Annotated in this window: 32 protein-coding genes and 1 pseudogene; 18 read left to right on the top strand and 15 right to left on the bottom strand. The window is 73.2% G+C overall.

The window, feature by feature from the left end; genetic code table 11:
• Positions 1–66: 66 nt before the first annotated feature.
• Together ACYVG5_RS20600 and ACYVG5_RS20595 are read right to left on the bottom strand one after the other, a co-directional pair.
• A complete protein-coding gene (locus ACYVG5_RS20600) occupies positions 67–4,083 on the bottom strand; it encodes an RHS repeat-associated core domain-containing protein (RefSeq protein WP_460683499.1) in 4,017 nt (1,338 codons plus the stop codon).
• A 69-nt stretch (positions 4,084–4,152) separates the two neighbouring features.
• Entirely contained in the window at positions 4,153–5,421 is a 1,269-nt protein-coding gene (locus tag ACYVG5_RS20595) for a hypothetical protein (RefSeq protein WP_460683498.1), read from the bottom strand.
• 290 nt (positions 5,422–5,711) lie between these two features.
• On the opposite strand from ACYVG5_RS20595, the gene ACYVG5_RS20590 reads away from it, so the two are divergent.
• Together ACYVG5_RS20590 and ACYVG5_RS20585 are read left to right on the top strand one after the other, a co-directional pair.
• A complete protein-coding gene (locus ACYVG5_RS20590) occupies positions 5,712–5,969 on the top strand; it encodes a type II toxin-antitoxin system VapB family antitoxin (RefSeq protein ID WP_222050525.1) in 258 nt (85 codons plus the stop codon).
• The gene (locus tag ACYVG5_RS20585; protein ID WP_222050524.1) at positions 5,966–6,367 is read left to right on the top strand and encodes a type II toxin-antitoxin system VapC family toxin; all 402 of its coding nucleotides are present in this window, start codon (positions 5,966–5,968) and stop codon (positions 6,365–6,367) included. The genes ACYVG5_RS20590 and ACYVG5_RS20585 overlap by 4 nt, the downstream gene beginning before the upstream one ends.
• A 6-nt stretch (positions 6,368–6,373) precedes the next feature.
• Here the strand turns inward: ACYVG5_RS20585 and nhaA are convergent, their stop codons facing one another.
• The 6 genes from nhaA to ACYVG5_RS20555 all read right to left on the bottom strand — a co-directional run bounded on the left by nhaA (position 6,374) and on the right by ACYVG5_RS20555 (position 15,823).
• Complete coding sequence (nhaA, locus tag ACYVG5_RS20580) at positions 6,374–9,022, bottom strand: Na+/H+ antiporter NhaA (RefSeq protein ID WP_222050523.1); 2,649 nt, start codon at positions 9,020–9,022, stop codon at positions 6,374–6,376.
• Positions 9,023–9,050: 28 nt separating this feature from the next.
• On the bottom strand, positions 9,051–12,425 hold the full coding sequence (locus ACYVG5_RS20575) for a pyruvate carboxylase (RefSeq protein WP_222050522.1): 3,375 nt from the start codon (positions 12,423–12,425) through the stop codon (positions 9,051–9,053).
• Between the two features lie 119 nt (positions 12,426–12,544).
• Complete coding sequence (locus tag ACYVG5_RS20570; RefSeq protein WP_222050521.1) at positions 12,545–13,468, bottom strand: VOC family protein; 924 nt, start codon at positions 13,466–13,468, stop codon at positions 12,545–12,547.
• A gap of 47 nt (positions 13,469–13,515) precedes the next feature.
• Entirely contained in the window at positions 13,516–14,376 is an 861-nt protein-coding gene (locus tag ACYVG5_RS20565; protein WP_222050520.1) for a fumarylacetoacetate hydrolase family protein, read from the bottom strand.
• Between the two features lie 44 nt (positions 14,377–14,420).
• Positions 14,421–15,635 carry an acyl-CoA dehydrogenase family protein gene (locus tag ACYVG5_RS20560; RefSeq protein WP_222050519.1) on the bottom strand — a complete coding sequence of 405 codons (1,215 nt, stop codon included), beginning with the start codon at positions 15,633–15,635 and terminating at the stop codon, positions 14,421–14,423.
• Positions 15,632–15,823 carry a hypothetical protein gene (locus tag ACYVG5_RS20555; protein ID WP_460683500.1) on the bottom strand — a complete coding sequence of 64 codons (192 nt, stop codon included), beginning with the start codon at positions 15,821–15,823 and terminating at the stop codon, positions 15,632–15,634. The genes ACYVG5_RS20560 and ACYVG5_RS20555 overlap by 4 nt, the downstream gene beginning before the upstream one ends.
• 249 nt (positions 15,824–16,072) lie before the next feature.
• Here ACYVG5_RS20555 and ACYVG5_RS20550 point away from each other — a divergent pair, with 249 nt between their 5' ends.
• From ACYVG5_RS20550 to ilvA, 3 genes are read left to right on the top strand one after another with little or no spacing between them, the layout of a single operon-like run.
• Positions 16,073–16,846 (top strand): FadR/GntR family transcriptional regulator, encoded by a 774-nt coding sequence (locus ACYVG5_RS20550; RefSeq protein WP_222050518.1) that lies wholly within the window; start codon positions 16,073–16,075, stop codon positions 16,844–16,846.
• A gap of 9 nt (positions 16,847–16,855) precedes the next feature.
• Positions 16,856–17,815 carry an SDR family NAD(P)-dependent oxidoreductase gene (locus tag ACYVG5_RS20545; protein WP_222050517.1) on the top strand — a complete coding sequence of 320 codons (960 nt, stop codon included), beginning with the start codon at positions 16,856–16,858 and terminating at the stop codon, positions 17,813–17,815.
• A gap of 45 nt (positions 17,816–17,860) precedes the next feature.
• Complete coding sequence (ilvA, locus tag ACYVG5_RS20540; protein ID WP_222050516.1) at positions 17,861–19,120, top strand: threonine ammonia-lyase IlvA; 1,260 nt, start codon at positions 17,861–17,863, stop codon at positions 19,118–19,120.
• A gap of 61 nt (positions 19,121–19,181) precedes the next feature.
• On the opposite strand, the gene ACYVG5_RS20535 is transcribed toward ilvA, so the two are convergent.
• Positions 19,182–20,177, bottom strand: coding sequence for an AraC family transcriptional regulator (locus ACYVG5_RS20535; RefSeq protein WP_460683497.1), 996 nt, complete (start codon positions 20,175–20,177; stop codon positions 19,182–19,184).
• A 211-nt stretch (positions 20,178–20,388) separates the two neighbouring features.
• On the opposite strand from ACYVG5_RS20535, the gene ACYVG5_RS20530 reads away from it, so the two are divergent.
• Positions 20,389–21,528, top strand: coding sequence for an LLM class flavin-dependent oxidoreductase (locus tag ACYVG5_RS20530; protein ID WP_222050514.1), 1,140 nt, complete (start codon positions 20,389–20,391; stop codon positions 21,526–21,528).
• 92 nt (positions 21,529–21,620) lie between these two features.
• Here ACYVG5_RS20530 and ACYVG5_RS20525 read toward each other — a convergent pair whose 3' ends face one another.
• Complete coding sequence (locus ACYVG5_RS20525) at positions 21,621–23,942, bottom strand: transketolase-like TK C-terminal-containing protein (RefSeq protein ID WP_222050513.1); 2,322 nt, start codon at positions 23,940–23,942, stop codon at positions 21,621–21,623.
• 218 nt (positions 23,943–24,160) lie between these two features.
• Between ACYVG5_RS20525 and ACYVG5_RS20520 the strand changes: the two genes are divergently transcribed.
• Together ACYVG5_RS20520 and ACYVG5_RS20515 are read left to right on the top strand one after the other, a co-directional pair.
• On the top strand, positions 24,161–25,147 hold the full coding sequence (locus ACYVG5_RS20520) for an AraC family transcriptional regulator (RefSeq protein WP_222050512.1): 987 nt from the start codon (positions 24,161–24,163) through the stop codon (positions 25,145–25,147).
• A gap of 24 nt (positions 25,148–25,171) precedes the next feature.
• A complete protein-coding gene (locus tag ACYVG5_RS20515; RefSeq protein ID WP_222050511.1) occupies positions 25,172–26,086 on the top strand; it encodes an SCO6745 family protein in 915 nt (304 codons plus the stop codon).
• A 12-nt stretch (positions 26,087–26,098) separates the two neighbouring features.
• Here the strand turns inward: ACYVG5_RS20515 and ACYVG5_RS20510 are convergent, their stop codons facing one another.
• Together ACYVG5_RS20510 and ACYVG5_RS20505 are read right to left on the bottom strand one after the other, a co-directional pair.
• On the bottom strand, positions 26,099–27,118 hold the full coding sequence (locus ACYVG5_RS20510) for a zinc-dependent alcohol dehydrogenase (RefSeq protein WP_222050510.1): 1,020 nt from the start codon (positions 27,116–27,118) through the stop codon (positions 26,099–26,101).
• The gene (locus ACYVG5_RS20505) at positions 27,118–27,681 is read right to left on the bottom strand and encodes a DinB family protein (RefSeq protein ID WP_222050509.1); all 564 of its coding nucleotides are present in this window, start codon (positions 27,679–27,681) and stop codon (positions 27,118–27,120) included. The genes ACYVG5_RS20510 and ACYVG5_RS20505 overlap by 1 nt, the downstream gene beginning before the upstream one ends.
• Positions 27,682–27,875: 194 nt before the next feature.
• On the opposite strand from ACYVG5_RS20505, the gene ACYVG5_RS20500 reads away from it, so the two are divergent.
• The 7 genes from ACYVG5_RS20500 to ACYVG5_RS20470 all read left to right on the top strand — a co-directional run bounded on the left by ACYVG5_RS20500 (position 27,876) and on the right by ACYVG5_RS20470 (position 35,456).
• Complete coding sequence (locus tag ACYVG5_RS20500; RefSeq protein WP_222050508.1) at positions 27,876–29,111, top strand: CaiB/BaiF CoA transferase family protein; 1,236 nt, start codon at positions 27,876–27,878, stop codon at positions 29,109–29,111.
• Position 29,112: 1 nt separating this feature from the next.
• The gene (locus ACYVG5_RS20495) at positions 29,113–30,045 is read left to right on the top strand and encodes a hydroxymethylglutaryl-CoA lyase (RefSeq protein WP_222050507.1); all 933 of its coding nucleotides are present in this window, start codon (positions 29,113–29,115) and stop codon (positions 30,043–30,045) included.
• A gap of 18 nt (positions 30,046–30,063) precedes the next feature.
• Entirely contained in the window at positions 30,064–30,618 is a 555-nt protein-coding gene (locus tag ACYVG5_RS20490) for a flavodoxin family protein (protein ID WP_222050506.1), read from the top strand.
• A gap of 124 nt (positions 30,619–30,742) precedes the next feature.
• Positions 30,743–32,233, top strand: coding sequence for an aldehyde dehydrogenase (locus tag ACYVG5_RS20485; RefSeq protein ID WP_222050505.1), 1,491 nt, complete (start codon positions 30,743–30,745; stop codon positions 32,231–32,233).
• 69 nt (positions 32,234–32,302) lie between these two features.
• Positions 32,303–32,821 carry a flavin reductase family protein gene (locus ACYVG5_RS20480; protein ID WP_222050504.1) on the top strand — a complete coding sequence of 173 codons (519 nt, stop codon included), beginning with the start codon at positions 32,303–32,305 and terminating at the stop codon, positions 32,819–32,821.
• Positions 32,818–34,056, top strand: a complete 1,239-nt coding sequence (locus ACYVG5_RS20475) for a bifunctional 3,4-dihydroxy-2-butanone-4-phosphate synthase/GTP cyclohydrolase II (protein ID WP_222050503.1) — start codon at positions 32,818–32,820, stop codon at positions 34,054–34,056. The genes ACYVG5_RS20480 and ACYVG5_RS20475 overlap by 4 nt, the downstream gene beginning before the upstream one ends.
• A 215-nt stretch (positions 34,057–34,271) precedes the next feature.
• Entirely contained in the window at positions 34,272–35,456 is a 1,185-nt protein-coding gene (locus tag ACYVG5_RS20470) for an LLM class flavin-dependent oxidoreductase (protein WP_222050502.1), read from the top strand.
• Positions 35,457–35,478: 22 nt separating this feature from the next.
• On the opposite strand, the gene ACYVG5_RS20465 is transcribed toward ACYVG5_RS20470, so the two are convergent.
• The gene (locus ACYVG5_RS20465) at positions 35,479–35,748 is read right to left on the bottom strand and encodes a DUF2277 domain-containing protein (RefSeq protein ID WP_222050501.1); all 270 of its coding nucleotides are present in this window, start codon (positions 35,746–35,748) and stop codon (positions 35,479–35,481) included.
• A gap of 32 nt (positions 35,749–35,780) precedes the next feature.
• Positions 35,781–36,962 carry an acyl-CoA dehydrogenase family protein gene (locus ACYVG5_RS20460; RefSeq protein WP_222050500.1) on the bottom strand — a complete coding sequence of 394 codons (1,182 nt, stop codon included), beginning with the start codon at positions 36,960–36,962 and terminating at the stop codon, positions 35,781–35,783.
• Between the two features lie 231 nt (positions 36,963–37,193).
• On the opposite strand from ACYVG5_RS20460, the gene ACYVG5_RS20455 reads away from it, so the two are divergent.
• From ACYVG5_RS20455 to ACYVG5_RS20445, 3 genes are read left to right on the top strand one after another with little or no spacing between them, the layout of a single operon-like run.
• A complete protein-coding gene (locus ACYVG5_RS20455) occupies positions 37,194–38,258 on the top strand; it encodes a FecCD family ABC transporter permease (RefSeq protein ID WP_222050499.1) in 1,065 nt (354 codons plus the stop codon).
• Between the two features lie 40 nt (positions 38,259–38,298).
• On the top strand, positions 38,299–39,393 hold the full coding sequence (locus ACYVG5_RS20450) for a FecCD family ABC transporter permease (RefSeq protein ID WP_222050498.1): 1,095 nt from the start codon (positions 38,299–38,301) through the stop codon (positions 39,391–39,393).
• A gap of 20 nt (positions 39,394–39,413) precedes the next feature.
• The gene (locus tag ACYVG5_RS20445; RefSeq protein ID WP_222050497.1) at positions 39,414–40,217 is read left to right on the top strand and encodes an ABC transporter ATP-binding protein; all 804 of its coding nucleotides are present in this window, start codon (positions 39,414–39,416) and stop codon (positions 40,215–40,217) included.
• Here ACYVG5_RS20445 and ACYVG5_RS20440 read toward each other — a convergent pair.
• Positions 40,211–40,494: pseudogene (locus ACYVG5_RS20440) on the bottom strand (methyl-accepting chemotaxis protein); the annotation flags it as partial. The gene ACYVG5_RS20445 and the pseudogene ACYVG5_RS20440 overlap by 7 nt on opposite strands.

Raw genomic sequence — 40,494 nt, 5'->3', positions numbered from 1 at the left:
ACGATCGTGACCCCGAGAGCCCGCGCCTACATCCGGAACACCCGCGACGACCAGCGACGACGTCCTTCAGGCCGCCGAACCTGGTGAGAAAACCTCATTACATCCAGCCTGAGCGCCGAAACCTTCGTCTAAGCTACCCTCCGACTGGCCGACGGAAACGCCGCCCCCTCCGCCGGCGCCCAGCCCGACGGTGACGCCGTTATTTCCTTGGCCGTCCTCGCTCAAGCCGAACGTGATACACGCATACAAGCATGCGGAGAACTCCAGAGTCGTCGTGTCGAGCCCAGACGGGTCACTTCCGTTGATGGGATCTTCCGCTGCGTAGGCGTAGACGTTCGCTTCTTGGCCGCTGGGGTCGGGTTGGGTGAATCGGCCGATGGTGGGGTCGTAGTAGCGGGCTTGGAGGTGGTAGAGGTGGGTGGTCGGGTCGTATTGTCCGCCGATGTACTGCCAGGGGTTGGGAACGGTCTCGGTCTTGGCGCGGGAGACGCCGTAGGGGTCGTAGGAGTAGTGATTCTTCTCGACGCCGGCAGCGTCGACGAGGCTGATGATGCTGCCCTGACGGTCGGCGATGTAGTAGTAGCTGGCGCCGCCGACGCGGAGGGCGACCGGGGTTCCGTTGGGTTCGCGGATGACGGTGGAAGCCCCGGCGCCGGTCTGGGTGGTGACCCCCAGCGGGGTGTTCTGGTAGCCGCTGCCACCGGCGGTGAGGCGTTCCTTGTTGCCCTCGCCGGCGTAGGTGAACGGCGTCGTGGTCCCGTCGGAGGTCAGCGAGGTGAGCTGCCCACGGGGGCTCCAAATGCCGCCGGTGCGGGTGGTGGTCCCGACGGCGGAGAGTTCGGCGCCGTTCCCGTCGTAGCTGAACGCCCCGGCCGGTGTGCCGGCGCGGGCGATCAGGGCGTCGGTGGCGTCGTAGGTGTAGGTCGCCGCCGGTCCCCCGGTCTGCCCGGGGCAGGCCACGGTGGGGGCGGTGGAGGTGGAGTCGTAGGTGCGGTTGCCGTTGGCGTCGTAGCAGTAGGACCACGACGCGGTGATCGGCGCGGTCGGGGTGCCGCCGACGGTCTCCAGGGCGCGGGTGAGCCGGTTGAGGCCGTCGTAGCTGTAGGTCTGCACCGCGCCGCCGGGGACGAGGCGGTCGGTGCGGGTCTGCACCAGCGCCCGGTCGGTGCCGCCCTGGGCGTAGGTGTAGTTGAAGTCCATCACCACGGCGCCGTTGCCGGCCTGGGCCCAGTAGTCGGCGGGGCGGCCGGAGCCGTCGATGTTGCGCAGGTCGACCACGGTGCCGCCGGGGTAGGTGATCTTCTCGCGGGCGCCGTTGGGGTCGTAGGTGTAGGTGGTGCACCGGGTGACGGTGCCGGTGCAGGAGCCGCCGGGCTCGGCCAGGTTGATCAGGTTGTTGGCGGCGTCGTAGCCGTAGCGGGTGGCGCCCAGGCCGTCGGTGAAGGTGAGCAGGTTCCCGGCCAGGTCGTAGCTCAGCGTGGACGTCTGGGCACCGCCGCCGGAGGTCGCCGGGGTGGTCTGGGAGGTGAGCCGGTTGAGCGCGTCGTAGCTGTAGCTGGTGGTGCCGGCGGCATCGACCCGGCTCACGAGGTTGCCGTTCCCGTCGTGGTCGTAGACCTGGCAGTCGGCGGGGTCGGCGCAGCTGGTGGCGCCGTCGTAGCGCACCTGGGTGACCCGGTCACCTGCGTCGTAGAGGTAGGTGGTGACCTGGCCCTCGCCGTCGGTGACGGTCCTCGGCCGCCCGGCACCGTCGTAGCTGAACGTGGTCTCCTCGATCACCCCAGCGGCGGGCGGGGTCACGGTCCGCAGGTTGCCGGTGGCGTCGTAGGTGTAGGTGGTGGTCTGGCCCTTGCCGTCGGTGGTGCTGCAGGGCTGGCCGCCCTTCCCGCCGCCGGCGCACACGGTCGGCTGACCGGCGGGCGGGTTGTAGGTGGTGGAGGTGGTGACTCCGCCGGAGACCTGCTGGGTGGGGTTGCCGGCGGCGTCGTAGGACAGGGTCGTGGCGTTGCCCTGCGGGTCGGTGCCCGAGTCGGGCAGGTAGCGCTGCGGCCCGGTGCCGCTGTCCGGATAGCCAGCGGTGGCCGAGGCCCCGGTGGGCGTGGTCACGCCGGTGGGGGTGAACCCGCCGTCGGCGCCGTTGTAGCTGTAGGTGGTGGTGTTGGCCGCGGGCATCGCGTCGACCGCGGTGAGCACGTCGTTGTTCGGGGAGTAGGTGGTGGCCCGCACGTGCCCGAGCGGGTCCTTGGCTTCGATGATCTTGCCGAAGGCGTCCCCGCGGTAGGTGGTGACGTGGTTGTTGGGGTCGGTGACCTTCACCTCGAGCGCGCCGCCGGCGGAGCCGTAGCCGAGCTTGGTGGTGGCGTTGTAGCCGCCGGCGCCAGGATCGCGGACGACCTGGGTGACCCGGTGGCCGGTGTCGTAGGAGACCGCGGTGGACTTGCCGGCCGGCGGGGTGATCGAGGTGAGGTCGGTGCCGGTCCACCCGAAGGTGGTGGTCTCCCCCGAGGCGTCGACGATCGAGGTGAGCCGGCCGGTGGTGTCGTAGCCGAACACCACGGTGCGGGTGGCCCCGTCGATGGTCTGGGACAGTTTCCCGAGCTGGCCGGCGGGGACGCCGGTGCCGCCGAAGGTGAAGGTCACCGGGGCGCCGCCGCGGGTGCCGGTGATCGTGGTCGGCTTGCCCGCGGAGTCGTAGCTGAAGGTGTAGGCCACGCCGTTGCGGTCGGTGTCGGCGATCATCAGCCCGTCGGAGGCGCGGAAGGTCTGCTTGCGGTGGCTGGCCAGGGTGGTGAGCACCCAGTTGTTGGTGGCCGCGTCGCGCTCCAGCCGGGTGCCGCCGTCCCCGATCGGGGAGGCGTAGACCGCCGGGCCGCCGTTCCACTCGTACACCGCGGCGCGGCCGGTGGCATCGACGTAGCGCACCGACCCCTCGGCGTAGGGGATGAGGCGGGCGTCGGGGGACTCGGTCAACCGGAACCCCGCCCCGAGCAGACCGGTCGGGTCGACCGAGCCGGGAGCGGTGTGCAGGCTGTTGTAGACCACGCCGATGCCGCGGTCACCGCCGATGCCGGGCACGGTGAGCCCGGCCACCGAAAGGTTCAGGTTGCCGGTGCCCACGTTCACCGTGGCGGCGAGGGTGTCGGCGAGCTGGTAGTCCAGGGTGGTGGCCCAGCCTGGGGTGCCGGCGAACGCCGAGGGGCCGGCGGTCCACAGCGTCTGACCGGTGGCGGCATCCAGGGTGATCTGGCCGCCGGTGAAGTCGTTGCGGGCGCCGGCCGCGACCGGGTACTCGTCGCTGGTGGGGAACCCGAGGTAGGAGTTCTCCCAGCCCCGCTCGCCCCACTGGTCGTAGATGGCGCCGCGCAGCCAGTGCGCCCCGGTGGCGGGTGAGGAGTAGATGGAGCCGCCGGTGAAGTGGTTGAACGACCCGCCGGTGATCGCGGTTCCGTCGGTGGTCGGGTAGCCGACGAACGAGTTCTCCCAGCCCATGGCCGCCCACTTGTCCCGGATCGGGCCGGTGATGGTGTGTGCTCCGGTGCCGGGTGAGTAGTAGATCGAGCCGCCCGCGAAGTGGCTGTAGGAGCCGCCGGCGATGGGCGTGGTGTCGGTGGTCGGGTAGCCCAGCCAGGAGCCTTCCCAGCCCAGCGACGCCCACTTGTCCCGGATCGGGCCGGAGATGATGTGCGCCCCGGTGCCGGGTGAGTAGTAGATCGAGCCGCCCGCGAAGTGGTTGAACTCCCCGCCGGCGATGGCGGTGGTGTTGGTGGTCGGCACGCCGAGGGGCCCGTTGGGTCCGCCGGCGGCGTAGTACTTGTCTCGGACGACGCCGCAGACGGTGTGGAAGTTGTAGAGGTCGCAGTTGCCGTCGTAGGTCACCGTGATGGCGGGCACGGCGTGGGGGTTGTTGCCGGAGTTGAACTTCTTCCAGTAGGTCGGGTCGCCCTCGTTGGCCAGGATGGCCAGCGGCATCACGCTGCCCTTGGCTTTGGCGTAGCCGGCGACGTGGCCGGTCAGGTCGAACGCGACGTTCCCGGCCGGGCAGGAGGAGCTGTAGCCGCGGGCGACGTTCGCGCTGGCCAGCACCCCGCCCGACCACGGCTGGGTTGCCCCACACCACGGTGGCGGGGTCGAAGTCCGCCGCGTCGTGGATGTTCACCGTCCGCGGGGAGCAGGACCAGGCCCAGGTCTCCCAGATGTTGAGGTGGCCGACTGCACCACCCGGTTCTTGATCCCGGCCACGTCGAACCGCAGCAGCGACCGGTCGACCTGCCCGCCACCGGGGGTGCCCACCCGCAGCTCGGTGGAGCCGCCCTGCGGATCGATGCCGATGTTGTTCTGCACGAACGTGTCACCCAGCGCGCCCAACGCCACGGTGGGGTCGATCATCACCGGATACACCGTCGCCGGATCCTCGAAGACGTCGGCGGCCGGAGTGAGCGTCAGCGTGGTGCCGGCGTCGGCGCCGCGGCCGACGGTTTCGGTGACATCCATGCCCACCTCCCGCACCGCGACCGGTTCGTCGGTGCGCGGATCGGTCCGCGCGTCCCACATCAGCGGCGCGGCCGCGGTGCCGATCAGCTCCCCGCTGCCGTCCTGCCGGACCTGCAGCTCCCCGCCCGCGCCCTCGGCCACGGTGGCGCCGCTCGTGCTGACCGGGATGTCGATCTGCGCCAGCGCCGCCCGCGTCTCCGCCGAGGGGTCGCTGTTGACCACCAGCAGCTGGGAGAAGCCCAGCCGGGTCGCGGTCAGCACCAGATCCACGTCGGGAAGCACGTCGCGGTAGGTCGCGGTGTCCCCCTGCAGCACCGGCTCGGGCAGCACCCCGGCCCAGGACATCGTGATCGAGGTGCCCTTCCCGTCCCCCAGCGAGGCCAGCAGATCGTCCCCGCCGGCGGAGAACAGCGTGTCCCCCGGCACCGCCACCGGAGACACCCCCTCCGCGGTCACCTCCAGCGTGGTGTCCACATCGACCCACGCACCGTCCCGCTGCATCCGCACCGGCCCGGCCGAGGACTCCACCGTCACGGTCCCGTCCGGCTGGGCCGTGGTCAGCGACGTCTCGGTGGTCTCCTCACCCACCGTCACCGGCTCCCCGGTCCGCGCCGCCTCCGCCAGCGCCCGGCTCACCGGGTCGTCCACCGCCGGCGGCAACGCGGTGTCCACCGCAGGTTCGACCGCCGGGGCATCGGCCCGGGCGGCTGCCTGCGCATCGGCATCGGCGCTGGGCACCGGCGAGCTCAGATCCGGCACCGCCCCGCGCGGTGACGACTCACCCGCCGGGGCCGGCGGCGCGACAGGAGCCGCCGCCGCCGGAGCCGGCGCCGCGACACTGCCCGCGAGCACCGCCGCCACCACCGCGGGCACCACCGCGGGCACCACCGCGGGCACCAGCCAGGCAGCCCGGGAACGGGAGGAGGACACACCACGAGCACGGGACACAGACATGCAGACCTCACCAGGAACGCTCGAAGCAACAAGAAGGACGTGCATGAGCGCCCTGGCCAAGGCGATCGCCGAGGACACTGGCAGTGACATGCAGTAGCGGGAAAGTCACTGCACGTAATGGGATGACGCCGTCGTTCGACCCTCACGGAGCGTCATTCGGTCGAGCCCGAACGCGCGGCTGAGGCCTTCCCGTCGAGCCGGCAACGACGGCAGTGCGACAGAAGAAGAAGAGGTGCCTGGGCGACTCGGGCAGGTACCTTTCTGCCATGGCGTTGAGCATCAAGAACCGGGAGACCGAGCGACTCGCCCGCGAACTGGCCGCACTCACCGGAGGGTCGGTCACCGATGCGGTGACAACGGCCCTACGTGAACGGTTGCGCCAGATGACCGAGGTCGACGTCTACGAGCGGCGGCTCGCCTCCGCACGCCGGATCGGCGCGGACGCCGCCCCTCGCTGGCCGGAGCATCTACAGCACGGCGATCCGACCGAGATGCTGTACGACGAGAACGGGCTCCCGGGGTGATCGTCGACAGCTCGGCTCTGGTCGCCATCCTGCGCCAGGAGCCTGACGCCGACAGGTTCACGGAAGCACTGGCCCGCTCCTCGCGAAGCCTCCTGTCCGCCGGCACCTACCTGGAGGTCGGCATCGTCGCCGACAGCTCGCCCGATCCGGTGCTGGGCCGACGACTCGATGAGTTGCTGCAGGCGCTGGAGATCGACATCGCACCGGTCACCGAGCAACAGGCCATGGTCGCCCGGCGGGCCTACCGCGACTTCGGACGCGGGTCGGGTCATCCGGCACGGCTCAACTACGGAGACTGCTTCGCCTACGCACTGGCTCAGACGACCGGCGAACCGCTGCTGTTCACGGGCGATGACTTCAACCTGACCGATCTCCGCCCCGCACTGCCACCGGACTGAGAGCTCTCAGGACGTCGTCAGGTCCCGGCGCGGCGCGCCGGCGAGCGCCAGCAGCTCCCCGGCGGTCGGCTCGACCAGCACCCGGCCGTCCGGGGCCAGCACCACGGGCCGGTGCGCGGCGGCGTCCGGCAGGTCGGTGAGCACCTCGTCGATCAGCCGCCGGGCGGCCGGGTCGTCGGCCGGGTCCAGCCACTGGTGGGCGATGCCGGCGTCGGCCAGCAGCGTGCGCAGCTCCTCGCTGGCCGGCCACCGGCGGTCGCCGACCACCCGCAGGCCGCTGGACTGGCCGATCAGCATCGCCCGCCGCACCAGGAACGACCGGGTGATCACCCCGTTCAGCTCCCGGTTGCGGGCCAGCAGCCCGCGCAGCCGGTCGAGGGTCACCAGCAGCACGGCCCCCGGCTCGGCGGCCACCAGCGACCGCACCGGCCGCTGCCCGGCGAGCATGTTCAGCCCGCCGAGGAACCGGCCGGGTCCGTGCACCGCCACCACCCGGGGTGGGCCGTCGCTCCCGCCGTTCAGCGGGCCCTCGATGACGGCGACGGTGCCCTCCAGCATGACGAAGAAGTCGTACTCCGCCGCCCCCGAGCGCAGCAGCACCTGGCCCCGCTCGGTGCGCACCCGCCGGCCCACCCGCCGGATCGCGGCGATGTGCTCGTCGCTCAGCCGTGGTGAGGCGCCGTCGTCCGGGGTCTCCTCGGAGCCGACGACCGCGGGCAGGACGACCAGCGGCGACTGCGTCCGGGCCGCGCGCTGCGCGGCCGGCGGCGGGTCCGGCAGCGGCCGGTGGTGCGGGCCGCGCGGGTCCGACGCCAGCAGCGCCGCCGCCAGCTCGTCGGCGGCGGTGCGGCCGGAGTGCCGCTCGCCGTTGACGAAGAACGTCGGGGTGCCGCGCACCCCGCTGGCCTCCGCGCTCGCGACGTCGTCGCGCACCCGCTGGGCGAACCGGCCCTCCCCCAGGTCGGCGGCGAACCGACCGAGCTCCAGGCCGAGGGCGGCGGCGTGGTCGAGGAGGTCCTCGGCGGCGAGCTGGTCCTGGTGGGCGAACAACCGATCGTGCATCGCCCAGAACGCACCCTGCGCGCCGGCCGCCTCGACGGCCTCCGCGGCCAGCTCGCCGTGCGGGTGGACGTCGGGCAGCGGCAGGTGGCGGAACACGTAGCGCAGGTCGTCGCCGAACCGCCGCCGCAGCTCCTCCACGACCCCGGTGGCCCGGCCGCAGAACGGGCACTGCAGCCCGCCGTACTCGACCAGCTCCAGCGGCGCGTCCACCGGACCGCGGACGTGGTCGACGTCGGGGTCGACCGGCGGGTCCAGCCGGGTGGGCCGGCTCGCGCCCGTCTCCGGCGTCCGCCGCCCGAGCACCCAGAACCAGGCCGTGCCCAGCGCAGCAGCGACCACCGCGGCGGCCAGCACGCCGACCATCGCCTCCTCGCGGAGCACCGGGTCGTCGAAGGCCAGATCGGTGACGAACAGCGAGACGGTGAACCCCAGGCCGCTGAGCGCCGCGCCACCCCACACGGCCGGCAGGCCGACGCCGGGCGGCAGTGCACCGACCCCGAACCTGACCGCGAGCGTGGCGGCCAGCCCGATACCGAGCAGCTTGCCGACGACGAGCCCCACGAAGACGCCGATGGTGATCGGCGAGCTGAGCGCGCGGCCGAGCAGGTCACCGTCGAACCGGACGCCGGCGTTGGCCAGCGCGAACACCGGGACGACGACGTACCCGCTCCATGGCACGAGCAGCGCGCCGATCCGCTCGTTGGGCGAGATCGCCCGCTCGACCGACAGCTTGGCCCGGCGGGCCAGCTCCGGGTCCGGCGCCTGCCGGAAGGCCCGGGCGAGCATGCCCGCGGACTCCACCTCGGCCCGGCGCGGCGGATAGGCGCTGACCAGCAGGCCGAGCACGACGCCGCCGATCGTGGCGTGCACGCCGGAGGCGTGCATGGCCACCCACATGACCACCCCGACGGCGAAATAGGCCGGCCCGCGCCACACCTGCAGCCGCGACAGCAGCGCGAAGGCCAGCACGCACAACGCGGCGATGGACAGCGCGACCAGATCGATGTCGTCGGAGTAGAAGACCGCGATGGCGCTGAGCGCGCCGATGTCGTCGACCACCGACAGCGAGAGCAGGAAGACCCGCAGCTGGGTGGGGCAGCGCGGCCCGACCAGGGCCAGCGCGCCGAGCACGAACGCGGTGTCGGTGGCCATCGGGATGCCCCAGCCGTGCGCGCCCGGCCCGCCGGCGTTGAAGCCCAGGTAGACCAGCGCCGGGACGACGAGCCCGGCGACCGCGGCGAGCACCGGCACCGACAACCGGCTGCGCTGGGTCAGCTCACCCATCGACAGCTCGCGGCGGACCTCCATCCCGATGAGGAAGAAGAAGAACACCATCAGGCCGTCGTTGACCCAGTGGCGCAGGTCCTCGGTGATCCCGGTGGAGCCCAGCTGCAGCGAGAACTCGGTGTGCCACAGCTGGTCGTAGGTGCCACCCCACGGCGAGTTGGCCCAGGCCAGCGCGATGACGGTGGCCAGCACCAGCAGCCCGGCGCTGCCCGCCTCGGTGCGCAGGAAGCGGCGGAGTGGAGCGGAGAGCTGCGCGACGAACGGGCCCGACCCCGACCTGCCGGTGCTCCGCGGTGGCGCGCTCACGTGCCCTGCCTCCCGCGTCCCCGCCGGCTCAGCCCAGCACGACCAGCAGGTCACCGCCCTCGACCTGCTGCACGTTGCTGATCGCCACCCGGGCGATGGTGCCCGCTCGCGGCGCGGTGATGCCGGCCTCCATCTTCATCGCCTCGATGGTGGCGATCTGCTGGCCGGCCTCGACGGTGTCGCCCTCGCTCACCGTCAGGCTGACCACCCCGGCGAACGGTGCGGCGACCTGGTCGGGGTCGCCGCGGTCGGCCTTCTCGGCGGCCTTCACATCGGCCGTGACGGACCGGTCCCGGACCATCACGGGCCGGAGCTGGCCGTTGAGCGAGCACATCACCGTGCGCATGCCGCGCTCGTCGGCGTCGGAGACGGCCTCGATGCCGATGAGCAGGCGCACGCCGGGCTCGAGATCCACCGAGTGCTCCACGCCCTGCCGCAGCCCGTACAGGAACTCCTTGCTGGGCAGCACCGACGTGTCGCCGTAGGACTCCCGGTGGGTCAGGAACTCCTTCGTCGGCCCGGGGAACAGCAACCGGTTGAGCGTCGCGCGGGGCTCCTCGGTGAGCCCGCGGACGTCGTCGGCGGCCAGGTCGGCCGGCGGCTCGGCCGGGCGGCGGCCTTCCAGTGCTCTGCTGCGGAACGGCTGGGGCCAGCCGCCGGGCGGGTCACCGAGCTCGCCGCGCAGGAACCCCACCACCGAGTCGGGCAGGTCGAACCGCCCCGGATCGGCCGCGAAGTCGTCCACCGCCACCCCGGCCCCCACCAGCTGCAGGGCCAGGTCGCCGACCACCTTCGAGCTGGGGGTGACCTTCACCAGCCGCCCCAGCAGCCGGTCGGCGGCGGCGTACATCGCCTCCACCTCCTCGAACCGCTGCCCCAACCCCAGGGCGATGGCCTGCTGCCGCAGGTTGGACAGCTGACCGCCGGGGATCTCGTGGGTGTAGACCCGCCCGGTCGGGGCGGGCAGCCCCGACTCGAAGGGCGCGTACACCCGGCGGACGGCCTCCCAGTACGGCTCCAGGTCGTTCACCGCCCGCAGGTCCAGCCCGGTCGCTCGCTCGGTGTGATCGGTGGCGGCCACGATCGACGAGAGCGCCGGCTGCGACGTCGTCCCGGCCAGTGCGGCCGACGCACCGTCGACGGCGTCGACGCCGGCCTGCCAGGCCGCCATCAGCGTGGCCAGCTGCCCGCCGGGGGTGTCGTGGGTGTGCAGGTGCACCGGCAGGTCGAACCGCTCGCGCAGCGCCGTGACCAGGGTGGCCGCCGCCGGTGGGCGGAGCAGCCCGGCCATGTCCTTGATCGCCAGCACGTGCGCGCCGGCCTCGACGATCTGCTCGGCCAGCCGCAGGTAGTAGTCCAGGTCGTACAACTTCTCGGCCGGGTCGGACAGGTCGGCGGTGTAGCAGAGCGCCACCTCGGCGATCGCCGTCCCGGTCTCCCGCACCGCGTCGATCGCCGGGCGCATCTGGCTGACGTCGTTGAGTGCGTCGAACACCCGGAAGACGTCGATGCCGGTGCGCGCCGCCTCGGCCACGAACGCCGTCGTCACCTGCTCGGGGTAGGGCGTGTACCCCACGGTGTTGCGGCCGCGCAGCAGCATCTGCAGGCAGATGTTGGGCACCTGCTCGCGCAGCGCGGCCAGCCGCTCCCAGGGGTCCTCGGCCAGGAACCGCAGCGCGACGTCGTAGGTCGCCCCGCCCCAGGCCTCGATCGACAGCAGCTGCGGGGTGGACCGGGCGACGTGCCCGGCGACGGCGAGCAGGTCCTTGCTGCGCACCCGGGTGGCCAGCAACGACTGGTGCGCGTCGCGGAAGGTGGTGTCGGTGACGGCGAGGGCCTTCTGCGCGCGCAGGTCCGCGGCGAACCGCTCCGGGCCGAGCTCGCGCAGCCGGTCCCGCGAGCCGTCCATCGGCGCCAGCGCCAGGTCGACCCGCGGCAGCTTCTCCACCGGGTTCACCAGGTGCGGCCGGTCCCCGTGCGGGTGGTTGACCGTGACGTCGGCCAGGTAGGTGAGCAGCCGGGTGCCGCGGTCGGCGGAGCTGCGCGAGGTGAGCAGCTGGGGCCGCTCCTCGATGAACGACGTCGTCACCCGGCCGGCGGCGAAGTCGGGGTCGTCCAGCAGCGCCTGCAGGAACGGGATGTTGGTGGAGACGCCGCGGATGCGGAACTCGGCGACCGCCCGGCGGGCCCGGGCCACCGCGATGCCGAAGTCGCGGCCCCGGCAGGTGAGCTTCACCAGCAGCGAGTCGAAGTGCGCGGCGACCTCCGCGCCGAGCGCCGTCGCGCCGTCCAGCCGGACCCCGGCACCCCCGGGCGAGCGGTAGGCGGTGATCCGGCCGGTGTCGGGGCGGAAGCCGTTGGCCGGGTCCTCGGTGGTGATCCGGCACTGCAGGGCCGCGCCGCGCAGCACGATGGCGTCCTGGGTCAGGCCCAGGTCGGCGAGGGTCTCCCCCGCCGCGATCCGCAGCTGGCTGCTCACCAGGTCGACGTCGGTGACCTCCTCGGTGACCGTGTGCTCGACCTGGATCCGCGGGTTCATCTCGATGAACACGTGCCGGCCGGCCGCGTCGACCAGGAACTCCACCGTGCCCGCGCAGCTGTAGCCGATCGCCCGGGCGAACGCGACCGCGTCGGCGCAGATCTCCTCCCGCAGCTGCGGATCCAGATTCGGGGCGGGCGCCAGCTCGACCACCTTCTGGTGCCGGCGCTGCACCGAGCAGTCCCGCTCGTAGAGGTGGATGACGTTGCCGGCGCCGTCGGCCAGGATCTGGACCTCGATGTGCCGCGGGTCGACCACGGCCTGCTCGAGGAACACCGTCGCGTCCCCGAACGCCGACTCCGCCTCCCGCATCGCCGCCTCGATCGACCCGCGCAGCTGGTCGGGCTCGTCGACCTTGCGCATCCCCCGGCCGCCACCACCGGCGACGGCCTTGACGAACACCGGGTACTCCATCGACTCCGCAGCCGCGAGCAGCGCGTCGACGTCGTCGGTGGGCTCGGAGGAAGCCAGTACCGGCAGCCCGGCGTCCCGGGCCGCGGCGATGGCCCGCGCCTTGTTGCCGGTCAGCTTCAGCACCTCGGCCGACGGCCCGACGAAGGTGATCCCGGCCCGGTGGCAGGCCTCGGCGAGCTCGGGGTTCTCCGACAGGAACCCGTAGCCCGGGTAGACGGCGTCGGCCCCGGCACGCTGGGCGGCCCGGACGATCTCGCCCACGTCGAGGTAGTTGCGCACCGGGTGGCCGGGCTCGCCGATCTCGTAGCTCTCGTCGGCCTTGAGCCGGTGCACCGAGTTGCGGTCCTCGTGCGGGAACACCGCCACGGTGCCGGCGCCCAGCTCGTAGGCGGCGCGGAAGGCGCGGACGGCGATCTCTCCGCGGTTGGCGACCAGGACCTTCTCGAACACGGGCGGCGTCCTCTCGTGCGGGGGGTGGTCCACTCTCCAGCGGAACCGTAGCGGCGGTGAGGGGCCCGCCGCCGTGCCGATCGCCCTGCTTCTCGGTCCGCCCCGGCCGCCCGGGCCGATCAGCCCATGCTGTGGGCGCCGGTCATCAGCGCGGCGAGGTCCTCGGGATGCAGGAAGGACGCCGGCGGAGGCGGCCCCCAGTTGAACAACCCCTTGGCGCCCTCGAGGGTTTCCGGCTTCCACAGCTGGTCGTCCACGACGCAGTCCATGTCGGAGTAGTACTCACTGAAGTTGCCCGCCGGGTCCTTCAGGTACCAGAAGAAGTTCGACCCGGCGTGGTGCCGCCCCAGCCCCCACACGTGCCGCTCCGGGTCCCCCTCCAGCATCGCCGCCGCACCCCGCCCGACCTCGTCGACGTCGTCGACCTGCCAGGAGGTGTGGTGCAGGAACGTCACCGGCGCCCGCAGCACCAGCACGTTGTGGTGATCGGTCGAGCAACGCAGGAACGCACCCTCGCCCTTGATGACGTCACTGACCTTGAAACCCAGGCCCTCGGTGAAGAACGCCTGGGTGACCGCGACGTCGGTCGTCCCCATGACCGTGTGCCCCAGCTTGCGCGGCTGGACCCGTGCTGTGCGCAGCACACCAGGCGCCCGCGCCCCGGTCCGCTCCAGCCGACCCGGCCCGTTGTAGGCCGTGGCCGGCACCGCCGCCTGCTCGACGCGGGGTGCGACCTCGACCGTCGCCCGCACGCCGGTGACCCGCTCCACGGCGGTGATGCTGCGCGGTCCGCGGGTCGCCTCGATCCCCAGTCGCGCCAGGTTGCCCGCCACCCGGCCGATGTCGTCGGCGTCATCGGCGCCCACGTGCAGCGCCACCAGCCGGCGGGCCGGGGAGTGCACGATCCGCAACTGGCGGCCGCCGTCCCGGGTGCTGAACCACCCCTCCCCCTGCGGGCTCAGGCCGAACTCGGCGTAGTAGGCGGCCGTCTCCTCGACGTTGGGAACGCCGATCGTGACCGAGGTGAGGCGGTGCAGAGCCATGTCGATGGCCTCCTGGGACGAGGAGTGAGCGGTGCGGGGGCGGAACGTCAGGCGCCGGGAGCGGCGACGAAGCGCTGCCGCAGCTCGCCGATGCCGGTGATGTGGCTGATCAGCTCGTCGCCGGGGGCGAGGAACCGCTGCGGGGTCCGGCCCAGGCCGACGCCGGCCGGGGTGCCGGTGAACAGCACGTCCCCGGGCAGCAGGGGGAGCTTCTCGGACAGCTTCGAGATCATCGCCGGCACGGAGAAGATGAGGTCGCGGGTGCGGCCCTTCTGCACCTGCTCGCCGTTGATCGAACAGCCGAGCTCGAGGTCGTCCCGGTCGTCGAACTCGTCCGTCGTGACCAGCCAGGGCCCCATCGGACCGAAGCCGGGCAGCGACTTGCCCAGGCTGAACTGCGGGGAGGGCCCGGCGGTCTGGGTGATCCGCTCCGAGAGGTCCTGCCCGACCGTGAGGCCGGCGACGTGGTCCCACGCGTCCTCCTCGCTGACGTTGCGCGCCGCCCGGCCGATCACGGCCACGAGCTCGACCTCCCAGTCGGTGTGTCCGCCCGTGGGCAGCACGACCTCGGTCACCGGCCCGGTGAGACACGAGGCCCACTTGGTGAACATGACCGTCGGGGCGTCGGGCACCCCGAACCCGGACTCGGCGGCGTGCTCGCTGTAGTTCAGGCCGATCGCGAGCAGCTGGCGGGGGGCCGGCGCGGGAGCGCCCAGGTCCTCCTCGGCGAAGGCCTCGCCCGCCGAGGAGTCGGCGGTGCGGGCCCAGGACACGAAGGCGTCCCACTGCTCGTAGACGGCCTGCGGATCGGCGCCGAACCGGCCGTCGCTGGCCCGTTCGACGTCCACGGCGGCACCGCCGTCGGGGGTGATCAGGACCAGGCGGCCGGAGAGGTTGGCGATGCGCATGGGTGGGGCTCCTCGGTTCGGGGGTGGGACGACGGGACGGGCGGTCAGACGAGGGGGGTGATGCGCTCCTCGACACCGAGCAGGGCCTTGCCGTACACCTCGTAGCTCACCGCCGGGGAGACCACCGCGTGCCGGGCGGCCGTCGCCGAATCGCGCCAGATCCGCTGCAGGGGGCTGAAGTCGGCGAAGGACGCGGCGCCGTGGGCGGACAGCAGGATGTCGATGGCGCGGGTGATGGTCTCGGCCACGTAGCCGGTGTCGGACCGGACGCGGGCCCGGGTCGGGAAGTCGGGGTAGACCCCACGGGCGGCGGCCTCGTCGATGTCCGCCGCAGCACGGTAGGCGTGCAGGTGGGCGGTGTCGATGAGCCGGGCGGCCTCGGCGATCTGGAGCTGGAAGGCGACGGAGTCGGCCTGCGCGGTCATGAAGGTGTACGAGATGGGCTTCTTCGCCGCCTTGCCGACCACGTACTCCAGCGCGGCCCGGCCCATGCCCAGCTGGGGGCCGACGAGGACGAGCGCCAGGATCGGGACGAACGCCGACCGGTAGAAGGGCTCGGTGCCGGCGTGCTCGGTCGGGTACTCCCCCCCGATGGCCGGCGGGACCAGCATGACCCGGTGCTCGGGGACGAAGACGTCCTCGGCGACCAGGCAGTTGCTGCCGGAGGACCGCATCCCGGCCACGAACCAGGTGTCCTCGAGGTCCATATCCGCGCGGGGGATCAGCGCGAGGCCCTGGTTGACGACCGCGCCCTGCTCATCGGTGATCGGGATGCCGAGCACCGCCCAGGTCGCGTGCCAGGAGCCGGAGTTGTAGAACCACTTCCCGCTGACCCGCCAGCCCCCGTCCACCTTCCGGGACTCGGCCGTCGGGGCGAGCACGCCGGAGACCTTGGCATCGGGGTCCGCACCGAACACGTCGTCCTGGGCCCGCTCGGGGAAGAGGCTGGTCATCCAGGCACAGACGTTGGTCAGCGTGAGCACCCACGCGGTGCCGCCGTCGGCCTCCCCGGCAGCCGCCGACACGTCGAGCATGGTGCGCACCGAGGTCTCGTAGCCGCCGTAACGCCGGGGCACGGCCACCTTGAACAGGCCCGCGTCGGTGAGTGCCTGGATGCTCTCCTCCACCACGCGCCGGTCCTGCTCGCCCTGGGCGGCGTTCTCCTTCAGCAGCGGGGTCAGTTCCTTGACCCGCGTCACGAGCTCGACGGCGCTCGGGGCATCCCCGGTGCTGGTGGGCGTCTCCTGGGCGGTGGTCATCTCGGTCTCCTCGGTGCGGCGGGGTGGACGTGTTGCTCAGCGGGCGCAGGCAGCGATGTGGTCGGCGATCGGCGTGCGGGGGCGTTCGGCGAACCGCGAGCGGGTGCCGGACGTCCGGTGCCCGACCCCCGGTCCAGGGCGATCGACACCAGCGGCGGCCGCGGCGACAGGGACGCGAACGAGCTCACCGTCGCCCCGTGCGGACCGTCCTGGTCCGCCGTGGTCACGACCGCGACCGGCGCGCACACCCCCGGCCATCACGTCCCGGAACCGCTGCTCGATCATCAGCGCCCCAATCCATCATGGTGAATTCGTGCCGCCAAGATTGCGGGTGACCTCGGTCACCTGTCAAGGGTTGTGCCACAATTCAGCATGTTGGATTCGGCATCGCTGCGGCCGCCCTCCCGGGCACCGCCCGCGGGGAGGGAGGTGCGCTGATGGTGGCGGATCCCCCGGCACTGCGCCGCGCCGACTGGGAGCCGCACCTGACCGACCGCTCGGCTGCGCTGACCAGGCCCGAGCAGGCCGCCGAACGGCTGGCCGGCTGGGCCGCCGCCGCCGAACCCGGCGACCGGCTGGGCACCAAGGACGAGCTCCGCAGCCGGTGCGGGGTGTCGGTCGGCACGTTCAACGAGGCGCTCCGGCTCGTCCAGTCCCGGGGGATCGTGACGGTCCGCCCCGGTCCCGGCGGCGGCCTGTTCGTCAACCGGCAGTCCCCGATGGTCCGGCTGGGCAACTCCGTGCTCGCCCTCGACGACGATGCGGCCTCCGTCGCCGACGCGGTGCGGCTGCGCGACGCCCTCGACCCCCTGCTGGTGGAGGATGCCGTCCGCCACGCCTCGCCCGCCGACGTGTCGGCGATGCGCACCGAGCTCGGGCGGATGCACGCCGCCGCCGAAGAGCTCGACGGGACGGCGTTCGTCCACGCCAACTGGGCGCTGCACGCGCGCATCGCCGCCGCCAGCCCGAACGCGATCCTGAAGTCCTTCTACGCGAGCCTGCTCGACATCATCGAGTCGCACGTGCTGTCGGTGCAGCCGGTGGGCGAGCACCCGCTACCGGAGTACATCCGCAGCCGCTACGAGCTGCACGCGGCGCTGGTCGAGGCGATCGCCGGGCAGGATCGCGCCCGGGCGCTGCAACTCATCCACGAGCACAACACCACGATCACCACGCCGGCGGACGAGCGTGGCTCCGACCAGCGCGGGTAGCAGAGCGGGGTGACGGCTGAGCAGACGGCGACCACCCCGACCACCCCGGCCCCCGGCACCGGCCCCACCCCGAGCACCTCGTCCCCACCCGGCAGCGGCGAGGTCGTCCTCGTCACCGGGGCCTCGAGCGGGATCGGCCGGGCGACGGCGGTGCTGTTCGCGGAGCGCGGCGCCTCCCTGGTGCTGGTGGCCCGCAGCGAGTCGACGCTGGAGGCGGCCGCCGCCGAGTGCCGGGCAGCCGGCGCCCGGGCCGTCCAGGTGGCCCCGGTCGACGTGCTGGACCGCGCCGGTGTGCAGGCCGCCGTCGACACCGCGACCGGCACGTTCGGCCGGCTGGACGTCGTCGTCCACGCGGCGACCGTGATGGCCTACGGCCGGCTCGAGGAGCTCGACCCCGACGTGTTCGAGCGGGTCGTCGACACCGCACTGCACGGCACGAACAACCTGGTCAAGGCGGTCATCCCGGTGTTTCGGCGCCAGGAGCGCGGCTCGATGATCGTGGTCAGCTCACTGCTCGCCTCGATCACCGCGCCGACGATGGGCGCCTACGTGGCCGCCAAGTGGGGCCAGCTGGGCATGATCCGGACGCTGCAGCAGGAGCTGCGGGAGCTGCCGCACGTGCAGGTCTCCGCCGTTGCCCCGGGGGGCACCACCACCCCGATCTACGACCAGGCGGCCACCGTGCTGGGCAACACCGGCCACCCGCCGCCGCCGGTCTACACCCCCGAGCGGGTGGCCCGCGCGATCGTCGACCGGGTGGCGAACCCGCGCCGGCTGAAGCAGTCCGGGTTCACGAACCCGGTGATCATCGCCGGGTTCCGGCTGTTCCCGCCGGTGTTCGATGCCCTCGTCGGCCCGCTGCTGAAGGTCTTCGGGATGTCGCGGGACCCCATGCCGGCGACCACCGGCAACGTGTTCGCCCCGGTCCCGGAGAAGGAGGCCACCCGCGGGAAGTACTGGGGCATCTGACTCCCCGAGGCGGTGCCTGACCCGGCGGTCGGCGAGGATGGTGCCGTGACCGACGTGCGCACCGCCTTCTCCGCCGAGGTCGAGCAGGCCGCCCGCCGGCTGACCGGGGTGGCCGAGCGGACACCGCTGCAGCGCAACGCCCGCCTGTCGGAGCTGACCGGCGCCGCCGTCTGGTTCAAGCGGGAGGACCTCCAGGTCGGCCGCTCGTACAAGGTGCGCGGCGCCTACAACACGATCAGCCGGCTGGACACCACCGGCCGGGCCGCCGGGGCGGTGACCGCCAGCGCCGGCAACCACGGGCAGGGCGTGGCGTACGCCTGCCGCGTGCTCGGCGTCCGCGGGCAGGTGTTCGTGCCCGGGACGACGCCCCGGCAGAAGCGGCAGCGGATCGAGGCGCTCGGCGGGGACATGGTCGAGCTCGTCGTCCACGGCGACACCTACGACGACGCGGCGGCCGCGGCGGCCGCCCACGCGGCGGCGACCGGCGCGACGCTGGTGCCGGCCTTCGACGCGCTGTCCACCGTCGCCGGGCAGGCCACCGTGGCCGTGGAGCTGCTGGACCAGCTGGGTGGCATCCCGGACGTCGTCGTCCTACCGGTCGGCGGTGGCGGACTGCTGGCCGGCTGCGCGACCTGGCTGCGGGAGTACGCGCCGGGCACCCGGCTGGTCGGCGTGGAACCGGCCGGTGCGGCGAACATGGCCGCGGCCCTGGCCGCCGGGCACCCGGTGGAGCTGGCCGAGATCGACACCTTCGTCGACGGCGCCGCGGTCCGCCGGGCCGGCGACGTGACGTTCCCGCTCATCCGGGACTCGGGCGCCGAGCTGGTCACCGTGCCCGAGGGGCAGGTCTGCACCGAGATGCTCGAGCTGTACCAGGTCGACGGCGTCATCGCCGAGCCGGCCGGCGCGCTGGCCAGTGCGGCGCTGACCGGCGGCTCCGTCGTGGTCGAGCCCGGGCAGACGGTGGTCTGCCTGCTCTCCGGCGGCAACAACGACGTCAGCCGGTACGCCGAGGTCGTCGAGCGCTCGCTGGTGCACCGGGGGCTCAAGCACTACTTCCTGGTCGAGTTCCCGCAGGAGCCCGGCGCGCTGCGTCGGTTCCTCGACGACGTACTCGGCCCGGACGACGACATCGTGCTGTTCGAGTACGTCAAGCGCGACAACCGGGAGACCGGCGCGGCGCTCACCGGCATCGAGTTGGGCAGCGTCGACGGTCTGGCGCCGCTGATGGCCCGGATCGAGGCCGGCCCGCTGAAGATCCAGCACCTCGCCCCGGGGACGACGGCCTACCGCTTCCTCGTCTAACGGCCCCCTTGCAGGGCCCCGTCGCGAGCTTGCTCGTGGCGGGGGGCAAGGGGGTCCTTCTTCAGCGGGCGACGAGCGGACGCGATGTGCGCAGCGCGGTGCGCACCGTCTCCGACGGCGACTCGCCGAACTGGCTCCGGTACTGCCCCGCGAACCGGCCGAGGTGGGAGAACCCCCAGCGCAGCGCGACGTCCGTGACCGACCGTTCGCCCGCTGTCCCCGCCAGCTCCGCCCGCACCCGGTCCAGCCGGACCTTGCGCAGGTAGGCCAGGGGGGCCATCCCCACGGTCTCCCGGAACCCCGCCTGCAGCGCCCGCGCCCCCACCCCGGCCACCCGGGTCATGTCGGTGAGGGTCAGCGGCTGGTCGGGATGGGCGTCGATGAGCTCGACCACCCGCCCCACCCGGGTCCGCTGCGCCGGCGCCGTGGGGTTGGTCAACTGCTCGGAGTGGTCGTGCGGCACGGCGAGCAGCACCTGGGTCATGACGAACGCCTCGAGCTGGTCGCGGGCCAGCGGCGACGTCGCGAGGCCCCCCGGGCGCGCCAGCTCGCCCCGCAGGAAGTGGACCGCGGACAGCAGGTTGCGACCGGCCGGTCGGGTGAGGTCGACCGCGAGGCTGAAGGAGATCGGACCGGCGACGGGACGGCCGAGCAGGCCGGCCAGGTGCTCCTCGAGCTGCTGCCGCGGCAGCTTGATCGCGTACTGGACCGCCTCGGGCGACCAGCGGACGGTGAACGGTGACCGGGGGTCGAAGAGCACCCCGCGGCGGCCGGCCGAGGTAGCCGCCTGCCGACCCGCCTGGGCGACCTGGGTGGCCCCGCTCAGGGTCAGGTTGAGGTGGTAGCAGTCCAGCATCGCCGGGACCAGGAGCTCCGCATCGGCGCCGTAGTTGAGGTGGCCGACGGTGAGCTTGTGCGACTGCAGGAAGTTCAGCGTGAAGTCCAGCGGCCGACCGTCCCGGGAGCGCAGGTCGTGCGGGATGTAGACGTCGGTGATCAGCGCCTGCGCCTCGGCCAGGTCCGAGGTCCGGACCAGCCGCGATGTGCGCGTCGACACGTGTCCTGGATCACCCACCGGAGCAGTGCACGACGTCGGCCCCTCCACGTCCATCCCCGTAGTGCTCCCCACCATCCGCTGAACGCAGACCGCCGGCAAGCGGTTCGCCCAGCGGACGACGGTGGTCGTCCAGCGGATCGTGCCGCGGTGTGACGGCGCCCACGATCGGGTCGACAGCGGCAGCAGCCGCGTCCCGACGAGGAGGCCACTGATGACCGTGCCCATGCACAAAGCCGACGGACTGCTCGGCCACTACAAGCCGACGACCGACAACCCGGTCTTCAACGACCAGAAGCTCAAGCTCGGCATCTTCTCCAGCAACTGCAGCGGTGGCGTGATCATGAGCGACGCGCCCACCGACTTCCGGGTCACCTGGGAGCAGCAGCTGGAGATCGCCCGGACCGCCGATCGGCTCGGCATGGAGGCGATGGTCCCGGTCGGGCGATGGACCGGGTTCGGCGGCGACACCGACTTCAACGGGGTCTGCTTCGAGACCTACACCTGGGCCGCGGGGCTCGCCCAGGCGACGGAGAACATCGGGATCTTCACCACCACGCACGTGCCGACCGTGCACCCGATCGTCGCGGCCAAGATGGCCGCCACCATCGACCACATCAGCGGCGGGCGGTTCGGGATGAACCTGGTCATGGGCTGGTTCACGCCCGAGATGGAGCTGTTCGGCCGCAAGCAGCTCGAACACGACGAGCGCTACGCGTACGGCCAGGAGTGGCTGGACTTCGCCATGAAGCTGTGGAACGAGCAGGGCATCTTCGACGTCGACGGGAAGTACTTCACCTCGCACGGCGCCAAGGCCTGGCCCAAGCCCGTGCAGGACCCCCGTCCGGCGCTGCTGAACGCCGGCGCCTCCCCGGCCGGCCAGGACTTCTCCGCCAGGAACGTGGACATCAACCTGATCGCGCTGCCCATCGAGGAGACCCCCGCCTACGTCAAGGGCATCAAGCAGCTCGCCAACGACAAGTACGAGCGGAACATCGACGTCTGGACCTACTGCCTGGTCATCTGCCGGGAGACCGAGAAGGAGGCCAAGGCCGCGCAGCAGGCGATCATCGACGCCGGCGACTGGCCGGGCGCCAACATCATCATGGACGTGCTGGGGATCCAGTCGCAGTCCTTCGGCAGCCAGATCAAGAAGTTCCAGGAGCGCTTCATCGCCGGCTGGGGCGGCCCGAACCTGGTGGGCACCCCCGAGCAGGTGGCCGAGCAGTTCGCCGAGCTGAGCGAGGCCGGCATGGGCGGTGCCATCTTCGGCTTCCACGACTACGCCAAGGAGCTGGTCGAGTTCGGCGACGAGGTCATGCCGCTCATGCGGAAGCACGGCCTGCGTCACTGACGCCTGCGGCACCGAGCACACGGTCCCAGGGCCCGCCACCGGTCGGTGGCGGGCCCTGGGAACTGCGAGTGGGGAGGCCCGGTGGGTGCCAGTCAGTCGACGAGGTCCAGCGCCGTTCCCACGATCGTGTCCGTGTCGAGGCCGTGGTGCCGGTAGACGCTGTCCAGGTCGCCGCTCTGCCCGAACCGGGTCACTCCGAGGTGCGCACCGCGGACCCGGTGCAGTCCGGCGAGGAACGCCAGGGTGTGCGGGTGCCCGTCGAGCACGGTGACCATGGGGGTGGCCCGGTCGGCCGGGAAGACCGCATCGAGGACGGCGGTGTCCGCGTCGTCCAGCCCGCGGCGCGCCTGCAGGGCGCGGAACAGCAGACCCGGGCTGGTCACGCAGACCACGTCGGCCGGGAAGCCCTGCGCGGTGAGCCGGTCGGCGGCCACCAGCGCCTCGGGCACGACGGCACCCATCGCCACGAGCGTGACCGCCGGCCGGTCGGCCCGGCGCAGCGCGTAGGCGCCACCCACCACCTGCCGCCGGCGCCGCTCCCGGGCCGCCGGGTCGGCCGGCACCGCGGCCAGGGCCTGGTCGATCGGCCGGGTGGACAGCCGCAGGTAGGCCGAGCCGCCGTCCGGCCGGCCCAGCCGGCCGAGCGAGGCCAGCAGGCACCACTCGGTGTCCAGCGCGAACGCCGGCTCGTAGGTGGTGACGCCGGGCTGCTCCAGCCCGATCGAGGGGGTGGTGATCGACTGGTGCGCCCCGCCCTCCGGCGCCAACGTCACCCCGGACGGCGTCCCGACCAGGATCGACTGCCCGCCGGCGTAGACGCCGAACGACCACGGCTCGAGCGCCCGCGCGACGAAGGGGTCGTACATGACGCCGATCGGCAGCAGCGGCTGGGCCCAGCGGTTCCACGTGGAGCCCAGCTCCCCCATGAGCCCCACCAGGTTGGTCTCGGCGATGCCCAGCTCGACGTGCTGGCCGCTGGGTCGCTCGCGCCAGTGCAGGATCGTCTCGGGGTCGTCGGAGAACCAGTTCCGCCGGTCCTCGGCCGACCAGACCCCCACCTTGTTCACCCAGCCGCCCAGATTGGTGCTCGAGCTGACGTCCGGGCTGATGGTCACCACCCGCGCCCCGGCCTCCGGTGCCGCCCGGTTCAGGTCGAGCAGAGTGCGACCCAGCGCGGCCTGGGTCGTCGCCGTCCCCGACGGGGTGCGGCCCAGGTCGCCCGGGACGGCGGGCGGCGGTGCGCCCTCGTGCTCCGCACGTCGCAGCCGGGCAGCCGCGGCGGCCAACAGCTCCGCCGGAGCGCTGCCCGGCTCGAAGGTTGCCCACGGATCGTCCAGGTCGACGCCGACCCGGGCGGCGAGCTCACCGAGCTGGGGCTCGGTCAGCAGCGCGGAGTGGTTCTGCGGGTGTCCCTCGGTGGCCAGGCCATAGCCCTTGAGCGTGTAGGCGAGGACGACGGTGGGCCGGGTGTCGTCGATCTGGGCGAACGCGGCGCGCAGCGCGGCCAGGTCGTGGCCCCCCAGGTTGCGCACCGCCGTCACCAGGTCGGCGTCGGCGACGTCGGCGATCAGGGCGCCGATCGCCTCGGCGGCCGGGCCGGTGCCGGACAGCTGCGCCCGCAGCTCGTCGGGGCTGCGGCGCAGCATGCGCTGGTACTCCGCGTTGGTCATCTCGTCGATCCGGCGGCGCAGCTCCGCGCCGCCGGGGCGGCTGAACAGCTCCTCCAGCAGCGCGCCGTACTTGACGGTGAGCACCTGCCAGCCGGCGGCGGCGAACATGCCCTGCAGCCGGGTCGCGCCCATGGTCGGGACCACCCGGTCCAGCGACTGCCGGTTGAGGTCGACGACCCACACCACCTCGCCGAGCTCCGCGACCATCGGGTCGAGCACGGCCTCCCACACCGCCCCCTCGTCCAGCTCGGCGTCCCCGACGAGCGACCACTGCCGGCCGGCCCCGCCGGTGCCGAACTGGGTATTGACGTAGCGGCGGGCGATGGCACCCCAGATCGGCGCGGTGGCGCCGATGCCCACCGAGCCGGTGGAGTAGTCGGCCGGGACCGGGTCCTTGAGCCGGCTGGGGTAGCTCTGCAGGCCGCCGAACTCGCGCAGGGTGGTCAGGTACCCCCGGTCGAGCTGGCCCAGCAGGTACTCCAGGGCGTGCAGGACCGGTGAGGCGTGCGGTTTGACCGACACCCGGTCCTCCGGGCCCAGCTGCTCCAGCCACAGCGCGGTCATCAGCGTCACCATCGACGCGCTGGAGGCCTGGTGGCCGCCGACCTTGAGCCCGCCGGGGTTCGGCCGCACCCGGTTGGCGTGGTCGACGATGGCGGTGGCCAGCCACAGCACCCGTTGCTCGACGGCGCGGAGCGCCGCATCGTCGCCGTGTGCCTGCTGCGGGACCTCCAGGAGCGTCATGCAGGCAGCATGACCACGCGCGGTCGGCGTGCACAATCCGCGCGGCGCAGCCGGACATCCCGCGACCGCAGCACCCGCCGGGACTGCGCTCCGCGGACATCGGTGTGCGCCCTACGGCTGGCCTACCCGACGCCCCGACGCCTATGGTCCGCGGTGTGTGGCCCGTGCCACACGGGGGGACGACGTCGTCCGGCCGTTTCCGGCCACGGAGGTGACCCGTGCAGACCTGCACACCGACCGCGCCCTTGTCCCGCTTCCCCGTCGTGGGGACGCGCAGCCTGGAAGAGGCGCGCGACGCGGTCACCCGGGTCTACCTGCCGCACGACCTGGTCGCGGCGCACGACCTCGTCGACATGACGCTGAACGCGGTCTCCGACCACTTCCTCACCCTGGGCTACCTGACCTACCAGGCCGCCGCCGAGCTGACCATGCCGCCCACCGAGGACTGCTACCACGTCAACCTCACCACGGCGGGGCGCACGGACGCCGACCGGTCCGACGGCGCGCGGACCCGGACCGAGGCGCGCTGCAGCGGGGCGGTGCTCAACCCCACCCAGCGCAACACGGTGCGCTGGAGCCCGGACGCCGAGCAGCTGATCCTGAAGATCCCGCGGAGCAGCCTGGAGAGCCACCTCGGCGACCTCATCGGCCGTTCGGTGGCCGAGGTCGTCGACTTCGACTTCGGCCTGGACCTGACGCACGCGGCGGGCACGAGCCTGCTCAACTCGGTGGAGTTCCTGGCCCGCGAGCTCGACCGGCCCGGCGGGCTCGCCGAGATGCCGCTGGCCCGTGAGCAGCTCGAGGCGTTCGTGATGACGCAGGTGCTGCACTCCGGTCGCCACCAGTTCTCCGACGCGCTGGCCGCACCTGCGGAGAGCGTGCGCTGTGGGCGGCTGGCGCCGGTCGTGGCCTACCTGGAGGAGCACGCCGACGAGGCGCTCACCCCGCAGCAGCTGGCCCGGGTCGGCTGCATGAGCGTCCGGACCCTGCACGCGGCCTTCCAGCAGCAGTTCGGTGAGTCGCCGATGAGCTACCTGCGCCGCGTGCGGTTGGACCACGTCCGCACCGAGCTGCTGCACAGCGACCCCGCCGAGGTGCGGGTCACCGAGGTGGCCATGCGCTGGGGGTTCTTCCACCAGAGCCGGTTCGCCCAGCAGTACCGCGACCGGTTCGGCGAGCTGCCCTCCGCGACGCTGCGCCTCTGAACGCCCGACCGACCTGGAGCTGACGTGGACTACGCCGACGTGCAGGCCGCCTTCCTCGGGGAGCCGGCCCCGGGTCGCCCGGCCCCGCAGGTGCCCGCCCGCCCCGCCCGCCGGCTCCGGGACGCCGCCGAGCCGATCGCCACGGTCGGCTTCTGGGGCCGGCCGGCCTACGACGCGCTGGCCGGGCTCGGCCTGGACTTCCTGACCGGGTACGTGTGGGCACGGAGCGCCCCGATGGGCGAGCCGAGCCCCCCGGTCGTCGTGGCCGCGTTCGGCGTCTTCGAGCCCGGCCTGGTGACCGGCCTGTACGAGCAGGCCCGCGGCCTGTGCAGCCGGGACCAGGTGCTGGCCGCGCGGGAGGCCGGGGCGGTCGCCTCGCTGCGGGAACTGCTGCCCGACGTGCCGGCCGGGGAGGTGACCGACGCCGCCGCGCAGCTCCGGCGGGCCACCGACGCCGCCGCGGCCGACGTCGCCGGCCGTCCGTTGTTCGCCGGGCTGACCTCGCTGCCCTGGCCGGCCGACCCCTGGGGCCGGCTGTGGCACGCCGCGAACCTGCTCCGCGAGTACCGCGGCGACGTCCACCAGGCGGCGAACGTCGCGGCAGGTCTCACCGGCGCGCAGATGAACCTGGTGACGGAGTACTGGCTGGGCTGGGAGCGCGGCGCCTACGCGTCCACCCGCGGCTGGACGCCGGAGGCGCTGGCCGCCGCGGACGCCGGGCTGGCCGAGCGGGGCTGGATCGCCGACGGCGCCCTCACCCCCGCGGGGCGGCAGCGGCGGGACGACATCGAGGCGGCGACCGACGCGGCCCTGGACGGCGTGCTCGCCCCGATCGGCGAGGCCCTGCCGGCGCTGGCCGACCGGCTGGACCGCTGGTCGGCCGCGATCGTCGCCGGCGGGGCCGCACCGCCCGATCCCTACAAGCGGGTCAGCGGCTGACCCGGGCGCAGGTCACGGCTCGAGCAGCACCTTGATCGCGCCGTCCCGCTTGGTGGACGCAACCTCGAAGGCCTCCCGCGCGTCCTCGAGCGCGAACCGGTGGGTGACGATCGGCTCCAGGTCCACCCGGCCGGTGCGGATCAGCTCGAGGGACCGCTCGTACTGGCCCCGGCCCCCGTTGCCACCGATGCCGAACACGGTGAGCGTCTTCAGCATCATCGGCACGACCGGGATGCCGGGCAGGTCGTTGGCGTAGCCGATGTATGAGGCCTTCCCCTCCTTGCGCACCAGGTCGATCACCGACGCGGACGCGGCGGGCGTGCCCGAGGTCTCCACGACCACGTCGGCACCCCGGCCGCCGGTCAGCCCGAGCACCGCGTCGACCAGCCCGTCGTCCCGGCTGTCCAGGCACGTCGTGGCTCCGAAGGCCCGCGACACCTCGAACACCTCCTCCCGGACGTCGGTGACGACGAGCTGCCCGGCACCCGAGAGCGCGGCCAGCCGGGCGACCGCCAGTCCGATCGGGCCCTGCCCGAGCACGAGGACCGTGTCGCCGAGGGCGATCTGCAGCCGGTCCACGCAGTTCAGCCCGACCGCGAAGGGCTCCAGCAGCGCCGCGCCCCACAGCGGGACGCCGTCGGGGACCGGGACGAGGTTGACCCGTGGCACCGCGACCAGCTCGGCGAAGCACCCGTCGGACCACAGGCCCATCAGCTTCTTGCGCGGGCAGTCCAGCGACGGCCCGTCGGCGCAGGCCGCACACTCCCCGCAGGGCAGCGACGGCTTGACCGCGAACTGCCGGCCGACCAGCGCGTCGTCCACCCCCTCCCCCACGGCCACGACCGTGCCGGCGAAGTCGTGCCCGGGGACCCGCGGGAAGGGCGAGTCGATCCGGCCCTCGTACTGGTGGGTGTCGGTCCCGCAGAGCGAGGCCACGTCGACGTGGACGACGACGTGCGACGGCGCCGGCTTGGGGTCCGGGCGCTCCTGGACCTCCACCGCGCCCACGCCGGTCAGCACCGCGGCGCGCATCAGGCGCCCCGGCCGTTCGTGGGGGCGGTCGAAGCTGTGCCCGCGGCGGTGTCGAAGCGGGCCGGCAGGCACCCCCGCGAGCGGAGCACGTCGTGCAACTGGTCGCGGTGGTGGACCACGTGGCCGACGATGACCGGCAGCCACTCGGCGACCGTCCGGCGGCCCAGCGTGGTGATGGAGACCTCCCGGGCGAGCAGCTCCTCGGTGTGCAGCGGCAGCGTGCTGAGCATCGTCCGGCGCAGAGCGGCGATCTTGTCCGCCGCCTCGGCCGCGGTCGGGGGGACCGCGCCGGTGGCGTCGTGCCCGATCTCCTCGCGGTAGAACGAGTCGAGATCCGGGTCGGCCTGCAGGCGGGTCACGTCGGCCACCCAGAGCAGCCCGGCCAGCGTCATGTGGCTGACGATCGTCGCCCCGGTCCAGCCGCCACCCGGGTCGGCCCGGTGCAGGTCGGCGTCGCCGATCGTGCGCAGCAGGTCCTCGACCGCGGTCAGCGTCTCGTCGGCGATGCGGGACTGCTCGGCCACCAGCGGCGGCACGGTGGGAGTGGACACGGGAGTGGACACGACTCCTCCTCGGCGGCGGTCGGGCGCCGGTGCCCGACGGACAGCGGAAAGCTAGGACGTGCCCCGGTCGGACGTCCAGGGTCCGGTGGGATCGTGCGCTGGGCGGATGGAGATCAGCCGACGTCGGATGGACCGACCGGTCCGCCTTCCCTAGCGTCAGGGGCGTCCCCGTCCCACCGCTGTGAGGAGATGCCGTGGTCGCCCCAGTGGCCGCCCCGTCCGCGACCGACCCGACCCCAGGGGCCCTCGCCGGCATCCGCGTGCTGGAGCTGGGCACCCTGATCGCCGGCCCGTTCGCCGGCCGGCTGCTCGGCGACCACGGCGCCGACGTGGTCAAAGTGGAGGCGCCCGACCGGCCCGACCCGCTGCGCACCTGGGGGCAGGCCTCCGAGGAAGGCCGCGGCTTCTTCTGGACCGTGCACGCCCGGAACAAGCGCTGCATCACCCTGGACCTGCGGCAGCCGCGCGGCCAGGAACTCTTCCTGCAGCTGGCCGCGCAGGCCGACGTGGTGGTGGAGAGCTTCCGGCCCGGCACCCTGGAGCGCTGGGGCCTGGGCTTCGACCGACTCAGCGCCGTCAACCCCGGCCTGGTCCTGGCCAGGGTCTCCGGCTACGGGCAGACCGGCCCCGCCGCCGGCCGCCCCGGCTACGCCAGCGTCGCCGAGGCGGTGTCCGGGATGCGCTACGTGACCGGTTTCCCGGGTCAGCCCCCGGTGCGGATGGCCCTCTCCCTCGGCGACTCGCTGGCCGGCATGTTCGCCGCCCAGGGAGTACTCGCCGCGCTCGTCGCCCGGCAGCGCACGGGCGCCGGTCAGGTCGTGGACACGGCGCTGACCGACTCATGCCTGGCGGTGACCGAGTCCATGCTCCCCGACTACGACCGGGCCGGGGTGGTCCGGCAGCCCAGCGGCACCCGGCTCGACGGCATCGCCCCGTCCAACTCCTACGAGACGACGGACGGCTTCGTCATCATCGCGGCCAACCAGGACACCCTCTTCCGCCGGCTGTGCGGGGCGATGGGCCGCCCGGAGCTCGCCGACGACCCACGCTTCGCCACGCACGACACCCGCGGCCGGCACCAGGACGAACTCGACGCGCTGATCGGCGTCTGGGCCAAGGAGTACGACAGCGCCGAAGTGCAGCGGCGGTGCGACGAGGTCGGCGTCGTCGCCGGCCCGGTGAACACCGTCGCCGACGTCGTCCTCGATCCGCAGTTCCGGGCCCGCGGCATGGTGCTGGCCCACCACGACGAGGGGGTGGGCGCCGACGTGCTCGGCCCGGGCATCACCCCTCAGCTGTCGGCCACGCCGGGGGCCCTGCGCTGGGCCGGCCCGCCACGGGCCGGTAGCCACAACGCCGAGGTGTACAGCGAGCTGCTGGGCCTCGGCGCAGCCGACCTGGCCGACCTGGCCACCGAAGGGGTGATCTGAGATGACCGGGCTGGACCTGCCGGCGACCGTCGACGTCCGCGAGGTGGGGATGCGCGACGGGTTGCAGCTGGAGGCACCGGTGCCGCTGGCCGGGAAGCTGGCGATGCTGGAGGCGCTGGTCGCCACGGGCGTGCGGCGGATCGAGGTGACGTCGTTCGTGTCGCCGAGGGCGGTGCCGGCGCTGGCCGACGCCGATGAAGTGGCCGCCGAGTTGCACCGGTTCGACGGGGTGCAGTTCTCGGCGCTGGTGGCGAATCTGCGGGGCGCGCAGCGGGCGGTCGATGCGGGGATCGCGCATCTGGAGTACGTGGTGTCGGCGTCGGACTCGCACAGTCTGGCCAACGCCGGGCGCCCGACGGCGGGGGCGGTGGCCGCGGTCGGGGAGATCGCCGCGCTGGCCCACGGTGCCGGCGGGTCGTTGGAGGTGATCGTGGCCACCGCCTGGGACTGCCCCTTCGAGGGACGGACCGATCCGTCCCGCGTGCTGGACGTCATCAGCACCGGCGTGGAGCAGGGCGCCGACCAGCTCTGCCTCGGCGACACCATCGGCACGGTCACCCCCCGGCGGACCGTCGAGCTGCTCGGCGCCGTCCGGCAGGCCGCGCCGGGCCGCCCACTCGGCGCCCACTTCCACGACACCCGGGGCACCGGCCAGGCCAACGCCCTGGCCGCCGTGCTGAGCGGGGTGACCTCGCTGGACGCCTCGGTGGGTGGGCTGGGTGGCTGCCCGTTCGCCCCCGGGGCCAGCGGCAACATCGCCACCGAGGAACTCGTCTACTGGCTCACCGATGCCGGTGTCGCGACCGGCATCGACCTCGACGCCGTCCTCACCGCGGCCGCGGCCACCGAGCGCGCCGTCGGCCACCCGCTGCCCAGCTCGCTGTACCGGGCCGGCGGGCGCAACGCCCCGCGCGGGCCGTTCGTCCCTGACTGACCCGACCGAGGAGCCGACATGACCGACACCCCCGTGACCGTCCTGGGCCTGGTCGCCAGCCCGCACGGCAGCGCGCGGACCGCACTGGCCGTCGGCGCGGTGCTGGACGGCGCCCGCGCCGCCGGCGCTTCGTGCACCCAGCTCGCGCTGGTCGACGAGGCCCCGGCCGACGTGCTCCGGTCGATGGCGGACGCCGACGCCGTCGTCTTCGGCAGCCCGGTGTACCGCGCCACGTACTCCAGCCTGCTCAAGGAACTGCTCGAGAACACCGAGCGCGGGCGGTACGGCGAGTCGACGGCGCCGCTGCGCGGCACCGTCGCGGCCGTGGTGCTGACCGGCGCCACCCCGCACCACTACCTGGCCGTGGACTCGTTGCGGTCCGTGCTCGCCGGGTTCTTCGCCGCCCAGGTGCTCGGCCCCGGCCTGTACCTCGACCACTCCGGCTACGTCGACGCCGGGACGCTGACCGAGACCGTGCGGGACCTGGCCGGCACCCACGGGCGGGCCCTGGTCGAGCTCGCTGCCGCCGTCCGCGGATCGTCGACGCTGCGCGGGCTCGAGCCGCAGGTCTGACCGACCCACCTGGCCGCGCTCTGCGGCCAGAGGACGGCACCGAGCGGATGGACCCGGCCTGCAGGGCTGCCTAGCGTTCCTGATGACCGCATGACCTGCACCACACCACACAGAGGAGAGGTCGATGACGTCCGCAACCTCCACCGGGCTCGAGGAGTTCGGGCTCTTCATCGGCGGCAAGACCGTCGACGCGCTCAGCGGGAAGACCTTCGAGTCGCAGAACCCCTACACCGGGAAGCCGTGGGCCCGACTGGCCGACGGGTCCCCCGAGGACGTCGACCTGGCCGTCGCCTCGGCCCGCGCCGCCTTCGACGGCGAGTGGGGCCAGATGTCGGGCTTCCAGCGCGCCGCGATCCTGCGCCGGTGCGGCGACGCCATCCTGGCGAACGCCGAGCGGCTGGCCCAGCTGGAGGTCAACGACTCCGGCAAGCTGATGCGCGAGATGCTGGGCCAGCTCAAGGGCCTGCCGCAGTGGTACTGGTACTTCTCCGGGCTGGCCGACAAGCTCGAGGGCCGCACCGTGCCCCCGATCAACCAGTCGTACTTCGCGTACACCACCCGCGAGCCGGTGGGCGTCGTCGGGGCCATCACCCCGTGGAACTCCCCGCTGCTGCTGCTCACCTTCAAGCTCGCCCCGCTGCTGGCCGCCGGGAACACCTGCGTGGTCAAGCCGTCCGAGCACGCGCCGGCCTCCACCGTGGCGTTCGCGGAGATCCTCTTCGAGGCCGGGCTGCCCGCCGGAGTGCTCAACGTGGTGACCGGCTGGGACCGGTCCACCGGGGAGGCGCTGGCCTCGCACACCGGGGTGGACAAGGTCGCCTTCACCGGCTCCTCGGCCACCGGCGCCAAGGTGGCCCAGGCCGCGGTCCGCAACCTCAACCGGGTCACCCTCGAGCTGGGTGGCAAGAGCCCGCAGATCGTGTTCGCCGACGCCGACCTGGACGCAGCGGCCAACGGCCTGGTCGCCGGGGTGTTCGCCGCCACCGGGCAGACCTGCATGGCCGGCTCCCGGCTGATCGTGCACGCCGACGTGCACGACGCGCTGGTGGAGAAGGTCGTCGCCCGGGCCAACGCGATCAAGCTCGGCGACCCCAACGACGCCGAGACCGAGATGGGCCCGGTCGCCAACCGCCCGCAGTACGAGAAGGTGCTCGGCTACCTCGAGGGCGCCGCCGCCGAGGGCGCCACGTTCGCCTGCGGTGGCGAGCCCGACGCCGAGCGGGGCGGGCTCTTCGTCAAGCCCACCGTCGTCACCGGCGTCGGACCGGACAGCACGATCGTCCGTGAGGAGGTGTTCGGCCCGGTGCTGGCCGCCTACACCTTCACCGACGAGGACGAGGCCCTGAAGCTGGCCAACGACACCCCCTACGGTCTGGCCGGCGCGGTGTGGACCAAGGACGTGCACCGCGCCCACCGGGTCGCGGCGAAGCTGCGCGCGGGCACCGTCTGGGTCAACGCCTACCGCGTGGTGGCGCCCAACATGCCCTTCGGCGGGTTCGGTGCCTCCGGCATGGGCCGGGAGAACGGCATCGATGCGCTCAACGAGTACACCGAGAACAAGTCGGTCTTCATCGAGCTCACCGGTGGCACGCGCGACCCGTTCCAACTGGGCTGATGTGCACGACCCGGGGGCGCCACACGGCGCCCCCGGGGTCCCACCCGCCGGTGACGAGGAGGTCCCGCGATGAGCACTGCCCCACAGACCACACCTGATGCGCCCCTGGCCGACCGGTTCCGAGAGGTGATGGCCGGTGTCGCCACACCGGTGTCGGTGGTGACGTCGATGGCCGACGGCCTGCCGCACGGGACGACGGTGAGCGCGTTCGCGTCGCTGTCGATGAGCCCGCCGATGGTGCTGGTCTCGCTGGACCGCGGCTCGGACCTGCTCGCCCTCGTGCGGGAGTCCGGCCGGTTCGGCGTCAACGTGCTGGGCTCCACCCAGTCGGCACTGGCGCTGGCCTTCGCCCGCAAGGGCGGCACCGGCAAGTTCAACGGCGTCCGCTGGGACGTCGACCACGACCTGCCGCGGCTGCCGGGCGCACCCGGCTGGCTGGCGTGCGACGTCGCCGCGCTGGTCGAGGGCGGCGACCACGTCGTCGCGCTGGGCACCGTCGTCGCCGCCGAGACCCTCGCCGGCCGGCCGCTGACCTACCACGGGCGCCTCTTCGGCACCCACGCCGCACTGGAGCTGGACGCATCATGACCCGTCGCTCCCCGGCCGAGGCGGTCCAGACCGCCGTCGCCGCGCTGGCCGCCGGGCGGATGGTCATCGTCGTCGACGACGCGGACCGGGAGGACGAGGGCGACCTGATCGTCGCCGCCGAGCTCGTCACCACCGAGCAGATGGCCTTCCTGGTGCGGCACACCACCGGCATCGTCTGCGCGCCGATGCCGGCCGACCGGGCCGCGGCCCTCCAGCTCCCGCAGATGGTCAGCGACAACACCGACGCGCACGGGACAGCGTTCACCGTCACCGTCGACGCCGTGGACACCGGCACCGGGGTCTCCGCTGCCGACCGGGCGCTGACCGTCCGGACCCTGGCCGCCGCGGGCACCCGGCCGGAGCAGCTGCGCCGGCCCGGGCACGTGTTCCCGCTCGTGGCCCGCACCGGCGGGGTGCTGGTCCGTGCGGGGCACACCGAGGCCGCCGTCGACCTCACCACGCTGGCCGGGCTCTGTGGGGTCGGGGTGATCGGCGAGATCGTCGACGAGGACGGCTCGATGCGCCGTGGGGCGTCGCTGACCGCGTTCGCGCTCGAGCACGACCTGCCGGTGCTGGCGATCGCCGACCTGGTCCGGTACCGCCGGGCCACCGAGCGCCTCGTCGAGCTGGTCGGCAGCGCGCAGATGCCCACCGCCTTCGGCGACTTCCGGGCGCTGGCGTACCGCAGCACCCTCGACGGCACCGAGCACCTCGCGCTGGTGATGGGCGACATCGCCGCCGCCGGGCGCACCGAGGCCGGCGCACTGGTCCGGGTGCACTCCGAGTGCCTGACCGGCGACATCCTCGGCTCGCTGCGCTGCGACTGCGGCGGCCAACTGGAACAGGCACTGGCCGCGATCGCCGCCGAGGGCTGCGGCGCGGTGGTCTACCTGCGCGGGCACGAGGGCCGCGGCATCGGCCTGGGCCACAAGATCCGCGCGTACGCGCTCCAGGAGCAGGGGCTGGACACGGTGGACGCCAACACCGCCCAGGGCCTGCCGGCCGACTCCCGCAGCTACGGGGTCGGCGCGCAGGTGCTGGGCGACCTGGGGGCCACCCGGATCCGGCTGATCACCAACAACCCGGCGAAGTTCGGCGGGCTGGAGGGCTACGGGCTCACCGTCGTCGGCCGGGTCGCACTCCCGGTGGTCGAGACCCCGCACAACGTCCGCTACCTGCGCACCAAGCGGGAGCGCATGGGGCACCAGATCGACCTCCCCGTCGCCGGGGGCTGACCCCGTCCACCCCGACAGCCGCGCCCACGCCCGGGGCGCGGCTGTCGGCATGTCCGTGCAGGTCAGAGGCGCAGGAACAGATCTGCGCTGGGCGGTCGAAGGGGTGCGCTGCGCGGCTGTCGAAGGCCCGCGGGCGGCCATAGCGTCGCTTCCAGACGTGGCGCACGGCACATCCCGCGCCGCGCGCCCCCGCCCGACGCACTCGAGGAGACCCCATGACCGAAACCCTCTCCGCCAACGAGCGACTCGGCCTCGCGCCCACCGACCCGCGCCCGGCCGCCGAGACCGGACCCCTGGTCGACCGGCAGCAGACCAACCCGCTGTTCAACGACCAGAAGATGAAGCTGGGCCTCTTCGGCACCAACTGCTCCTACGGCCTGATCATGAGCCACGCGCCGACGACGTACGAGGCCACCTGGGCGCACACCGTCGCGATCGCCCAGCGCGCGGACGCCCTCGGCTTCGAGGCGATGATCCCGGTGGCCCGTTGGAAGGGCTTCGGCGGCTCGACCAACTTCAACGGCAACTGCTTCGAGACCTACACCTGGGCGGCGGGGCTCGCCCAGGCCACGGAGAACATCGCCATCGCGGCAACCAGCCACCTGCCCACCATCCACCCGATCGTCGCCGCGAAGCAGGCGACCACCATCGATCACATCTCCGGCGGCCGGTTCGCCCTCAACCTGGTCATGGGCTGGGTCACCCCGGAGATGGAGATCTTCGGCGGCGAGCAGCGCCAGCACGACGAGCGCTACGCCTTCGGCCAGGAGTGGCTGGACTACGTCTCCCAGCTGTGGAGCGAGACGGGGTCGTTCGACTTCAACGGCCAGTACTTCCACGGCCGGGACGTCGAGGCCTACCCGAAGCCGATGCAGGGCCCGCGCCCGGCGCTGGTCAACGCCGGCAACTCCAAGTCGGGCATCGAGTTCTCCGCCCGCAACGTCGACATCAACTTCGCCTCGCTGGACACCCTGGAGAACACCAAGAGCTACACCTCGGCACTCAAGGAGAAGGCCCGCAGCGAGTACGGGCGCGACATCACGACGATGACCTACGGGCTGATCGTCTGCCGGGACACCGAGGCCGAGGCGAAGGCCGCCTTCCAGAACGTCATCGACGAGGGCGACTGGGGCGCGGCGGGGAACGTCATCAAGATCGCCGGGTCGGGGGCGAGCCAGTCCTTCGACCACGCGGTGAAGAAGTACCAGGAGCGCTTCATCGCCGGTTGGGGCGGCTACCCCATCGTCGGGACCCCGGAGCAGGTCGCCGAGGAGCTGGGCCGGCTCAACGAGGCCGGGATGGACGGCATGATCATGGGGCTCATCGACTACAACGAGGAGCTCAAGTACTTCGGCGAGAAGGTCCTGCCCCTGATGGTGGAGGCCGGCCTCCGGCACTGACGGGGGTTCCCGGGCGGGCGGGTCAGCGGGCGTAGCGCACCGCGGCCCGCTCGCGGGCCTGGGCGGCGAGCACCTCGCGGTCCTTCGGCTGCGCGGTGGTGACCAGGTCGGCCAGCAGGTGCTCGGTGGCGTGCGCGATCTCCTCCACCGCCCGGTCGAACGCCGCCTGGTTGGCCTGGGACGGCTTGGTCGAGCCGCTCACCTTGCGCACGTACTGGAGGGCCGCGGCGCGCACCTCGTCGGAGGTCGTCGCCGGCGCCAGGTTGTGCAGGACGTGGATGTTCCGGCACATGCCCGCCAGCCTAGGGATGGCGGCGACCGCTGTCAGCGGGCTGCGGCACCGGCCACGGTCGTCGAGGACCCGCCGCCCCTGGCCAGCGCCCGGCTGATCACCAGCCGCTGGATCTGGTTGGTGCCCTCGAAGATCTGCATGACCTTGGCCTCGCGCATGTAGCGCTCGACCGGGAAGTCGCGGGTGTAGCCGTAGCCGCCGAGCACCTGGACGGCGTCGGTGGTCACCTTCATCGCGCTGTCGGTGGCCACCAGCTTGGCGATCGAGGCCTGCTGGCCGTAGGGCAGGCCGGCGTCCTTCAGCCGGGCGGCGTGCAGGGTCATCGCCCGCGAGGTCTCGACAGCGGCGGCCATGTCGGCCAGCAGGAACGCCAGGCCCTGGTGCTCGATGATCGGCACGCCGAAGGTCTCCCGCTCCTTGGCGTACGCAAGCGCGTCGTCCAGCGCGCCCTGGGCCAGCCCGGTGGCCACCGCGGCGATGCCCAGCCGGCCGGCGTCCAGCCCGGCCAGCGCGATCCGCAGCCCCTCGCCCTCGGCACCCAGCCGCCGGTCGGCGTCCACCCGGGCGCCCTCGAACCGCATGGTCGCCGTGGTCGAGCCGGTGAGCCCCATCTTGCGCTCGGCCGGATCCGCGGAGAGCCCCGCGCTGCCGGCCGGCACCAGGAAGCACGAGATGCCGCGCGACCCCTCGGCGGTGCGGGCCATCACCTTGTAGAAGTCGGCCCGGCCGCCGTGCGTCGTCCACGCCTTCTCACCGGTGAGCACGTAGGCATCGCCGTCCCGGACGGCGCGGGTGCGCATCGCGGACGGGTCCGAGCCGGCGTTCGGCTCGGACAGGCAGTAGGCGCCGAGCAGCTCCCCGCCGAGCATCTCGGGCAGCCAGCGCTGCTGCTGCTCGGGCGTGCCCGCCGTCACCAGCCCGAAGCAGGACAGCCCGTGCACGCTGACGCCGACGGCCACGCTGGCCCACACCGCGGCGATCTCCTCGAGCACCTGCAGGTAGACCTCGTACGGCTGGCCTCCCCCGCCGAGGTCCTCGCCGTAGGGCAGGCCCAGGATCCCGGCCCGCCCCAGCGTGGTGAACACCTCGCGCGGGAACGCCTCGTCGGCCTCGGCCGCGACCACCCGCGGGGCGAGCACGTCCCGCGCCAGGTCGCGGGTGAGGTCGAGCAGGTCGGCGGCCTCCTGGGTGGGGACGAGGCGACGCACGGGCACGGGGGACCTCCGCAGACGGGGTCGGGACGACGCCGTCCCGGTACTGCCCGAGGGTAATCAGCACGGGCGCCAGTTCCCGCCGGTCCACCGTTGCCAGGATTCGGTGCGCGCGAGGAGTAGGGCCGGAGGACGTCGCTGGACGGCGGGGTGACCACGGCGCCCGACCGTGAGTAAGGTGAGCCTCACCTGGCCGGACGTCGGTCCAGTCGACCCTGCCCCCAGGAGCCGCACGTGGCGCAGCGCACGGCCGTCCTGCCCCGCGCCGAACCGACCCCGCGGCGGCGGGGCCTGCTGCGCGGCGCGGGCACCCGGGTGCTCGGGCTGTGGCTGCTGCTCGCCCTGGCGGTCGCCGTCTGCCTGCTGAGCATCGCCGTCGGCACCCGGCCGATCGGGCTGGGCACCGTCTGGCAGTCGCTCACCGACGCCGCGACCCCCGGCGACGAGGCGGTCATCGTGCGGCAGCTGCGGGTGCCGCGCACCGTGATCGGGCTGCTCGCCGGGCTGGCACTGGGGGTCTCCGGCGCGCTCATGCAGGGCCACACCCGCAACCCGCTCGGCGACCCGGGCCTGCTCGGGGTCACCGCGGGTGCCTCGTTCGCCGTCGTGCTGTCCATCTCGCTGTTCGACGTGGGGAGCCCGGGCGGCTACGTCTGGTTCGCCTTCGCCGGGGCGCTGGCCGGCAGCGTCGCGGTCTTCGCGATCGGCTCGTCCGGCGCCGGCGGCGCGACGCCGGTGAGCCTCGCCCTGGCCGGGGCGGCGCTGTCCGCGCTGCTGTACGCGCTGGTCCAGGCACTGACCATCCGGGAGACCACCACGCTGGACGCCTTCCGGTTCTGGGTGGTCGGTGCGCTCGCCGGCCGCGACTCCGAGGTCGTGGGCCAGGTGGCCCCCTTCATCGTGGCGGGCCTGGTGCTCGCCCTGGTCAACGCCCCGGCGCTGAACCTGCTGGGCCTGGGTGAGGACGTCGCCCGCGGGCTGGGCACCCGGATCTGGCTGGCCCGCGCCACCGGGCTGGCGGCGATCACGCTGCTCACCGGCGCCGCCACCGCCGCCTGCGGTCCGATCGCCTTCGTCGGGCTGGTGGTGCCGCACATCGCGCGGGCGGTGACCGGCCCCGACCACCGCTGGCTGATCCCCTACTCGGGGCTGCTCGGCGTGGTCTTCCTGCTGCTGGCCGACGTGCTGGGCCGGATCATCGCCCGCCCCGGGGAGCTGCAGGTGGGCATCGTGCTCGCCGTCGTCGGCACGCCGTTCTTCATCGCCCTGGTCCGCCGCCGCCGGCTGGTGCAGCTGTGAGCACGCCCGTGCGGCCGGCGCGCGCCGGCGAGGAGGGCCCGTGACGGCCACCCTCCCGACCCGGGAACCCGCGACCTCCCCGCAGCCCCGCCGGGCGGTCCGGGTGGGCCCGTTCTCCGGCGTCTACCGGCCGCGCCGGCTCGTGGTGCCGCTGGCCGTGCTGGTGATGCTGGTGGGCGCGGCGGCGCTGAGCCTGGGGCGCGGCGACTTCCCGATCAGCGTCCCCGACGTGCTCGGCGTCCTGCTCGGGGCCGGCGAGGACACCCAGCGGTTCATCGTGCTGGAGCTGCGGGCGCCGCGGATCGTCGTCGCGGTGCTGGTCGGGCTGGCGCTGGGGCTGTCCGGCGCGCTGATCCAGACGTTCGCGCGCAACCCGCTGGCCAGCCCGGACATCCTGGGCGTCACCCAGGGCGCGGCGATCGGGGCGGTCGCGGTGATCGTGCTCGGCGGGACGACGACCACGGCCGGCGGGCTGCTCGGTGGGATCGGCGTGCCCGCCGCCGCGCTGGCCGGTGGGCTGGTGGCCTCGTTCCTGGTGTTCGGGCTCGCCTGGCGCCAGGGCCTGGACGGCTACCGGCTGGTGTTGATCGGCATCGGACTGTCGGCGATGGCGATGGCAGTGGTCCAGTACATGCTCACCCGCAGCGCGATCTGGGACGCCGCCGCGGCCAACGTCTGGATCACCGGGTCGCTGAACGGTCGCGGCTGGGACCAGGCCCAGCCGCTGGCCCTGGCGCTGGTGGTCCTGGTGCCGCTCGCGCTGGCGATGGGCCGGGTGCTCGGCGTGCTGCAGTTCGGCGACGAGACCGCCCGGTCGCTGGGCGTACGGGTGCCGCTGGCCCAGGGCGCCGTCGTCGTGGTGGGGGTGGCGCTGGCGGCGTTCGCCGTCTCGGCGGCCGGGCCGATCCAGTTCGTCGCCCTCGTCGTCCCGCAGATCGCCGTCCGGCTCGCCGGCGGCTCCCGGCCGCCGCTGATCGCCTCCGGGCTGCTGGGCGCGCTGCTGCTGGTCACCAGCGATCTGGTGGCCCGCACCGTGCTGCCCGAGACGTTCCCGGTCGGTGTCCTCACCGCCGTGGTGGGCGCCCCGTACCTGCTCTGGCTCCTCGTCCGCGGAAGGCGGCGATCCACCCTGTGACCGCTCTGGAGACTCCGCGTATGACGGCGCCCGTCCGGCTGGCCGCCGAGGGGGTCCGGCTGGCCTACGGCGACCACGTCGTCGTCGACTCGCTGGACCTCACGCTCACCGACGGGTCGTTCACCGCGATCATCGGCCCGAACGGCTGCGGCAAGTCCACCCTGCTGCGGGCGCTGGGCCGGCTGCTGCGGCCGACGTCGGGCACGGTGCTGCTCGACGGTCGGGCGATCACCGCCACCCCGACCCGGGAGGTCGCCAAGGTGCTGGGGCTGCTGCCGCAGACGCCGCTGGCGCCCGAGGGGCTCACCGTCGCCGACCTGGTGGCCCGCGGCCGGCACCCGCACCAGACGTGGCTGCGGCAGTGGTCCTCCGACGACGCCGACGTGGTCGCCGAGGCGCTGGCCTGGACCGACATGACCGAGCTGGCCGACTCCCCGGTCGACGCGCTCTCGGGTGGGCAGCGGCAGCGGGCCTGGATCTCCATGGCGCTGGCCCAGGGCACCGACCTGCTGCTGCTCGACGAGCCGACCACCTACCTCGACCTGGCCCACCAGGTCGACGTGCTGGAACTGGTGCAACGGCTGCACACCGAGCGCGGCCGCACGGTCGCCGTCGTGCTGCACGACCTGAACCTGGCCGCCCGCTACGCGGCGCGCCTCGTCGCGATGAAGGACGGCGTGCTGGTCGCCGCCGGAACCCCGGACGAGGTGCTCACCGAGCAACTGCTTGCCGAGGTGTTCGAGCTGGAGGCGCGGGTGGTGCCCGACCCGGTGACCGGGACGCCGATGGTGGTGCCGGTCCGCCGCCTGCGCCGCCCTCAGTAGGTGAAGCGGCCGACCGTGGTGCGTAGGTCGCTGGCCATCCGGGACAGCTCGTCCACCGCGACCTTCGTCTGGGTCAGCGCCTGGGTGGTCGAGGACGCCGCAGCCGAGACACCGGTGATGTTCATGGCGATCTCACCCGACCCACTGGCCGCCTCCTGAACCGACCGGGACATCTCGTTCGTCGTGGCCGTCTGCTCCTCCACCGCCGAGGCGATCGTCAGCTGGAAATCGTTGATCGACCCGATCACCTCCGAGATCCGCCCGATCGCCCCGATCG

This window comes from Modestobacter lapidis, from assembly GCF_054780755.1.
The sequence above is the reverse complement of the archived record's forward strand: the minus strand, read 5'-3'. Positions and strand labels throughout refer to the sequence as shown.

What these genes read in the sequence shown, in the direction of transcription:
- ACYVG5_RS20475 (WP_222050503.1), top strand. Translation starts at nt 32,818, where the DNA reads ATGACCCGTCGCTCCCCGGCCGAGGCGGTCCAGACCGCCGTCGCCGCG.
- ACYVG5_RS20565 (WP_222050520.1), bottom strand. Translation starts at nt 14,376, where the DNA reads ATGCGCATCGCCAACCTCTCCGGCCGCCTGGTCCTGATCACCCCCGAC.
- ACYVG5_RS20445 (WP_222050497.1), top strand. Translation starts at nt 39,414, where the DNA reads ATGACGGCGCCCGTCCGGCTGGCCGCCGAGGGGGTCCGGCTGGCCTAC.
- ACYVG5_RS20550 (WP_222050518.1), top strand. Translation starts at nt 16,073, where the DNA reads ATGGTGGCGGATCCCCCGGCACTGCGCCGCGCCGACTGGGAGCCGCAC.
- ACYVG5_RS20485 (WP_222050505.1), top strand. Translation starts at nt 30,743, where the DNA reads ATGACGTCCGCAACCTCCACCGGGCTCGAGGAGTTCGGGCTCTTCATC.
- ACYVG5_RS20490 (WP_222050506.1), top strand. Translation starts at nt 30,064, where the DNA reads ATGACCGACACCCCCGTGACCGTCCTGGGCCTGGTCGCCAGCCCGCAC.
- ACYVG5_RS20560 (WP_222050519.1), bottom strand. Translation starts at nt 15,635, where the DNA reads ATGACCACCGCCCAGGAGACGCCCACCAGCACCGGGGATGCCCCGAGC.
- ACYVG5_RS20510 (WP_222050510.1), bottom strand. Translation starts at nt 27,118, where the DNA reads ATGCGCGCCGCGGTGCTGACCGGCGTGGGCGCGGTGGAGGTCCAGGAG.
- ACYVG5_RS20570 (WP_222050521.1), bottom strand. Translation starts at nt 13,468, where the DNA reads ATGGCTCTGCACCGCCTCACCTCGGTCACGATCGGCGTTCCCAACGTC.
- ACYVG5_RS20525 (WP_222050513.1), bottom strand. Translation starts at nt 23,942, where the DNA reads ATGACGCTCCTGGAGGTCCCGCAGCAGGCACACGGCGACGATGCGGCG.
- ACYVG5_RS20495 (WP_222050507.1), top strand. Translation starts at nt 29,113, where the DNA reads ATGACCGGGCTGGACCTGCCGGCGACCGTCGACGTCCGCGAGGTGGGG.
- ACYVG5_RS20480 (WP_222050504.1), top strand. Translation starts at nt 32,303, where the DNA reads ATGAGCACTGCCCCACAGACCACACCTGATGCGCCCCTGGCCGACCGG.
- ACYVG5_RS20590 (WP_222050525.1), top strand. Translation starts at nt 5,712, where the DNA reads ATGGCGTTGAGCATCAAGAACCGGGAGACCGAGCGACTCGCCCGCGAA.
- ACYVG5_RS20470 (WP_222050502.1), top strand. Translation starts at nt 34,272, where the DNA reads ATGACCGAAACCCTCTCCGCCAACGAGCGACTCGGCCTCGCGCCCACC.
- ACYVG5_RS20465 (WP_222050501.1), bottom strand. Translation starts at nt 35,748, where the DNA reads ATGTGCCGGAACATCCACGTCCTGCACAACCTGGCGCCGGCGACGACC.
- ACYVG5_RS20530 (WP_222050514.1), top strand. Translation starts at nt 20,389, where the DNA reads ATGACCGTGCCCATGCACAAAGCCGACGGACTGCTCGGCCACTACAAG.